This window comes from Bacillus cereus group sp. BfR-BA-01430 (assembly GCF_022663115.1).
GTDB lineage: Bacteria > Bacillota > Bacilli > Bacillales > Bacillaceae_G > Bacillus_A > Bacillus_A cereus_BD.
Genome location: NZ_JAKUEW010000016.1, coordinates 1 through 55844, shown reverse-complemented (window position 1 = coordinate 55844; position 55844 = coordinate 1). Strand labels below are relative to the sequence as shown.

Genomic DNA, 55844 nt, shown 5'->3' with positions numbered 1-55844 from the left:
GAGGGAGGCAAAGAACAAAAATAATAAACCTATATTCCACTTCTTCTTTACATGATTAAAAATCCCCCGCAATCTACAATAGCGAGGGGATTTTTATCCTACTTTTATTAGCTTTGTTTTACTGAAGTCTTTTCAATTACTTGTTCAGCTATTGTTCGATAAATAATGCCTGTTTTATGCGTGTCTTCATATACTGATGGCGCAAAATCTTCTTTATTCCAATCCGGTTGTTGAAGCGGAATTCGACCTAGCACTTCTGTTTGTAATTCAGCAGCTAATTTATCTCCTCCACCTTTACCGAACACATATTCTTTTTCTCCAGTTACTTTACTTTCAAAGTACGCCATATTTTCAATAACACCAAGAATACTATGTTCCGTCCGGAGTGCCATTGCACCTGCACGAGCTGCTACAAATGCAGCAGTCGGATGAGGTGTTGTTACAATAATTTCTTTACAAGATGGTAGCATTGTATGTACATCTAAAGCTACATCTCCAGTTCCTGGTGGTAAATCTAATACTAAGTAATCTAAATCTCCCCATTCCACTTCTGTGAAAAAGTGATTTAACATTTTACCGAGCATTGGCCCACGCCAAATGACAGGTGCATTATCTTCTACAAAGAAACCCATAGAAATTACTTTCACTCCTAACCTTTCTACAGGAATAATTTTATCTCCTCTTACAACAGGGCGTTTCTCGATCCCCATCATATCCGGTACACTAAAACCATAAATATCAGCATCAATAATCCCCACTTTTTTCCCTAAACGTGCTAATGCAATCGCAAGGTTAACAGAAACCGTTGACTTTCCTACGCCACCTTTTCCGCTCGCAACAGCTATAAATGTTGTTTTGGAATGTGGTGAAAGTAATGATTCATTCTCTTGATTTTCCGGTGGAGCAAACTGTGCTAACTCTTCCTCAGTAAATTCGGCAAAACGCAAGCCAACTGTTGCAGCTCCAAGTTCTTTAATCAGTTTAACAATCGCTGCTTGTAGCTGCATTTGTTCAGCTGTTCCCGTTTTTACAATCGCAATTTTTATACTTACATGACCTTTCTCAGGTTTAACAGTTACTTCTTGAATTGCGTTCATTTCTTTCAATGTTTTATGTAGAAATGGATCAGTAATCCCTTCAAGCACCTTCACTACTTGCTCTTTTGTTACCATAATTCGCCTAGCCCCCCGTATGATGTGAAATAAATTGGGTTTGTCCTCTTTTACTTCAAATAAATGCGTTTACATTTCCAGTATAACATATTTTCCGAAAACTTCGTTAATGAGAGAAACGCAAAAACCCTCCTCATTCAGGAGGGTTTCCTTTTTCCGTAAAATAACGCAAAATCCCGCGATAAATGGCAGCTGCTACTTTTTGCTGATATTTTTCCGAATTTAACATATACCTTTCATTTACATTTGATAAGAAACCAGCCTCAACCAACGTACCTGGAGTCTTAGCATACTTAAGTAAATAGACATGCGAAATGGTTTTAGCGGAACGGTTCGTATTCTCTAGGCTCGTTCGCAGTTCAGCTTGTATAAACTTTGCCGCTCGTTCATTTTCAAGTAAAGAGCGGTGATAAAATGTTTGCGCTCCCTTTGAGCTATTACTAGGCAGAGCATTCAAATGAATACTCACAAAAAAATCTACATCTGGCTTATTAATCATTGCTACACGTTTTTTTAAATCTTCTGCCTTACGCCTACTATACGACTTTGTATCTTTATCAGCTAAATCATAGTCTCCTTCTCTCGTTAAAATCACCAAGGCTCCTTGTTCCTGTAAATAGTCTTGCAGCATTTTTGTAATTTCAAGTGTAATGTTTTTTTCTACAATATCTTTCCCACCAACCGCTCCCCCATCTGGCCCACCATGTCCAGCATCAAGTACAATTACCTTTCCTGATAGGGGTAAATTCCAGGCCCGCCACGACTTTGTAATTTGCAATTCCTGTTTTATCAAGAAAAACAATATAACCGCAGCTAGCACTAAAGAGATCATTCGAATTCTCTTCATACCTTTCCTCCTCCAGCTAGTCCCTCTCATTACTTATATGGGACAAGAGGAAAGTTTATGCTTCTCTTAATGCAACTTTAAACGATATCTTCTTTCACCTTTCTCGTAGCCTTCTCGCCACCAGGCACTAATAAATCGCTCACAAGATTTATAAAGCAAATTCTTATCTTCTACTTCTTCTCCGCGCATCGTCATATTCGTTAAAAAAAGAAATAACATTTCTGTTAACTGCTGTTCTTCTTCCAAAGATCTATATTTCACATCAAAAAAAGATTCGCCATAATAACCAAATTTGCTATACCTTGCACCTAGCAAATACGATTCAATTCCTAATTCAATACAATAATCCTCATATTGCTGATGAAGCTCTTGTCTATGAAAAGCATCATGAACATTGGAACGCAACGATTTTAGTGAAAGTTCTCTTAACATCTTACGTTCATACTTTAATTGTTTTTCTTTTTGTCTCTCTTGCAAATCAACAATGACATTCATAGTACTTCTAAACCTCCCTAATTACGTATTAGTCTAAACTTCTACAGAAGAAGCATACGCAAGAAGGTCGCACTAAAATATTCCAAGCATAAAATAGAACAATGAAAGTCATCAAGATAAAATAAAAACCCCAACCAAGTGGTTGGGGTTTGAAGTTCGCAAAAATTAACGTTTTGAGAACTGAGGTGCACGACGTGCGCCTTTAAGACCGTATTTTTTACGTTCTTTCATACGTGCGTCACGAGTTAATAGACCTGCACGTTTTAATGTTAAACGGTATTCTGGATCAGCTTTTAGTAAAGCGCGAGCGATACCGTGACGGATTGCACCAGCTTGACCAGTGTATCCACCACCATTTACGTTTACAAGTACATCGTAGTTACCTAAAGTTTCTGTTGCAACTAAAGGTTGTTTTACTACTTCACGTAATGCAGCAAATGGAATGTAGTTTTCAAAATCACGACCGTTAATGATAACGCGTCCTTCGCCTGGAACTAGGCGTACGCGTGCTACTGAACTCTTACGACGTCCAGTACCATAGTATTGAACCTGTGCCAAAGTAAGCCCTCCTTTAATTAATTATCCGCGAAGTTCGTAAACTTCTGGTTTTTGTGCTTGATGTGGATGCTCAGCTCCAGCATACACGTTTAATTTCTTAGACATTTGACGTCCTAGGCGTCCTTTTGGAAGCATGCCTTTAATTGCAAGCTCTAACATTTGTACAGGGTAGTTTGTACGCATTTCTAGAGCTGTTCTTTGTTTAAGTCCACCTGGATGTTGAGTGTGACGGTAGTAAATTTTATCGTTTAATTTATTACCTGTTAAGTGAACTTTCTCAGCGTTAATAATAATTACATGATCACCAGTGTCAACGTGTGGTGTAAATGTTGGTTTGTGTTTACCACGTAAAATGGATGCTACTTCACTAGCAAGGCGACCTAAAGTTTGACCTTCAGCGTCAACCACATACCATTTACGCTCAACTTCATTAGCTTTTGCCATAAAAGTTGTACGCATTTGTTTCCCTCCTACTCGATTATCTTTTCATAGAAAAAATCTATTGTTTATCTTAAACACGACTTCCTTCCGGGGCTAATCGTGGTTTTAGAAACAATACCATATGTTATGATATCGTTTTGAGAATCTAATGTCAAGCAAATGTTACACCAGGATTAGTTGTTATAGTTTACCTGCCATAAATAAAGGCCATGCCCTGGTACCATCTTCCCAGCAAAGCGTCGATCTTGCTTAGCTAAAATCTCTGGAATACTATCTGGATCAATCTTTCCTTGCCCTACGCTAAGTAGTGTTCCGACAATGATTCTAACCATATTATATAAAAAACCATTACCAACAAAGCGAAAAACTAATTCATCACCTTGTTCGAATAGATCTATCTCATAAATGGTTCGCACTTTATCTTTTTTATCCGTCTTTGCCGAACAAAATGATGTAAAATCATGCGTCCCTATAAAATAAGGAATCGCTTTTCTTATGAATTGTATATCAATTGGATATGGATACTGATATACATAATTTCTACGGAATACATCCGCCGTTTTAGATAATAATACACGGTAACGATATTCCTTTTTTGCAACGCCATAGCGCGCATGGAACTCTTCCGTTTTTTTCTCTACTTGGACGATTACAATATCATCTGGCAATAATGTATTTAAAGCGTTCCCCCACTGCCATTCTTCAAGAAACAATGGTGTATCAAAATGAATAACTTGTCCTTTCGCATGAACAGTAGAGTCTGTTCTTCCTGACGCCTGTACGCGAACAAGTTCTCCCTTGTGCAATTTTTGTAAAGCTTTTTCGATTTCTTGTTGCACAGTACGATGCTGCGGTTGGATTTGATATCCACAAAAGTTAATCCCATCATATGCAACTGTACACTTTATTCTTTCCATCTTTCTACTCTCCATCATGATCTTACCCATACTAGAATACACGCTAAGCAAAATAAGCTTATTAATGTTACCGTATCACTTGTTTTCCAGCGTAGTTGCCTAAATTTCGTACGTCCCTCACCGCTTTGATACCCACGAGCTTCCATTGCGATAGCTAAATCTTCAGCACGCTTAAAGGCACTAATAAAAAGAGGAACGAGTAAAGAAATAATTGCTTTTAACCTGTCTTTTATCGGACCACCAGCAAAGTCAATGCCACGGGATGCTTGTGCTTTCATAATTTTACTTGTCTCATCCATCAATGTTGGAATAAACCGGAGAGAAATAGACATCATTAATGCAATTTCATGAACAGGAACTTTAAAACGTTTCAACGGCTTTAATAACGTTTCCATGCCATCTGTAATCTCAATGGGTGTAGTCGTTAACGTTAGTAAAGTTGTCATTAAAATAATGACGACAAAGCGTATTGAAATATATATCCCTTGCTCTAAACCTTTTTCATATATCGAAAACCAACCAAGCTGAAGTAGTACATCTCCTTCTTTATTTGTAAAAATATGCAGGAAAAATGTGAAAAGAAAAATCCATAAAATTGGTTTTAAGCCCGAAAGTACATAACGAATCGGCACTTTTGCAAAAAATAAAGCAATGAGTGCATACAAGAATAAAAATCCATATGAAATCGCATTATTTGCTAAAAAGACAACAAATACATATAGAAAAACAATTAATAGCTTCGTACGCGGATCAAGTTGATGAATGAGTGACTGGCCTGGAATATATCTCCCAATAATCAACTGCTGCATGATTCATGACCACCTTTTCGTAATACCTGTACAACTTCATGAGTAAGATCTTCTAAAGATAAGGTAGCCTTTGGAATCGAAATACCAAACTTCTCTTCAATTGCACGTTTATACTTTAAAGACATTGGAAGATCCACACCAATTTGCTCTAATTCATTTGCATGTGAAAATACTTCCTCCGCTCTTCCTTGCAAAAAGACCGTTCCTTTATGCATAACCACGATTTGATCTGCGTATTTTGCAGCATCCTCCATGTTATGAGTAACAAGAATGACTGTCAGTCCCTTCTCCTTATGAAGTGTATAAAACATCTCCATAAGCTCATGCTGCCCTTTCGGATCAAGCCCTGCTGTGGGTTCGTCTAATACAAGTACTTCTGGTTCCATCGCAAGTACACCCGCTATTGCAACGCGTCTCATTTGTCCACCGCTTAATTCAAACGGAGAACGTGCTAATAATTCTGGATCCAGTCCAACAAGTTCGATTGCATATCTTGCCTTTTTCTTTGCTTCTGCCTCCGATACGCCAAAATTTGAAGGACCAAAACAAATATCCTTCTCAACTGTTTCCTCAAATAACTGATGTTCTGGAAACTGAAAGACAACCCCTACTTTTTTTCGTAGCGGCTTGAGTTTTTTAGCTTTTTTTTGAGATGAAATCATATGTTCCCCAATTCGGACTGTACCATGTGTTGGCTGCAACAAGCCATTTAAATGCTGAATCATCGTTGATTTACCGGAACCAGTATGACCGATAATGGCATAGTATCCCCCACTTGGAAATGACACGTCTACATCATAAAGCGCGCGTCTTTCAAAGGGAGTCTTATATTGATAACGATGTTCTACCTTTTGGAATGTAATCTCCAAAGTTCGTTCACCAAACTTTCCATTGTAAGATGCGTGTTTTGCAGTGGAATTTCACTTCTTTTTAATAATTCTGCTATTTTTACCGAAAAAGGTACATCTAAACCAATTTCCTTGAGCATATGAGAGGATTTAAAAATTTGCTGTGGTGTCCCTTCCTCTAATATTTCTCCTTTATTTAAAATAATAATACGATCCGACTGTGCAGCTTCCTCTAAATCATGTGTAATAGATAAAACAGTAATTCCTTTTTCATCCACAAGCTGTCTCACAGTCTCAACAACTTCAACGCGTCCTTTTGGATCCAACATTGATGTTGCCTCATCCAATATTAAAACCGATGGCTGAAGGGCTAAAATTCCCGCTATTGCAACACGTTGCTTTTGACCACCAGATAATGAATGCGGCTCCTCATGCAAGAACTCTTCCATTCTAACTAAATGCAATGCTTGTTTCATTCGCTCTACCATCTGTTCTCTAGGCATACCAACATTCTCAAGCCCAAATACAACGTCATCTTGCACTGTTGTACCTACAAATTGATTGTCTGGATTTTGAAAAACCATACCAATTTGCTTTCGAATGTCCCATACTGTTTCCTCAGATAAGACCATTGTACCATTTACTGTAATCGTACCTGATTCCGGTAAAAATAAGCCATTTAGTAGTTTTGCAAGAGTAGATTTTCCTGAACCATTTTGTCCAATGACAGACACCCATTCTCCCTCATTTAGAGAAAAGGATACATCTTTTAACGCATAAGCAGTCGCCCCAGGATATTGAAATGATACATTTTGCACACGAAGTTTCTCTCTTTTCAATATAAGGCACCCTTTCTTTTGCCGAGTTAGCCTCATCTTTATATTTAAAAAAAAAGGGCCACGACCAGTTACTTGAAAAGAACTGTCCTGCCCTTTTAATTATCATTATACTAACTCGATAATTACCATTGGTGCTGCGTCTCCACGACGTGGACCAATTTTTGCAATACGAGTGTATCCGCCTTGACGCTCAGCATAGCGTGGAGCTACATCAGCGAAAAGTTTTTGAAGTGCATCTTGACCAGTCTCAGCGTTAGCAACTTCATTGCGAATGAAAGCTGCTGCTTGACGACGAGCATGAAGATCTCCGCGTTTACCTAAAGTGATCATTTTTTCCACTACAGAACGAAGTTCTTTTGCACGAGTCTCTGTCGTTTGAATGCGCTCATTGATAATTAAATCAGTAGCTAAGTCACGTAACATAGCTTTACGTTGCGCACTTGTACGGCCTAATTTTCTGTATGCCATTCGTAGTTCCCTCCTTTGTTGATGAAATTAAATCCTCAGTCGTCTTTACGTAAACCTAAACCTAATTCTTCAAGTTTATGTTTAACTTCTTCTAAGGATTTACGTCCTAAGTTACGAACTTTCATCATATCTTCTTCTGTTTTATTCGCAAGCTCTTGTACAGTATTAATTCCTGCACGTTTTAAGCAATTATAAGAACGAACAGAAAGATCAAGTTCTTCAATAGTCATTTCAAGAACTTTTTCTTTTTGATCTTCTTCCTTCTCGACCATAATCTCAGCATTTTGTGCTTCATCAGTTAAACCAACAAAAATATTTAAATGCTCAGTTAAGATTTTGGCTCCTAAAGAGATAGCTTCTTTTGGCCCGATGCTTCCATCCGTCCATACATCAAGCGTAAGCTTATCATAATTTGCCACTTGTCCAACACGTGTCTTTTCCACTTGGTAAGTTACACGTGACACTGGAGTATAAATAGAATCAATAGGAATAACTCCTATTGGTTGATCTTCGCTTTTATTTGCATCAGCTGGCGTATACCCACGGCCACGCTTTGCAGTTAAACGCACGCGGAAATGCGCATCCTTTGCTAACGTCGCAATGTATAAATCCGGATTTAAGATTTCAACATCACTATCGTGAGTAATATCAGCAGCTGTGACAATACCTTCGCCCTGTATGTCGATTTCCAACGTCTTCTCTTCTTCAGAGTAGATTTTAAGAGCTAACTTTTTCAAGTTTAAGATGATCGTTGTAACGTCCTCTACTACGCCCTCAACTGTTGAAAATTCGTGTAATACGCCATCGATTTGGATAGCAGTTACAGCGGCACCAGGGAGTGAGGATAAAAGAATACGACGTAAGGAGTTACCCAAAGTAGTACCATACCCACGCTCAAGCGGTTCAATTACGAATTTACCATACTTAGCATCTTCGTTAAGTTCAACCGTTTCGATTTTCGGTTTTTCAATTTCAATCATTAACTAAACCCTCCTTCAAAACGTCGAAACCTCGGTTAAACAAAGGGAAAACCTCTGTTTAACCGAAAGTCCCCCTTAGGCAGTTCCCGATTGTGCACAACAAGCGATGTTTCTGTACGAAATTTCTCGATAAGGCATCATATCCATTATAGACAAAAGGGAAAATTCTATACAGAAAAATTATACACGACGACGTTTTGGTGGACGACATCCATTATGAGGAACTGGAGTAACATCTCTAATTGCTGTTACTTCTAGACCTGCAGCTTGAAGAGCACGAATTGCTGCTTCACGACCAGCACCAGGACCTTTTACAGTAACCTCTAAAGATTTTAAACCATGCTCCATTGCAGCTTTAGCAGCTGTTTCAGCAGCCATTTGTGCAGCGAATGGAGTAGATTTACGAGATCCACGGAAACCAAGTGCACCAGCACTAGACCAAGAAATTGCGTTACCGTGAGTATCTGTAAGTGTTACGATTGTGTTATTGAAAGTAGAACGAATATGAGCTACACCAGTCTCAATATTCTTTTTCACACGTTTTTTACGAGTGTTTGTTTTACGTGCCATAGTTAGTTCAACCTCCTTTACTTATTATTTCTTTTTATTTGCTACTGTACGACGTGGACCTTTACGTGTACGAGCATTGTTTTTAGAGTTTTGACCACGAACTGGTAAACCACGACGGTGACGAAGACCACGGTAAGAACCGATCTCCATTAGACGTTTAATGTTAAGAGATACTTCACGACGAAGATCACCTTCAACTTTGATACGATCGATGATATCACGGATACGTCCTAATTCATCTTCCGTTAAGTCGCGAACTCGTGTTTCTTCAGAAACACCAGCTTCAGCAAGAATTTTTTCAGCAGTAGTACGACCAATGCCGAATACGTAAGTTAAAGAAATAACAACGCGTTTGTCACGAGGAATATCTACACCTGCGATACGTGCCATTCCGAATACACCTCCTTCAGATTAACCTTGTTTTTGTTTATGTTTAGGGTTTTCACAAATAACCATTACTTTTCCACGTCTACGAATAACTTTACATTTTTCGCAGATTGGTTTAACTGACGGTCTTACTTTCATGTCTCGAACCTCCTTAAAGATTACGGAGTGCTATATTATTTAAAACGGTACGTAATACGACCACGATTTAAATCGTACGGAGATAATTCTACCGTAACTTTGTCTCCTGGTAAAATACGAATGAAGTTCATACGGATTTTACCAGAAACGTGAGCCAATACGACATGCCCATTCTCTAATTCTACTTTGAACATAGCATTTGGCAACGTTTCAAGAACGGTACCTTCGACTTCAATTACATCATCTTTAGCCATTCAATAGTTCTCCCTTCTTCAAATCAGTAACATTTTACACTGTTCTGAAATCCCGGAGAGCCAGCTACTTATAAAGTGGTAAGGATTTCGTATCCTGCTTCTGTAAGAGCAATCGTGTGCTCAAAATGGGCACACCATTTACCATCTACCGTTACCACTGTCCAGTCATCAGATAGTGTTTTTACATATCGTCTTCCTTGGTTCACCATCGGTTCAATACAGATGACCATTCCCGGCTTTAATCTAGGACCTTGATTTGGTGGACCATAGTGCGGAATTTGCGGATCCTCATGTAAGTCTTGCCCGATTCCGTGACCAACATACTCCCGAACGATCGACAACCCATTCTCTTCAACATACGTTTGAATCGCATGTGAGACGTTAGATAATCTTTCGCCTGGTTTTACTTGTTCTAAACCAAGATACAACGATTTTTCTGTGACATCAAGTAGCTTTTGAACAGATTCAGAAATGTTTCCTACTGGATACGTCCATGCAGAATCTCCATGATACCCATTGTATTTCGCACCAATATCGATACTGATGATATCGCCTTCTTGGAGCTTGCGCTTTCCTGGAATCCCATGTACAAGCTCTTCATTTACAGAAGCACATATGCTTCCCGGAAATCCGTTGTATCCTTTAAAAGATGGCGTAGCACCATATTTTCGAATCGTCTTTTCCGCTATTTGATCGAGCTCTTTCGTTGTAATTCCTGGAGCAATATGCTTTTTCAACTCTTGATGAGTTAAAGCAACGACCCTGCCAGCCTCTCGCATGATTTCTATCTCGCGAGGAGTTTTGCAAATGATCATTACGCTAAGCCTCCGATGAGAACATCGATATCAGCAAATACTTTATTGATATCTTGCTCACCATTAATGCTTTGTAAGTAACCCAGCTCCTCGTAGAAATCAAGCAACGGTTTTGTTTGCTTAATATTTACTTCTAAACGATTTGCTACAGTCTCTTCATTGTCATCAGAGCGTTGATATAATTCGCCACCACATTTATCACATACGTCAGCTTTTGCTGGCGGATTGAATTCTAAGTGGTAAGTCGCACCGCACTCTTTACAAATGCGACGGCCTGTAAGACGTTTTAACAGCAATCCTGAATCCACATTAATGTTTAAAACATAGTCGATTTTTTTGCCAAGATCTTTCATAATTTCTTCAAGCGCAGATGCTTGTGCAACTGTTCGCGGGAAACCATCTAGCAAGAAACCTTTCTTGCAGTCTTCTTGACTCAAACGTTCACGAACGATTCCGATTGTAACCTCATCTGGAACAAGCGCACCTTTATCAATAAAAGATTTAGCTTGCAAACCAAGTTCAGTTTCAGCCTTCATAGCTGCACGGAACATATCGCCTGTTGAAATGTGAGGGATGTTATACTTGGCAACAATCTGTTCGGCTTGTGTACCTTTACCAGCACCAGGAAGCCCCATTAGAATTAAGTTCATCTTTGTTCCCCCTCATAATGAGCATGTAGGGAAGACATTCTCTTCCCGTCACTTACTCACTGCTTGATAAACCCTTTGTAATGGCGTTTTACCAGTTGGCTTTCTAGCTGCTTCATTGTTTCTAAAGCAACGCCGACAACGATTAACATACTCGTTCCACCAATCTGTGCAGACGGCGGAAGATTTCCCAGCTTCGTAAAAATAACTGGAAGGATTGCAATCGCTGCTAGGAAAATAGATCCTACAAAGGTCAAACGATACAAGATTTTTGTTAGATATTGTTCTGTATTCTTACCCGGACGAATACCTGGAACATATCCACCTTGCTTGTTTAGATTCTCTGACATTTGCTCTGGATTAACTTGAACAAATGCATAGAAATATGTGAAAGCTACTATGAGCGCTACATATACGATCATTCCCACAGGGTGAGAATAGTTAAAGTTTGCGATAATCCACTGCGATATATCGTGTTTTGGGAAGAACTGTGCAATAGTTGGAGGTGTAATCAAGAACGAAACAGCAAAAATTACTGGAATAACACCCGCACTATTTACCTTAAGCGGTAAATGTGTGTTTTGTGCTCCAGCATAACCACCATTTCCTCCTGTTACACGCTTCGCATATTGAATTGGGATCTTTCTAACAGCTTGCTGGATGTAAATAACACCCACAACGACCGCTAGCACAGCTAGTAAAATCAATACAACTTTAACGATACTCATGAACAGTTGATCTCCGACATTTTGAAACTGTTGTAAGTAAACTTGTGATAATACATTTGGGATCGCCGCGGCAATACCAGCAAAGATTAAGATGGAAATACCATTCCCTACACCTTTAGCTGTAATCTGTTCACCTAACCACATTAAAAATGCAGTACCAGCAGTCAGTACCGTTGCAATGTATAAATAAGTGCCCCAACCTGGATTCAAAATTAACTGTCCACCTACCATACCGTTAAAACCGATTGACATACCAAACGCCTGAATAAAAGCAAGAACAATTGTAAAATAACGCGTGAATTGTGTTAATTTACGACGACCCATTTCGCCTTGTTTTGACCATTCCGCAAATTTAGGAACAACATCCATCTGCAATAACTGCACGATGATGGATGCTGTGATATACGGCATGATTCCCATCGCAAAGATGGAGAAATTTTTCAAAGCTCCACCGCCAAATGTATTTAGGATTCCTAATGCATTTAACTGATCTTGTGCTTTTAGTACGTCTCCATTTGTAAATGGCACTGGGATAAACGTGCCAATTCTAAAAACGATTAACATCGCTAAAGTGAAAAATATTTTACGTCTTATCTCAGCAACGCGCATAAAGTTGGAGATTGTACGAAACATTAGATCACCTCAACTGTTCCGCCAGCTGCTTCAATTGCTTCTTTAGCACTTGAAGAGAACTTGTGCGCTTTAACAGTTAATTTTTTCTCAACTGCTCCGCTTGCAAGAACTTTAACACCGTCGTTTAATTTACTGATAACGCCAGTTTCCAGTAATAATTCAGGTGTTACTTCTGTACCATCTTCAAAACGATTTAATGCCGCTAAGTTTACGATAGCAAACTCTTTACGGTTAATGTTTGTGAAGCCGCGTTTTGGTAAACGACGGAATAATGGAGTTTGACCACCTTCAAAGCCAAGACGAACACCGCCACCAGAACGAGCGTTTTGTCCCTTATGACCTTTACCAGCAGTTTTACCGTTTCCAGAACCGATACCGCGACCAACACGGTTACGTACTTTACGAGAACCTTCTGCAGGTTTTAATTCATGAAGTTTCATTCCCAGGCACCTCCTTATATTAATGAGTTATCCTTAAGCTTCTTTTACAGTTACAAGGTGAGAAACTTTGTTGATCATACCAAGAATAGCAGGAGTTTCTTCCTTAACTACAGTTGCATTCAACTTTTTAAGACCTAAAGCTTCTACAGTCGCACGTTGATCTTGTGGACGACCAATTACACTACGAGTGAGGGTAATTTCTAACTTTTTCGCCATTTGTTTTCCCTCCTTCTTAACCTAGTAGCTCTTCTACAGATTTACCACGTAATTTTGCTACTTCTTCAGCACGCTTAAGTTCGCTTAATCCGTTCACAGTAGCGCGAATCATGTTAATTGGTGTGTTAGAACCAAGAGATTTAGAAAGAATATCTTGTACACCAGCTAACTCAAGAACCGCACGAACTGGTCCACCAGCGATAACCCCAGTACCTTCAGCAGCAGGTTTTAGGAATACTTCACCAGCACCGAAATGTCCGATGATTTCGTGTGGAATTGATGTACCAACTAAAGGTACTTCGATTAAGTTTTTCTTAGCATCTTCGATAGCTTTGCGAATAGCATCTGGTACCTCTTGAGCTTTACCAGTACCGAATCCAACGTGACCGTTCTTATCACCAACTACAACTAGTGCAGCAAAGCGGAAACGACGACCACCCTTAACAACTTTCGCAACACGGTTTATCGTAACTACACGTTCTTCAAGTTCTAATTTGCTTGGGTCAATGCGACGCATCAATTTTCCCTCCTTTGACCATTAAAATTGTAATCCAGCCTCACGAGCAGCTTCAGCTAGAGCTTTAACACGGCCATGGTATAAATAACCACCGCGATCAAATACTACTTCTTTAACACCCTTCTCTACAGCACGCTTAGCAACTAATTCGCCAACTTTCGTAGCAGCTTCAATGTTGCCTGTACCGTTAAGAGCAAGGTCCTTATCAAGAGTAGATGCACTTACTAACGTTACACCATTTACATCATCAATAACTTGAGCGTAAATGTGTTGGTTTGAACGGAACACGTTTAAACGTGGACGTTCTGCAGTACCAGTAAGTTTAGCACGTACACGTGCATGTCTTTTCTTACGAGTCGCATTTTTATCAGCTTTAGTGATCATTCTTGTCACTCCTTTCTTTCACCTAACGGGCTTACTTAGCAGTTTTACCTTCTTTACGACGAACAACTTCGCCTTCGTAACGAATCCCTTTACCTTTGTAAGGTTCTGGAGCACGTACAGCACGAATGTTTGCAGCTAAAGCACCAACGCGTTCTTTGCTGATACCTTTAACGATAACTTTTGTTGGAGCAGGAACTTCGATTTCGATGCCTGCTTCTGGAGTAATCTCAACTGGATGAGAGTAACCTACGTTCAACACAAGTTTGTTGCCTTGTTTTTGAGCACGGTAACCGACACCGACTAATTCAAGACCGCGCGCGAAACCTGTAGTTACACCTTCAACCATGTTTCCTAATAAAGCACGAGTTGTACCGTGAAGTGCACGGTGTTCCTTCTGTTCAGATGGACGCTCTACTGTTAGGATGTTTTCTTCAATTTTGATAGACATATCAGCGTTGAATTGACGAGTTAATTCACCTTTAGGGCCTTTTACAGTTACAGTATTATCTTCTGCTACAGTAAGAGTAACACCTGCAGGGATTTCAAGAATCTTTTTACCAATACGAGACATGTGGTCACACCTCCGTTCGTTTCAATATTAATTACCAAACGTATGCTACTACTTCTCCACCAGTTTGTAATTGACGAGCATCTTTGTCTGTCATTACTCCCTTAGATGTAGAAACAAGAGCGATACCTAATCCGTTAAGTACACGTGGTACTTCGTCAGCTTTAGCGTAAACGCGTAAGCCAGGTTTACTGATACGTTTTAATCCAGTGATTACACGTTCGTTGTTTGCACCATATTTCAGGAAAATACGAAGGATACCTTGTTTGTTATCCTCGATGTATTCTACATCACGAATGAAACCTTCACGTTTTAAAAGTTCAGCAATTTCTTTTTTGATTTTAGAAGCAGGAACCTCTAATTTCTCATGACGTACCATGTTCGCATTACGGATGCGAGTAAGCATATCTGCAATTGGATCTGTCATCACCATGTGTTTTACCTCCTTCCCATTTGTGGGTTTTACCAACTAGCTTTTTTAACACCAGGAATTTGACCTTTATATGCAAGTTCACGGAAACAAATACGGCAAAGTTTAAATTTGCGGTATACAGAATGCGGACGACCGCAGCGCTCGCAACGTGTATACTCTTGTACTTTAAACTTAGGAGTACGCTTTTGTTTCGCAATCATAGATTTTTTAGCCACGTTTTCGCCTCCTCTACTTAGCGTTGGCTTCCATTATTTTTGGAATGGCATACCGAATTGTGTTAAAAGTTCACGAGCTTCTTCATCAGTATTCGCTGTAGTAACGATTACGATGTCCATACCGCGGACTTTGCTTACTTTATCATAATCGATCTCAGGGAAGATAAGTTGCTCTTTAACACCTAATGTATAGTTACCACGACCATCGAAAGATTTCTTAGATACACCACGGAAATCGCGTACACGTGGTAAAGAAACTGTTACTAATTTGTCGAAGAACTCATACATTTGCTCACCGCGTAAAGTAACTTTCGCACCAATTGGCATTCCCTCACGAAGACGGAAACCTGCGATAGATTTTTTAGCACGAGTGATTACAGGTTTTTGACCTGCGATTTGAGTTAATTCTTCTACAGCATTGTCTAATGCTTTAGAGTTTGCTACCGCATCACCAACACCAGTGTTGATAACGATCTTTTCGATTTTCGGTACTTGCATTACAGATTTATAGTTAAACTTGCTCATAAGAGCAGGAGTAATTTCCTTTTGGAACTTCTCTTTAAGGCGATTCAATGAAGTGACCTCCTTTCATAAGAAAATTATTTATCTAATAATTCACCAGATTTTTTTGCAATACGAACTTTTTTACCATCTTCCACTTTGTAGCCTACACGAGTAGGTTCACCTGTTTTTGGATCTAATGGCATAACATTAGATACGTGGATAGGTGCTTCTTTCGTGATAATTCCACCTTGTGGATTTAATTGAGATGGCTTAGAGTGCTTCTTAACGATGTTAACACCCTCAACGATAACACGGTTTTCCTTTGGGAAAGCTACAAGGATAACGCCTTGTTTTCCTTTGTCTTTACCAGTGATTACCTGTACTTTATCACCTTTTTTTACATGCATCTTAATTCTGCACCTCCTTAGCAAGGCAATACCTTAAATTATAGAACTTCTGGAGCTAAAGAAACGATCTTCATGAAGTTGCTATCGCGTAGTTCACGAGCTACTGGTCCGAAGATACGAGTACCGCGTGGGCTCTTATCGTCTTTAATGATAACAGCTGCGTTTTCATCAAAACGAATGTAAGAACCATCTGGACGACGAGCGCCGCTCTTCGTACGTACTACTACTGCTTTAACAACGTCACCTTTTTTAACAACGCCACCTGGTGTTGCTTGTTTTACCGTAGCAACGATAATATCACCGATGTTAGCATATTTACGACCAGAGCCGCCTAATACTTTAATTGTTAAAAGTTCACGTGCACCAGAGTTGTCAGCAACTTTTAAACGAGATTCTTGTTGGATCATGTTATGAAACCTCCCTTCGGACTTTTAATTCCGATTCGTCTATTTAGATAATAACCGCTTCTTCAACGATTTCAACTAAACGGAAACGCTTAGTAGCAGAAAGCGGGCGAGTTTCCATGATTTTAACGATATCGCCAACTTTTGCTTGGTTTTGCTCATCATGCGCTTTGTATTTTTTAGAATACTTAACGCGTTTTCCGTACAAGGAATGAGTTTTGTAAGTTTCAACTAAAACTGTAATCGTTTTGTCCATTTTGTCAGATACAACACGACCAGTATAAACTTTGCGTTGGTTACGTTCGCTCACTTTGCAAACCTCCCCTCAATTTATCGATTAATTCCGATCTCTCTTTCACGAACTACAGTTTTCATACGAGCGATCGCTTTACGCACTTCACGGATGCGTGTTGGATTCTCTAATTGTCCTGTAGCAAGTTGGAAGCGAAGGTTGAACAATTCTTCCTTTAACGCTTTAACTTTTGTTTCGATTTCGGCAGTGGTTAATTCACGAATATCATTAGTTTTCATTAGATTCACCACCATTTTCTTCACGTTTTACGAATTTACATTTCACTGGTAATTTGTGAGCTGCAAGACGTAATGCTTCGCGTGCTACCTCTTCAGATACACCCGCGATTTCAAACATAATTTTCCCAGGTTTCACTACTGCTACCCAGCCTTCTGGTGCCCCTTTACCGGAACCCATACGTACTTCTAGAGGTTTTGCAGTGTACGGTTTAGAAGGGAAAATTTTAATCCAAACTTTACCGCCACGTTTCATGTAACGAGTCATTGCACGACGAGCTGCTTCGATTTGGCGGTTAGTGATCCATGAAGCGTTTTGAGCTTGAAGACCAAATTCACCAAATGCGATTTCAGTACCACCTTTTGCACGACCACGCATTTTACCACGATGCTCTCTACGATATTTTACGCGTTTTGGCATTAACATATTATTTTCCTCCTTCCTCAGAAGCTTTCTTTTTTGTAGGAAGGACTTCTCCACGGTAGATCCATACTTTTACGCCTAATTTACCGTATGTTGTATCAGCTTCAGCTGTTGCATAGTCAATATCAGCGCGAAGTGTATGAAGTGGAACAGTTCCTTCACTGTAAGATTCTGCACGAGCGATATCTGCTCCGCCAAGACGACCAGAAACTTGTGTTTTAATACCTTTAGCGCCAGCACGCATTGCACGTTGGATAACTTGCTTTTGTGCACGACGGAAAGATACACGATTTTCTAATTGACGAGCGATATTTTCCGCTACTAATTTAGCATTAAGATCTGCTTTCTTAACTTCTAAGATGTTGATGTGTACACGCTTGCCTGTTAATTGGTTAAGAGCTTTACGAAGCGCTTCAACTTCAGTACCACCTTTACCAATTACCATACCAGGTTTTGCAGTGTGAATTGTAACATTTACACGATTTGCTGCACGCTCGATTTCTACTTTAGATACAGAAGAATCTTTTAAGCGAGCTGTGATGTATTCACGAATTTTGATGTCTTCATGAAGAAGTGTTGCGTAATCTTTTTCTGCGAACCAACGAGATTCCCAATCACGAATAACACCGACACGAAGACCGACTGGATTAACCTTTTGACCCATCGATTATCCCTCCTTCTTTTCTGATACCACAACTGTAATGTGGCTTGTGCGCTTGTTAATTTGGCTTGCACGGCCCATTGCGCGTGGACGGAAACGTTTTAACGTTGGACCTTCGTCAACGAAAACTTTCTCAACAACTAAGTTGTTTACATCCATTTCGTAGTTATGCTCTGCGTTTGCGATTGCAGATTTTAAAACTTTCTCTACAACTGGAGAAGCAGTTTTTGGTGTGTGGTTAAGGATAGCAATCGCTTCACCAACTTGCTTACCTCGGATTAAGTCTACTACTAAACGAACTTTACGAGGAGCAATACGAACTGTTCTCGCTACTGCTTTAGCTTGCATTGAAGTGCCTCCTCTCATTATCTTCTAGTTTTCTTATCGTCAGCATCATGACCTTTATACGTACGAGTTGGTGCGAATTCACCTAACTTGTGGCCAACCATGTCCTCAGTGATGTATACAGGTACGTGTTTGCGACCGTCATATACAGCGATTGTGTGACCGATGAACTGAGGGAAGATCGTTGAACGACGAGACCAAGTTTTAACAACTTGCTTTTGCTCAGTTTCATTTAGCTTTGCAATTTTACTCATTAAATGATCATCGACAAATGGTCCTTTTTTTAAGCTACGAGCCATTTTGGTGCCTCCCTTCGTGATTGCCGTACGGTTCCAGAAATGAACCGTACTACAACCCCATTATTTTTTACGACGACGAACGATGAATTTATCAGACGCTTTATTTTTCTTACGAGTCTTGAATCCAAGAGTTGGTTTACCCCATGGAGACATTGGAGACTTACGTCCGATTGGCGCGCGACCTTCACCACCACCGTGTGGGTGATCAACTGGGTTCATTACAGAACCACGAACAGTTGGGCGCTTACCTAACCAGCGAGAGCGACCTGCTTTACCAATTTTGATAAGTTCGTGTGATTCGTTACCTACTTGACCTACAGTTGCACGACAAGCAGCTAACACTAAGCGTACTTCGCCAGAAGTTAAACGTACAAGTACGTATTTACCTTCTTTACCAAGTACTTGAGCAGATGTACCAGCAGAACGAACTAATTGTCCACCACGGCCTGGTTTAAGCTCGATGTTATGAACAACAGTACCTACTGGAATGTTGATTAATGGTAATGCGTTACCGATTTTAATGTCAGCGTCAGCGCCAGACATAATTTCCATACCTACTTCTAAGTTTTTAGGAGCAAGGATGTAACGTTTTTCACCGTCAACGTAGTTAATTAATGCGATATTCGCAGAGCGGTTTGGATCATATTCGATCGTAGCAACGCGTCCTGGAATTCCATCTTTGTTACGTTTGAAGTCGATGATACGGTATTGACGCTTATGTCCGCCACCTTGGTGACGTACAGTGATTTTACCTTGGTTATTACGACCAGCCTTTTTATTTAAAGGCGCAAGTAAAGATTTTTCCGGTCTATCAGTCGTGATTTCAGCGAAATCATTAGTTGTCATGTTACGACGACCGTTAGTAGTTGGATTATACTTTTTAATTGCCATCTCAATTTCCCTCCTTCTTTAGTAAGAATTAAACGCCTTGGAAGATTTCGATTTCTTTGCTGTCAGCAGTTAGCTTAACGATTGCTTTACGACGACGGTTAGTAAAACCAGCGTGACGACCAACGCGTTTTGCTTTCGGCTTGTAGTTCATGATGTTTACTTTTTCTACTTTAACACCAAAGATCGCTTCTACAGCATCTTTAACTTCTGTTTTATTAGATTTAACGTCCACATCGAACGTGTATTTTTTTTCAGCCATCATTTCCATAGAACGTTCAGTGATAACTGGGCGCTTAATGATATCACGAGGATCTCTCATTATGCAAGCACCTCCTCTACTTTTTCCACTGCCGCTTTTGTCATGATTAGCTTATCATGATGAAGCACGTCTAAAACGTTTACGCCATCAGCAGTGATTACTGTTACTCCAGGAATATTGCGAGCAGATAACTCAACTGCTTCGTTTACGTCAGCAGTTACGATAAGAGCTTTCTTCTCAACAGCTAATCCTTTAAGTACTGCTACCATGTCTTTTGTTTTTGGTGCATTTAATACTAAGTCTTCAAGAACTACAATGTTGTTCTCTACTACTTTAGTAGCTAATGCAGATTTAATAGCTAAGCGACGAACTTTCTTAGGAAGTTTGTAAGCATAGCTTCTTGGTGTAGGTCCGAATACCGTACCACCACCACGCCATTGAGGTGAGCGGATAGAACCTTGACGAGCACGTCCAGTCCCTTTTTGACGCCATGGTTTGCGACCACCACCGCTTACTTCAGAGCGATTTTTTACTTTATGTGTACCTTGACGTAAAGATGCACGTTGCATCATTACAGCTTCGAAAAGTACAGCTTTATTTGGTTCGATACCGAAAATAGCTTCAGCTAATTCGATTTCACCAACCTGAGAACCAGTTTGGTTATATACAGTAACTTTTGGCATTGGAATTCCTCCTTCCTATAGTGAATTATTTGCTAGCCTTCACAGCGCCTTGAACAACTACAAGAGATTTCTTAGCACCTGGAACGTTACCTTTTACTAGTAATAAGTTGCGTTCTACGTCAACTTGAACGATTTCTAAGTTTTGAACCGTAACTTGGTCTCCACCCATACGTCCAGCAAGTTTTTTGCCTTTGAATACGCGGTTCGGAGCAACTGGGCCCATTGAACCAGGACGACGATGGTAACGAGAACCGTGAGACATAGGTCCGCGAGATTGTCCGTGGCGTTTAATAGCACCTTGGAAACCTTTACCTTTAGAAATACCTGTTACGTCTACAGTTTCACCTGCAGCGAAAACTTCTACTTTTACCTCTTGACCAACCTCTAATCCGTCCACGTCTGCATCGCGGATTTCGCGAATGAAGCGCTTAGGAGCAGTAGATGCTTTAGCAACGTGACCTTGTTCAGGTTTGTTAGCTAATTTTTCACGCTTATCGTCGAATCCTAACTGAATTGCGTTGTAGCCATCAGTTTCAGTTGTTTTCTTTTGAAGAACAACGTTTGGAGTCGCTTCGATTACTGTTACAGGAATTAGCTCGCCGTTTTCAGCAAATACTTGAGTCATACCGATCTTTTTTCCTAAGATTCCTTTGGTCATGAGTTACACCTCCTACATGTTTAAATTATATAAATTATAGTTTGATTTCGATATCTACACCAGATGGTAAGTCTAAACGCATTAATGAGTCTACTGTTTGTGGAGTAGGGCTCACGATGTCGATTAGACGTTTGTGCGTGCGCATTTCGAATTGCTCACGAGAATCTTTGTACTTATGAACAGCACGAAGAATTGTGTAAACAGTTTTTTCAGTTGGTAATGGGATCGGACCAGAAACTGTTGCCCCAGAACGTTTAGCTGTTTCTACAATTTTCTCAGCAGACTGATCAAGAATACGGTGATCGTAAGCTTTTAAACGGATACGAATTTTTTCTTTTGCCATTATTTTCCCTCCTTCGTTCGCCTATTTCTGAAATAGACCTTCTCCATGGAAATTTCCTCACACCTTGCCATGGCAAAGCGGCCGGGTGTGTCAGCAACCTTCCACTTCATCGCAGTCAAAGACCAACATTGTCTATTATACAATGTTATTCGTCTAGATGCAAGCATCTTTTTGTTTGCATCTGCTTTTCTCTACTTTTGCTATTATACATGGCACTTCAAAGAATTTCAAGTTTTCATCTGATGTAATTGTTTTTACAGTTTCTGGATTATTTATTTTTACAACTTATATAATATAGAAGAAACTCGTCAAAAATTTTAAAAACACTCTTTCTTCTATTATTATAATAAAAAACAAAAAACCCAAGGGGGGAATCCCCTTGGGTTTCGTATATCAGTTGAGATTACTCAACGATAGTTGCAACTACACCAGCACCTACAGTACGTCCGCCTTCACGGATAGAGAACTTAGTTCCCTCTTCTACTGCTACAGGAGCGATAAGTTCAACAGTCATTTCGATGTTGTCGCCAGGCATTACCATTTCAGTACCTTCTGGTAATTGGATGATACCAGTTACGTCAGTTGTACGGAAATAGAATTGTGGACGGTAGTTAGCGAAGAATGGAGTGTGACGTCCACCTTCTTCTTTAGATAAAACGTAAACTTCAGCTTTGAATTTAGCGTGAGCTTTTACAGAGCCTGGTTTAGCAAGAACTTGTCCACGTTGGATGTCTTCACGAGCAACCCCACGAAGTAGAGCACCGATGTTGTCTCCAGCTTCAGCTTGGTCAAGAAGCTTACGGAACATTTCTACACCTGTTACAGTTGTAGAACCGTTTTCTTCAGCAAGACCGATGATTTCTACTACGTCACCAACTTTAACTACACCGCGCTCTACGCGACCAGTAGCAACTGTACCACGACCTGTGATAGAGAATACGTCCTCTACAGGCATTAAGAATGGTTTGTCAGTTTCACGTTCTGGAGTTGGGATGTAAGAATCAACTTCAGCCATTAATTCGATGATTTTAGCTTCCCACTCAGCATCTCCTTCAAGAGCTTTAAGAGCAGAACCTTTAACTACAGGAATGTCATCGCCTGGGAATTCGTATTCAGATAATAGATCACGAACTTCCATTTCTACTAATTCTAATAATTCTTCGTCGTCTACCATGTCGCATTTGTTTAAGAATACAACGATGTAAGGTACACCTACTTGACGAGAAAGAAGGATGTGCTCACGAGTTTGTGGCATTGGACCATCAGCAGCAGATACTACTAAGATACCGCCGTCCATTTGAGCAGCACCAGTGATCATGTTTTTAACATAGTCAGCGTGTCCTGGGCAGTCAACGTGTGCATAGTGACGAGTTTCAGTTTCGTACTCAACGTGTGCAGTTGAGATTGTGATACCACGTTCTCTTTCTTCTGGAGCAGCGTCGATTTGATCGTATCCGCGTGCTTCAGCACCACCAGCTTTTGCAAGAACTGTAGTGATTGCAGCAGTTAATGTAGTTTTACCATGGTCAACGTGGCCAATTGTACCAATGTTAACATGGGGTTTAGAACGTTCGAATTTTTCTTTAGCCATTCTAAATTCCTCCTTGAATTGTATAGGTTATTTTATATTTAGACTAGAAAGCAAGAATTAAGCCTTGCTTTCTAAGCTTACATAAGTAGTTATACTTGAACAACTGATAAAAATCAATTATTCACCTTTATTTTTTTTGATAATTTCTTCTGAAATAGACTTTGGTACTTCTTCATAATGGTCAAATACCATAGAGAATGTTCCGCGTCCTTGAGTGTTAGAACGTAATGACGTTGCATAACCGAACATTTCAGAAAGTGGAACCATAGCGCGAACAACTTGTGCGTTACCGCGAGCTTCCATACCTTCTACACGTCCACGACGAGATGTTACGTCACCCATAATGTCACCCATGTACTCTTCAGGAATTACAACTTCAACTTTCATCATTGGCTCAAGAATTACTGGGTTACATTTAGAAACCGCAGCTTTAAGTGCCATAGATGCAGCGATTTTGAACGCCATCTCAGAGGAGTCAACATCATGGTAAGATCCGTCAACTAATGCAGCTTTAATGTCTACTACTGGGTATCCAGCAAGTACACCATTTTGAAGTGCATCTTCAAGACCTGCGCCTACAGCTGGGATGTATTCACGTGGAACAACACCACCGACGATCTTGTTTTCGAATTCGAATCCTTTACCTTCTTCATTAGGTTCGAACTCAATCCAAACGTGACCGTATTGTCCACGACCACCAGATTGACGTGCGAACTTACCTTCAACTTTCGCAGCAGAGCGGAAAGTTTCACGGTATGCTACCTGAGGAGCACCAACATTTGCTTCAACTTTGAATTCACGACGCATACGGTCAACGATGATATCAAGGTGAAGTTCACCCATACCAGCGATGATTGTTTGCCCAGTTTCTTGGTCAGTGTGCGCACGGAATGTTGGATCTTCTTCAGAAAGCTTAGCTAATGCTGTACCCATTTTATCTTGGTCAGCTTTAGATTTAGGTTCGATAGCTACAGAGATAACTGGCTCTGGGAATTCCATAGACTCAAGGATAACAAGATCCTTCTCATCACAAAGAGTATCACCAGTAGTAGTATCTTTTAAACCTACAGCAGCAGCGATATCACCAGCGTAAACTGTTGAAATCTCTTCACGGCTGTTTGCGTGCATTTGCAGGATACGTCCTACACGCTCACGCTTACCTTTAGTTGAGTTTTTCACGTAAGATCCAGAGTTTAACACACCAGAGTACACACGGAAGAACGTTAATTTACCAACATAAGGGTCAGTCATAATTTTGAATGCTAGAGCTGAGAATGGCTCTTCATCGCTAGAATGACGTTCTACTTCTTCATCTGTATCCGGAACGATACCTTTAATAGCAGGTACATCTAATGGAGATGGTAAGTAGTCAATAACTGCGTCTAGCAGAATTTGAACACCTTTGTTTTTGAATGCAGAACCACAGATTACTGGGAAGAATTCTACAGAAGTTGTAGCCTTACGGATACCAGCTTTAAGCTCTTCTACAGTGATTTCTTCACCTTCTAGGTACTTCATCATCATTTCTTCATCAAGCTCAGCTACCGCTTCAATAAGTTTTCCACGGTATTCTTCTGCTTGCTCTTTATACTCTTCAGGAATTTCGATACGTTGAATATCTGTTCCTAAATCGTTACCGTACATGTAAGCACACTCTTCAACAAGGTCAATGATACCATTGAACTCATCTTCAGCACCGATTGGTAACTGAATTGGATGTGCGTTTGCTTGTAAACGATCATGGATTGTACCTACAGAGTATAAGAAATCTGCACCGATTTTATCCATTTTGTTAACGAATACGATACGAGGTACGCCGTAAGTAGTAGCCTGACGCCAAACAGTTTCTGTTTGTGGTTCTACACCAGATTGTGCATCAAGTACTGCTACTGCGCCATCAAGTACGCGTAGAGAACGTTCTACTTCTACTGTGAAGTCTACGTGTCCTGGAGTGTCAATGATGTTTACACGATGACCTTTCCATTGTGCTGTAGTTGCAGCAGAAGTAATAGTGATACCACGCTCTTGCTCTTGCTCCATCCAGTCCATCTGAGATGCACCTTCGTGAGTTTCACCGATTTTATGAATACGGCCTGTATAGTACAGGATACGCTCAGTTGCTGTTGTTTTACCAGCATCGATGTGAGCCATGATACCAATATTACGAGTGTTTTCTAAAGAGAACTCTCTTGTCATTTGGTGTCTTGCTCCTTCCATATATGGATTGGATTTTTTTATTTTAAGTAGCAAAAAAGCCACTTTATTTTGTTACATATGTCAGTATGTCCAGTACCCTCATTATGTAAAACGAGCGCTATTGAAAGGGAGAGGTATTCTCCCCTCCACACTTCCATAAGCGACAAATAAAGCGGTTTATGCTTACATTTATTTTACGTTGAATCCTACCAACGGTAATGAGCAAATGCTTTGTTAGCTTCTGCCATTTTGTGAGTGTCTTCGCGTTTCTTAACAGATGCACCAGCGTTGTTAGCTGCATCTAAGATTTCGTTAGCAAGACGCTCTTCCATAGTTTTTTCACCACGAAGACGAGCGTAGTTTACTAACCAACGAAGACCTAAAGTTGTACGGCGTTCTGGACGAACCTCAACTGGAACTTGGTAGTTAGCACCACCAACACGACGAGCGCGTACTTCAAGAACAGGCATAATGTTCTTAAGAGCTTGCTCGAATACTTCCATTGGTTCTTTACCAGTACGTTCGCGAACGATATCGAACGCATTATAAAGAATTGTTTGAGATTTACCTTTTTTACCGTCAACCATCATTTTGTTGATTAGGCGTGTTACAAGTTTAGAATTGTACATTGGATCTGGTAACACGTCACGTTTCGCAACAGGTCCTTTACGAGGCATATTGAGTTCCTCCTTTCAGTTCAGTTTTATTATTTCTTAGCTGCTTTTGGTTTTTTAGTACCGTATTTAGAACGGCCTTGCATACGCTTGTCAACACCAGCTGTATCAAGCGCACCACGAACGATGTGGTAACGTACCCCTGGTAAGTCTTTTACACGACCACCGCGAATTAATACTACGCTGTGCTCTTGTAAGTTATGACCGATACCTGGGATGTATGCAGTTACCTCAATACCATTTGTTAAACGTACACGAGCATATTTACGTAAAGCTGAGTTTGGTTTCTTTGGAGTCATTGTACCAACACGAGTACATACACCACGTTTTTGAGGTGCAGAGATATCAGTTGATTTTTTCTTTAAAGAGTTGAAACCTTTGTTTAACGCAGGTGATTTAGATTTCCATACTTTATCAGTACGACCTTTTCTCACTAATTGGTTAATAGTAGGCATTAAATTATCCTCCCTTCGCATGTTTGTATGACCACATATCCAGGTGGTTCATTATTAGTTGAAAACAAAGTTTTTGCGAGTGGGAGCAAATGCCCCCTCTCACAAAAACAGTTTTAACTTATTATTCCTATTGCTGAAGCTCCCACTTGAATCCCTGAAACTCTTCCGAGTTCGCGAATGGATTCAACTTTTGTTACGGGTATGTTATGTTGCAATGCAGCTTGAGTGATAACATGGGTTAACCGCATGTCAGCATCCTCTGCAATGACAACCTCTTTAACTATACCATTTTTGATTGCTTTCAATGTTCGTTTATGACCAACGATAACATTTTCCGCATTTGATACTTTTTGATAAGACATATACATATCCTCCAAAGCATCGTTCAGGAGCAACCTTGCTTATATTAACATTTTGACTCATACAATGTCAACTAGGATTATCCGTTTTTATACAAAATTCATACCGGAAAATTTTACTGTTCTACGTAAATTTCATCGTTTTCTACATTCATATCATCTTGCGCTGTTTTTACAAGATCTACTTTGCGATAACGATTCATACCTGTTCCAGCTGGAACAAGCTTACCGATAATAACGTTCTCTTTTAATCCTAGAAGCTCATCGCGTTTGCCTTTAATTGCGGCATCTGTTAGAACACGAGTTGTTTCTTGGAACGAAGCTGCAGATAAGAATGAATCTGTTTCAAGTGAAGCTTTCGTAATACCAAGAAGAACCGGTCTAGCTGTTGCTGGTTGTTTACCTTCTAGTAATACTTTTGCGTTTGCATCAGTAAATTGGTGAATATCTAGCAACGTTCCTGGTAATACATCCGTTTCACCCGCATCGATTACACGAACTTTACGAAGCATTTGACGAACCATTACCTCTACGTGTTTATCGCCAATTTCTACCCCTTGCATACGGTATACTTTTTGAACTTCACGTAGTAAGTATTCTTGAACTGCTGTAATGTCCGTTACTTTTAGTAATTCTTTCGGATCAATAGAACCTTCTGTCAACTCTTGTCCGTGACTAATCTCTTGGCCTGGAGTTACTTTCAGACGAGCGCCATAAGGAATTGCATATGTGCGAGTTTCTACTGCACCTTGTACGACTACCTCTTGACGATCTTTCACATCGTTGATTGTTACAACAACACCGTCGATTTCACTAATAACCGCTTGACCTTTCGGATTACGAGCTTCGAAGATCTCTTGGATACGAGGTAAACCTTGTGTGATATCGTCTCCGGCAACCCCACCTGTATGGAACGTACGCATCGTTAACTGTGTACCTGGCTCACCGATAGATTGAGCTGCGATAATACCTACCGCTTCCCCTACTTCTACGTCTGTACCAGTAGCTAAGTTACGGCCGTAACATTTCTTACATACACCGTGGCGAGTATTACATGTAAATGCTGAACGGATGTGTACTGTTTCCACACCTGCATTTTCAATAACGTGAGCGATATCTTCAGTGATTAATTCATTTTCACGAATTAATACTTCACCTGTTTCAGGATGTTTTACAGTTTTTCTTGCAAAACGTCCTACAAGACGATCGTATAATGACTCAATAACTTCATTACCCTCTTTAATCGCACCGATTAATAGACCACGATCTGTTCCACAATCGTCTTCACGAACGATAACATCTTGTGCAACGTCTACAAGACGACGTGTTAAGTAACCAGAATCGGCAGTCTTAAGCGCTGTATCGGCAAGACCTTTACGCGCACCGTGTGTAGAGATGAAGTACTCAAGTACTGTTAAACCTTCACGGAAACTTGATTTGATTGGAAGCTCAATGATACGACCAGATGGGTTAGCCATCAGACCACGCATACCAGCAAGCTGAGTGAAGTTCGATGCATTACCACGGGCACCAGAGTCACTCATCATGAAGATTGGGTTGCGCTTATCTAAGGATTTCATCAGTTTTCCTTGGATAACATCTTTCGCATTACTCCAAATAGAGATAACGCGATCGTAACGTTCTTCTTCTGTAATCAAACCGCGACGGAATTGTTTAATTACTTTATCTACTTTTGCTTGCGCTTCATGAAGAATTTCATCTTTCTCACCTAATACAAGGATATCTGCTACCCCAACTGTAATACCAGCTTTTGTAGAGTATTTAAATCCTAAGTCTTTCATACGGTCAAGCATACGAGATGTTTCTGTAATTTTGAAACGTTTAAATACTTCCGCAATGATATTACCAAGGATTTTCTTGTTAAATGGTGCCACTTCTTCACGACTAGCAATAACTTCTTTTATGTTCGCACCTTTATCAACGAAGTATTGCGCCGGTGTTTCTTTTTCAAGATTTGATTTTGTTGGTTCATTAATATAAGGGAACGACTTCGGTAAGATTTCGTTAAATATTAATTTACCAACAGTTGTTAATAGAAGCTTACCTTTTTGTTCTTCTGTAAATGTCTCGTTGTTGTTCACTGAACTTGCAGGAACAGCAATACGAGTATGAAGATGAACATACCCATTTTGGTATGCAAGCAATGCTTCACTTGTATCTTTGAACACCATACCTTCACCAATTGCACCTGCGCGCTCAAGTGTTAAGTAGTAGTTACCTAATACCATATCCTGAGATGGCGTAACAACTGGTTTTCCGTCTTTCGGGTTCAAGATGTTTTGTGCAGCTAACATAAGAAGACGAGCTTCTGCTTGTGCTTCTGATGATAGCGGAACGTGAACCGCCATTTGGTCACCGTCAAAGTCCGCATTGTATGCTGTACATACAAGTGGATGAAGACGAATTGCGCGTCCTTCTACTAGTGTAGGTTCGAACGCTTGAATACCAAGACGGTGAAGCGTTGGGGCACGGTTTAGAAGTACTGGGTGTTCTTTAATAACTGACTCTAAAACATCCCAAACTTCAGGTTGTACGCGCTCAATTTTACGTTTTGCACTCTTAATGTTATGTGCTAATCCTTTTTCCACTAATTCTTTCATTACGAAAGGTTTGAATAGTTCTAGCGCCATTTCTTTTGGTAATCCACATTGATACATCTTTAAGTTCGGTCCTACAACGATAACAGAACGACCAGAGTAGTCAACACGTTTACCAAGTAAGTTTTGACGGAAACGTCCTTGTTTACCTTTCAGCATGTGAGATAGTGATTTTAACGGACGGTTACCCGGTCCAGTAACTGGACGGCCACGACGACCGTTATCGATTAATGCATCTACAGCTTCTTGTAACATACGTTTTTCGTTTTGAACGATAATGCTTGGTGCACCTAGGTCCAATAAACGTTTTAAACGATTGTTACGGTTAATAACACGACGATATAAATCGTTTAAGTCAGAAGTTGCAAAACGTCCACCATCTAACTGTACCATTGGGCGTAATTCTGGCGGAATAACCGGAAGGACATCTAAGATCATCCAAGATGGTTCATTTCCAGAGTTACGGAATGATTCTAATACTTCTAGACGTTTAATAGCACGAGTACGACGTTGTCCTTGTGCTGTTTTTAATTCTTCTTTTAAGAAGTCTACTTCTTTATCTAAATCGATATCTTGTAGTAACTTCTTAATCGCTTCTGCACCCATAGCAGCTTGGAATGTGTTTCCATATCGATCGCGATATGCACGGTATTCTTTTTCAGAAAGCAATTGCTTCTTATCAAGTGGTGTATCTCCACTTTCTGTTACAACGTAAGAAGCGAAATAAATTACTTCTTCAAGCGCGCGAGGGGACATGTCTAAGACAAGTCCCATGCGGCTCGGGATACCTTTGAAATACCAAATATGAGATACAGGAGCAGCTAATTCGATATGACCCATACGTTCACGACGAACTTTCGCACGCGTTACTTCAACGCCACATCGATCACAAACTACACCTTTATAACGTACGCGTTTATATTTTCCACAATGACATTCCCAGTCCTTTTGTGGCCCGAAAATACGCTCACAGAACAAGCCATCTTTTTCAGGTTTTAACGTACGATAGTTAATTGTTTCAGGTTTCTTAACTTCACCGTATGACCAAGAACGAATCTTGTCAGGCGAAGCAAGTCCAATCTTCATATATTCAAAGTTATTTACATCTATCAAGGGGCCTACCTCCCTTTTAGTCTACAGGTTATCCCAATTATTCCTTAGTTGTCTCAACTTCGATATTTAATTTATCTGCGGATTGATGATCATCATCTTCTTCTGTATCACGCATTTCAATTTCTGTATCGTCGCTAGACATCATTTTAACGTCCATACCTAAACTTTGCAGTTCTTTAATCAATACTTTGAATGATTCTGGAACGCCTGGTTCTGGAACATTTTCACCTTTAACAATCGCTTCGTATGTCTTAACGCGGCCGACAACATCATCAGACTTCACTGTTAAGATTTCTTGAAGAGTATAAGCAGCACCGTAAGCTTCCAGTGCCCAAACCTCCATCTCACCGAAACGTTGTCCACCGAACTGTGCTTTACCTCCAAGAGGCTGTTGCGTTACAAGTGAGTATGGTCCAGTAGAACGAGCGTGAAGTTTATCGTCAACCATGTGTGCAAGTTTAATCATGTACATGACACCAACAGATACACGGTTATCGAATGGCTCACCAGTACGTCCATCGTACAGGATTGTCTTCGCATCATTCGCCATACCAGCTTCTTCAATTGTACCCCATACATCTTCCTCACGAGCACCATCGAATACTGGTGTTGCAACATGAATACCTAGATATCTTGCTGCCATACCAAGGTGAAGCTCTAACACCTGACCGATATTCATACGAGATGGTACCCCTAATGGGTTAAGCATGATATCGATTGGTGTACCGTCTGGTAAGAATGGCATATCTTCTTCCGGTAAAATACGGGAGATAACCCCTTTGTTACCGTGACGACCGGCCATTTTGTCACCTTCAGAAATTTTACGTTTTTGAACGATATATACACGAACCAATTGGTTTACACCTGGTGGTAATTCATCACCGTCTTCACGGTTAAACACTTTCACATCCAGGATAATACCGCCACCACCGTGTGGTACACGTAGTGATGTATCACGTACTTCACGCGCTTTCTCACCGAAGATTGCGTGTAATAAACGTTCTTCTGCTGTTAATTCTGTTACACCTTTTGGTGTTACTTTACCAACAAGTAGATCTCCGTCTTTTACTTCCGCACCGATGCGAATAATACCGCGCTCGTCAAGGTTACGAAGTGCATCTTCCCCAACGTTCGGGATATCACGCGTAATTTCTTCTGGTCCTAATTTTGTATCACGAGCTTCTGATTCATACTCTTCAATATGAATAGAAGTATACACATCATCTTTTACAAGGCGCTCACTCATAATGATCGCATCCTCGTAGTTATAACCATCCCATGTCATAAAGCCAACAAGCACGTTACGTCCAAGTGCAAGTTCACCTTTTTCCATAGAAGGACCATCCGCAAGGATTTCACCTTTCACAACTTCATCGCCAACGCTTACGATTGGACGTTGGTTGTAACAAGTTCCTTGGTTAGAACGGATGAATTTTAACATTTTATAGCGATCTAAGTCGCCTTTTACTTTTTGACCGTCAAGTTCTACATAACGGCGTACCCAAACTTCACGTGCTTCAACGCGTTCAACAATACCAGGATGTTTACAGATCACTGCAGCACCTGAGTCTTTCGCTGACACATACTCCATACCTGTACCTACAATCGGAGATTCCGGATTCATTAACGGAACCGCCTGACGTTGCATGTTCGCACCCATAAGTGCACGGTTAGAGTCATCGTTTTCTAAGAACGGAATACAAGCTGTCGCTGCAGACACTACTTGTTTTGGAGATACGTCCATGTAGTCGATGCGCTCTTTATTTGTAACAATGTTTTCACCACGGAAACGAGCTACGATATCATCATCAAGGAATTCACCTTCTGGAGATAATTTCATATTCGCTTGGGCTACAACATAGTTATCTTCTTCGTCTGCTGTTAAGTAATCAACATGCTCTGTTACACGACCAGTTTCTGGGTCAACACGACGGTATGGTGTTTCAATGAAACCAAACTCATTTACTTTCGCAAATGAAGATAATGAGTTGATCAAACCGATGTTTGGTCCCTCTGGCGTTTCAATCGGACACATACGACCGTAGTGAGAATAGTGAACGTCACGTACTTCAAAGCCTGCGCGCTCACGCGTTAAACCACCAGGTCCTAATGCAGATAATCTTCGTTTGTGTGTTAACTCTGCTAATGGGTTTGTTTGATCCATGAACTGAGATAACTGAGAGCTTCCGAAGAACTCTTTAATAGATGCAATAACCGGACGAATGTTAATTAACGCTTGCGGTGTAATTGCATTTGTATCTTGAATCGACATTCTCTCACGAACAACACGTTCCATACGAGAAAGACCGATACGGAATTGATTTTGTAATAACTCTCCTACAGAACGTAGACGACGGTTACCTAAATGGTCGATATCGTCTGTATCCCCTACTTTATATAGTAAGTTAAAGAAGTAGCTAATAGAAGCAAGAATATCACCTGGTGTAATGTGTTTCACATCACGAGTAATATTTGCATTCCCAATTACATTAATAACGCGTTCGCCTTCTGAATCCGGAGCATAAATCTTAATAGATTGCAGCTCAACATCGCCTTCTACCACTCCACCCATCGGCTTCGCTGTTTTGAATCCAATGTTCTTCTCTAAGTAAGGTAAAATGCGATCAAGTGTACGGCGATCTAAAACTGTTCCTTCTGCCGCTAAAATCTCTCCAGTTTCTGGATCTACTAACGTTTCAGCTAGGCGTTGGTTAAACAGTCTGTTTTTAATGTGTAATTTTTTGTTGATCTTATAGCGACCTACATTTGCTAAATCGTAGCGCTTTGGATCAAAGAAGCGAGAAACAAGCAAGCTTTTCGCGTTTTCCACTGTTGGTGGTTCACCTGGGCGTAAACGCTCATAAATTTCAAGCAACGCTTTTTCAGTGCTATCTGTGTTGTCTTTTTCTAACGTATTGCTTAAGTATTCATTATCACCTAAAAGCTCGGTGATTTCTTGATCAGAGCCAAACCCTAATGCGCGTAACAAAACAGTTACAGGAAGCTTACGGGTACGGTCAATACGTACATATACAACATCCTTAGCATCTGTTTCATACTCTAACCAAGCTCCGCGGTTTGGAATTACAGTAGCAGTAAAACCACGTTTTCCGTTTTTATCCACTTTGCCACTATAGTATACGCTTGGAGAGCGAACTAACTGGGAAACGATAACACGTTCTGCACCGTTAATTACGAATGTTCCTGTCTCTGTCATGAGTGGGAAATCTCCCATGAACACATCTTGCTCTTTTACTTCACCAGTTTCTTTGTTGATTAGACGAACTTTCACACGAAGTGGTGCTGCATACGTCACATCACGCTCTTTACATTCTTCTACAGAGTATTTAGGCTCACCTAAGCTGTAGTCGATAAATTCAAGCGATAGATTTCCCGTAAAGTCTTCGATCGGAGAAATGTCTTGGAACATTTCTCGCAAACCCTCATCAAGAAACCACTGATAAGAAGAGGTTTGAATTTCGATAAGATTTGGTAACTCTAATACTTCACTAATACGGGCATAACTTCTTCGTTGGCGGTGGCGTCCGTATTGAACTAGTTGACCTGTCAACTGCTTCACCCCTCAAATCATGAGTATTATAAATGCACAAAAAAATTTGTGCAAAATCACAAATAAATATAGCTAACGCTAGTAGCGTAGCTTTTTTCTCTCAAAGATAGATACGTTGAGTCTTTCCATCTGGTCAAAAAAGAAAAATGGCTTCTATAAGAAAACCATCACTCTATTTCATGATCTACTGATTTTACTATCTTTTCCAAGAGAAACAAAAATATACATTTTTCTCAACGTAGAAAATCATATATTGGCATTGTATAATGTTAACATAGCCAAAAAAAACCGTCAACGTTTTTTTGATTTTATGATATAATATCCTTTTTTCTTTTCAACAACCTCAACTTCAGCAAACGTCTCTTCTAGTTTTTTGAGCGCGGATGGTGCACCTTGTTTCTTTTGAATTACAATCCAAAGTTCCCCTCCTGGCACTAGATAATCGAAAGCTTTTTCTAAAATTTCATGCACGATATGCTTACCAGCGCGAATTGGAGGATTGGATAGAATTGCGGCGTATTTACCATCTACATTTTCATAGACACTGCTTTGGAAAATTCGAATATTCTCCACATGATTGTTAGCAGCGTTTTCTTTCGCAAGCTCAAGCGCCCTTTCATTTACATCTACCATGTGAACGCGGCGTCCTCGAAACTCTTTTGCTAACGACAAACCAATCGGCCCGTACCCACATCCAACATCTAATATATCCCCGTCGATCTCCGGCATTTGAAATACTTCAATTAAAAGACGAGATCCAAAGTCCACCTCGTTTTTCGAAAATACCCCACGGTCAGATAAAAAAACAAATCGCGATCCTCTTAGTGTAAATTCCCACCGCTTACGATCACTTTTACTCGAAGGGTCATTAGAAAAATAATGGTCTGCCATTTGGTCACCTCTTTTCTTTACAGTTAAAAAAAAAGCTCGCATGAGAGCGAGCTTTTTTAAAGCTTCAAAAGTTAATTACTTAACTTCTACAGCAGCGCCAACTTCTTCAAGTTTAGCTTTGATTTCTTCAGCTTCTTCTTTAGAAGCGCCTTCTTTGATTACTTTTGGAGTGTTGTCAACTAATTCTTTAGCTTCTTTTAAGCCAAGACCAGTGATTTCACGAACAACTTTGATAACTTTGATTTTTTGTCCACCAGCGTTAGCTAGTTCAACATCAAATTCAGTTTTCTCAGCAGCAGCTTCACCAGCGCCACCAACAACAGCTACAGGAGCAGCAGCAGTTACGCCGAATTCTTCCTCGATAGCTTTTACTAAGTCGTTAAGTTCTAATACAGTCATAGATTTAACTGCTTCAATGATTTGTTCTTTAGTCATTGTAAATGTCCTCCCTTAAATAGGTTTGTATTGTTTTATCGATAACACGTAATTATCTTTTAAAAAATTAAGCGCCTTGCTCTTCCTTTTGATCTGCAACTGCTTTAGTAGCAAGTGCAAGGTTACGGATTGGAGCTTGAAGAACGCTAAGAAGCATAGAAAGTAAGCCTTCACGAGATGGAAGAGTAGCGATTGCTTTAACCTCATCAAGTGTTACTAGTTTACCTTCAATTACGCCCGCTTTAATTTCTAAAGCTTCATGATCTTTAGCGAAGTCGTTTAATACTTTCGCAGGAGCTACTACATCCTCGTTACTGAACGCGATTGCGTTTGGTCCTGTTAAGAATTCGTTTAACTCAGCCATTTCAACAGATTCTGCAGCACGACGAGTTAAAGAGTTTTTGTAAACTTTGAACTCAACGCCAGCCTCACGTAAGTTTTTACGTAATTCAGTTGCTTCAGATACTGTTAAACCACGGTAGTCAACAACGATTGTAGATTTACTTTCGCGAAGTTTATCAGCGATTTCATTTACAACTTGTTGTTTCATTTCGATTGCTTTGCTCATATTATTACACCTCCTGTAGATTATATAGAAGATGTACCGAAAGTGCACTAAAAACCTCCACGCTAACTTGTAGACATGGAGGCATATAGTCACAGAAAAAAATTCCGTTTCGTATATTAACACCTAGGTAGGAAATTAAGCCAAATTGGCACCTACTGTCTACGGTACACTATTTAAATTCACAACATAAATGATTATATTAAATCTTCTTTATGAAGTCAACTTCCAATTTTTATGCAAGTGTAGAAACATCTACGCGTACGCCAGGTCCCATTGTAGAAGTAACTGTTACGTTTTTCACGTAAGTACCTTTTGCAGCAGCTGGTTTTGCTTTTAATAGCGTGTCAGCAATTGTTTTGAAGTTTTCTACTAGTTTTGCATCTTCGAAAGATACTTTACCAATTGGAACATGGATGTTACCAGCTTTATCAACGCGGTATTCAACTTTACCAGCTTTGATTTCGTTAACAGCTTTTGTTACATCGAAAGTAACTGTTCCAGTTTTAGGGTTTGGCATTAAACCTTTAGGTCCTAATACACGACCAAGTTTACCAACTTCACCCATCATGTCAGGAGTTGCTACTACTACATCAAAGTCGAACCAACCTTGTTGGATTTTGTTGATGTAATCAGTATCGCCTACGAAGTCAGCTCCAGCAGCCTCAGCTTCTTTTGCTTTTTCACCTTTAGCGAATACTAATACACGTTGTACTTTACCAGTACCGTGTGGAAGAACAACTGCACCACGAATTTGTTGGTCAGCTTTCTTAGGGTCAACACCTAAACGAAATGCAGCTTCTACAGTTGCATCAAATTTAGCTGTGTTTGTTTTCTTTACTAATTCTACTGCTTCTGTTGCAGAGTAAGCAGTTGCACGTTCAACAAGCTTCGCAGCTTCTACGTACTTTTTACCTCTTTTAGCCATGTTTATTTCCTCCTCGAATGTGGTTTTAGCGGAATAACCTCCCACGTTTACGCCCTTATTCCAAGATTTTTCTTGAGGATGTGCGCCCATCCATTTATTTAAAAACGATACTCATTTACGATAATAAAGGTTGCGAATTGGACTTCCAGACCCGCAACCTTTTTTACAAAAAACAAATCGAATTAGTCTTCGATAACGATGCCCATACTGCGTGCAGTACCTTCAACCATACGCATTGCAGCTTCTACGCTAGCAGCGTTTAGGTCAGGCATTTTAGTTTCAGCGATTTCGCGTACTTTATCACGCTTAACAGTTGCCACTTTATTACGGTTTGGTTCACCAGAACCAGACTCGATACCAGCTACTTTCTTAAGAAGAACAGCAGCAGGAGGAGTTTTAGTAATGAAAGTGAATGAACGGTCTTCGAATACCGTAATTTCAACAGGAATGATAAGACCAGCTTGATCTGCTGTACGAGCGTTGAACTCTTTACAGAAGCCCATGATGTTAACACCCGCTTGTCCTAATGCTGGACCAACTGGTGGAGCTGGGTTAGCTTTACCTGCAGGAATTTGAAGTTTTACCATTTTAATTACCTTTTTAGCCACGAGACACACCTCCTTAAGTCCGTGATGTGGTCAATTGGACAATGATTTGCCCTCCCACTTCATCATTTTATCGGTAACGATAAAATCTTTTCAAAAAACGTCTCCGTTACCGAAGACGTACTGACTTAAAAGATATTATCACTTTTTACAATTCATTTCAAGTTTCATTTTATAATTTTTCAATTTGATGGAAATCAAGCTCAACAGGTGTTTCACGACCAAACATGTCTACTAACACTCGTACTTTTTGTTTTTCCATATCGATTTCTTCAATTGCACCTGTATAATCCGCGAATGGCCCTTCGTTTACGCGTACCGTTTCATGAAGTTCAAAGTCGAAATCAACAACTTCATTATCCATCCCCATATGTTTCATAATGGTAACAACTTCCTCTTCTAATAGAGGAGATGGCTTTGAACCTGAACCAGAAGATCCAACAAACCCAGTTACACCCGGTGTGTTACGAACAACATACCAAGAATCATCAGTCATAATTAATTCAACCAACACATAACCTGGGAATACTTTTCTTTTTGTTAATTTTTCTTTTCCGTTTTTCATTTCTACTTCTACTTCTTCCGGAACAACAACACGGAAAATTTTATCTTGCATCCCCATTGATTCTACACGTTTCTCAAGGTTTGCTTTTACTTTATTTTCATAACCAGAATAAGTATGGACAACATACCAGCTTTTTTCCATTCATTTAGGACGAGCGTCCTTCCCTCCCTGACGTACATTTTTTTGCACAAATGAAAAAACCCGTTCATCGGGCTTTTACACAGTTCTTATAAATAACATTATATCATGGATAAGTGCTTCTTATTCAAGAATTAACCGAATTAAAGAAGAAATGCCCATATCAACTACTGCGAAAAAAATCGCAAAAAAGACAACTGTTGCAATAACAGTAGCTGTCGAACGGAGTAATTCATCTTTTTTAGGCCAACTTACTTTTTTCATCTCGCGACTTACATCGCCGAAAAAGTTCGTTAAACGCATTTACGGGACCTCCAGTGCATCATTTCGATTATTTATTTTGTTTCCTTATGAACTGTATGCTTATTGCATGTTTTACAAAATTTCTTTATTTCAAGTCGCTCCACTGAGCTCGTATCTTTCATTGTAGAGTAGTTACGATTTTTACACTCTTCACATGAGAGTACCACTTTTTTTCTCATTTGTTATACCAACCTTGTAACATTATGTCCCTAAAAATGTATCATACAATAAAAGGCAATGTCAATGACATGCCTTTTACTTAGATACAAAAAAAGGAAAGGAAGTCCCTTTACATCATTTCGAATTTAAAGTTGTATTCTCTCTCATTTCCATATATCTTTCTAATTTCCGTTTTACACGTTGAAGAGCATTATCAATAGATTTCACATGTCTATTTAGTTGCTCAGATATTTCTTGATATGAACGGCCATCCAAATATAAAGAAAGTACTTTTCTCTCCAAATCGCTTAATAATTCAGATATTTTTAACTCTATGTCGCTGTATTCTTCCTGACTAATAATCATTTCTTCAGGATCTGTTACCTTTGCTTCTGAAATAACATCTAATAGCGTACGATCAGATTCCTCATCGTAAATCGGTTTATCCAAAGAAACATACGAATTTAAAGGAATATGTTTTTGTCTTGTTGCAGTCTTAATAGCAGTAATAATTTGACGAGTAATACATAATTCAGCAAATGCTTTAAAAGAAGATAGCTTGTCCTCCTTATAATCACGAATCGCTTTAAAAAGCCCAATCATACCTTCTTGAACAATATCCTCTCGATCGGCACCTACTAAAAAATAAGATCTCGATTTTGCGCGAACAAAGTTTTTATACTTGTGTATTAAATATTCAAGAGCATCAATATTACCTTTTCGAACTAACTCAACGATTGCCTCATCCTCTAAATCGCGAAACGTAACGTTGCTAGTACTTACGAAGCCTGTTTCCACTCTGATCCCTCCGACCGCTATTTATTTAGAAATATTATACAGTAAGCGCTTAAAGAGCGTCAATGTCTCAACGCTCTCCTCGCCTTAATTTTTCTAATTTTTCTGTAATATCCTTACTAAATATTGTTCGCATAGCGGGTTGTTTCTCTTTGGTCGCTTTCGTTTCATGACGCACCTGTTGTTCCATCGCCTGCACTTCTAACTCTAGTTCACGTGCTGACTTTCTAAGCGCCCCCTGTCCAAAGATAACCCATTGCTCCGTATAATCAGAAGTTGCAACATAGACTTGTGTATTAATATTACGAAGTTCGCTTGCCAACTGTTCGATTTTTTCATCAGCAGTTTGATTTTTTCTAGTAAAAATAACCTCAACACGCGATTGCTTCATCTTTTTCTCAATACCTTGAACTGTATAAGCATCAAACACAATCATTACTTTCGTTCCTGTATACCCTTGATAATCTGCCATTTTATCAATTAATGCGTCCCTCGATGCTTGTAAATCTACATCCCTCAATTTCTTCAAGTCTTTCCAAGCCCCTATGATGTTGTAGCCATCAACGATTAAAATATCATTCATTTGTTACTTACCAATCTGGTGACGTTTACGATATACCTCATACATTAACAGACTTGCAGCTACTGAAGCATTTAAGGATGTAACTTTACCGACCATCGGTAAATGAACTAGGAAATCACACTTTTGTCCAATGATGCGGCTCATGCCTTTTCCTTCACTACCAATTACTAATCCAATCGGCATATTACCATCTAGATTACGATAATCTGTTTTCCCTTTCGCATCTGTACCAGCGATCCATAGACCACGTTCCTTTAGCTCATCGATTGTACGAGATAAATTTGTTACTCGTACAACAGGAATATACTCAATCGCTCCTGTAGAGGCCTTTGCCACTGAAGCTGTCAGTCCAACAGCTCGTCGCTTTGGAATAATAATACCGTGCGCCCCAGTTGCATCTGCAGTACGCATAATAGACCCTAGATTATGTGGATCTTCAATCTCATCTAAAATTAAAAAGAATGGCTCTTCATTACGTTTAGCGGCAACTTTAAATAAATCTTCTAATTCCGCATATTGATATGCTGCTACTTGCGCAATTACTCCTTGATGATTCCCTTCAACAAGTTGGTCTAATTTCTTCTTTGGAGCATATTGCAGAAGAATTTTATTCTCTTTTGCTAATGCTACTACAATTTGAATTTGTCCTTTAGCGGCACCTTCTGCCACCCAAATCTTATTAATATCTCGTCCCGATCGCAATGCTTCAATAACGGGATTACGTCCAATAATATATTCACTACTCATGACAATTTGCCTCCTTCCATTCCTTCTAACACATGAATCGCCTTATTTACAATTTCTTCTAATCTTTCACGATTGCCTAGTAAATAATGATACCCAATCACCGCTTCAAAAGCTGTGCTATGACGATATGTTTGTACGTCTGTATTTTTCGGAACAGTACCTGAATTTGCATTACGCCCTCTTCTTAATACTGCTTCTTCTTCCTCAGTTAAAAAATTCGTTTCTAAAAAATGATAAACAACTTTCGCTTGCGCTTTCGCAGAAACAAAGCTCGTCCCTAATCGGTGTAACTGGTTAGGACGAACTGTTCCTTTTTGAAGGAGGTGATGGCGGATATATTGTTCATACACCGCATCACCCATATAAGCTAACGCCAAGCTGTTTAATTGCTTTGCATCAATCATACTTATCCTCTTTTCCATCTTGTACCTTGAGCGGTATCCTCTAAAATAATATTACGTTCTTTTAAGTCATCACGGATTTTATCAGCTAATGCAAAATCACGATTTTTACGAGCTTCAATACGCTTTTGAATAAGCGCTTCAATTTCTTCATCAAGCAATTCTTCTTTCGTGAACATTAATCCTAAAATACTAAACAACGTTTCAAGTTGGTTGATATACGCTTCGATAACAACTTTTGATGTATGCTCTTCTAATAAATATTGATTTGCATGGTTTGCTAAGTTATACAACTCTGTTATTGCATTTGCTGTATTAAAGTCATCATCCATTGCCGTCTCAAATGCAGATTGGAATTCATTCATTTCAGCTAACCATTTCTCATTATGATCTGTTAAATCCGTACTACTTTCTATACGATGCTTTAAGTTTCGATAAGTCGTTTTAATTCTTTCTAATCCATTATTTGTACTTTGTAATAGCTCTTCACTAAAGTTAATTGGATGACGATAATGTACAGATAACATAAAGAATCGAATTAATTGCGGATCATATTGCTTAATAATATCGTGAACAAGAATAAAGTTCCCTAACGATTTAGACATTTTCTCATTGTTAATATTAATATAACCATTATGCATCCAGTAGCGTGCAAATGGTTTTCCAGTTAAAGCTTCTGATTGCGCAATTTCATTTTCGTGATGCGGGAATGATAAATCTTGCCCACCAGCATGAATGTCAATTGAATCTCCTAAATATTTTCTTGCCATTGCAGAGCATTCAATATGCCAACCTGGACGTCCTTTCCCCCAAGGGCTTTCCCAGAAGATTTCCCCTTCTTTCGCCGCCTTCCATAGAGCAAAGTCGAGTGGGTCTTGTTTCTTTTCTCCCACTTCAATACGTGCACCATGACGTAAATCTTCAATTGCTTGATGCGATAACTTACCGTATCCTTCAAACTCTTTTGTTCTGTAATATACATCACCCTCAGATTCATATGCATACCCTTTATTCACAAGTTCCTGAATAAATTCAATAATGATATCCATATTTTCTGTTACTCGTGGATGAACTGTTGCATGTTTGCAACCAAGTGCCGTTACATCCTCAAAGTACGCTTCGATAAAACGATCTGCAATTGTTGGGACATCTTCTCCAAGTTCATTTGCAGCCTTAATTAATTTATCATCGACATCAGTAAAGTTGGAAACATATTGGACATCATATCCTTTATGTTCTAAGTAACGACGCACTGTATCAAATACCATAGGCGGTCTTGCATTCCCAATATGAATATAGTTGTATACTGTAGGTCCGCATACATACATCTTTACTTTCTTTTCTTCTAAAGGAATAAATTCTTCCTTCTGACGTGTTAATGTATTATAAATGTGAATAGTCATTGTTATCCTTCCTTTCTACTTTCCATGCAAGCTGCTTCTTTAATGCTTCTATCTCTGCTTCCATTACTTTTAATTTATCAAAAATTGGATCTGGTAAATCTGAATGATTTAACTCCTGCCCAATCTTCACTCCATTTTGAATCACGACGCGTCCCGGTATACCTACAACTGTAGAATGTGCAGGAACTTCTTTTAATACGACAGACCCTGCTCCAATTTTAGAATTTTCCCCAACCGTAATAGATCCAAGTACTTTTGCCCCTGTTGAAATGAGTACATTATCCTTAATAGTTGGATGCCTTTTTCCTTTTTCTTTCCCAGTACCCCCAAGTGTAACACCTTGATAAATCGTTACGTTATCTCCAATTTCACATGTTTCTCCAATGACTACACCCATACCATGGTCAATAAAAAAACGACGACCAATTGTTGCTCCTGGGTGAATTTCGATACCAGTAAAAAACCGACTAACTTGTGAAATGAAGCGTGCAATAAAGAAAAACTTTTTTTTATAAAAAGCATGTGCAATTCGATGTGCCCAAACTGCATGCAATCCAGAATAAGTTAAAATGACTTCGAAATAACTTCTTGCCGCTGGATCCTGTTCAAAAACGACTTCAATATCTTCTCGAAGCCTCTTAAACATTAATGTCCCCTCCCCTTACAGGCTACTTTTTTAAGTGAACTGCGTTTTTCTCCCTTAGCCCCTCTTTTACTCAAACATATAAAGTGGAAATGTATACAACCTAGCCCTTTCTTAGAAACAGCTACCGCTTCTGCTCATTTCTTTTTTTGCAAAGTAAGGTAAGCAGCTTAAGCCATAAATGATGGAATAAAAAAAGGCGTCTCTGTCAAATTGACAGAGACGCCTTTTTAGCGCGGTTCCACTCTGTTTAGGCCAAAAAAACCTCAAACTCATTCTTAATAACGGCTGATACCGCTTCTGCTTACTTTTCGTCTTTCGGGCGTTTTCCGAAATTATTCGTTGTTGGGCAGAAGACTCGAAGGTGCATTTCAAAAAACCGCTTATAAACCACTTCCAGCCAAAGATGGTTCTCTCTGTAAAAAGCCTGTTTTTCTACTTCTCCTTCTCGTCGCTTTTCCTTATTTACTTTTGAGTATTCTTATTATATTTCGAAATTCGTTAAATGTTAACCAATTACTTTTTGAATACGTTTTAAGACTTTCTCTTTTCCAAGAAGCGCAATCGCATTTGGAAGTTCTGGACCATGTGTTTGCCCAGTTGTTGCAACACGGATTGGCATAAATAAGTTTTTACCCTTATGTCCTGTTTCCTTTTGAACCGCTTTAATTGCTTTCTTAATTGCAGCTGGTTCTACTTCCTCTAGAGCCTCTAATCCTACTGCAAACGCACGAAGCACTTCAGGTACTTGTTCACCTTTTAATACTTCTTTTCCTTCTTCTTCAAAGTCTACATGATCCTTGAAGAACATTTCAGAAAGCTCTACAATTTCAGCTCCATAGCTCATTTGTTCATGATATAAAGCAATTACATCACGAACCCAAGCTGCTTCTTGCTCACTTAACTCTTCACTTACACGACCAGCTTTTACTAAGTGCGGTAAGCTTAATGCAACAACAGTATCTAAATCTTGTTTTTTCATATATTGGTTATTCATCCATTTTAATTTTTGGGAATCGAATAACGCAGGTGATTTTGATAAACGAGCTGCATCAAACATCTTAATAAACTCATCTTTTGAGAAGATTTCCTCTTCTCCTACTGGTGACCAACCTAGTAATGCAATGAAGTTAAAAATTGCTTCTGGAAGATATCCAAGTGCTTCATATTGTTCAATAAATTGAATAATAGATTCATCGCGTTTACTTAATTTTTTACGGCTTTCATTTACGATGAGTGTCATATGACCAAACTGAGGAATATCCCAGCCAAATGCTTCATAAATCATCATTTGTTTTGGCGTATTCGAAATATGATCATCCCCACGAAGAACATGTGTAATTTCCATTAAATGATCATCTACTGCTACCGCAAAGTTATATGTTGGAATACCATCTTTTTTCACGATAACAAAGTCACCGAAATCGTTGGAATGGAATGTCACATCCCCTTTAACAATATCATTAAATTTGTACTCACGATTATCCGGTACGCGGAAGCGAATACTTGGAACACGGCCTTCCGCCTCAAATTGCGCAATTTGTTCCTCTGTTAAATTGCGGTGATTACCTGCGTAACGAGGTGTCTCACCACGAGCAATTTGCCCTTCACGTTCTGCTTCTAATTCTTCCTCAGTCATATAACATTTATAAGCTAAACCACGCTCTAGTAAATCTTCATATAACTCTTTATAAATATCTAAACGCTCTGTTTGACGATATGGTCCATATTTCCCACCAACGTCAACACCTTCATCCCAGTCCATACCGAGCCATTTCAAGTATTTTAATTGGCTTTCTTCACCGCCAGCAACGTTACGTTTCACATCAGTATCTTCAATACGAATAATAAACTTACCATCTTGATGACGAGCAAATAAATAATTAAATAATGCCGTACGCGCATTTCCGATATGTAAGTGTCCTGTTGGACTTGGCGCATAGCGCACTCTCACTTGCTTTTCCATAATTGGTACACCTTCCATTCTTAATGTCAACACATTCTATAATTGTACACCAAAAAAATCTGATTATCCATCTTGCAAACGAAAAACCATTATTTTTTCTGTAATAATACAACCGCTTGAGAAGCAATTCCTTCTTCTCTACCTGTAAATCCCAACTTTTCTGTCGTTGTCGCTTTTACATTAATATTATCAATCGATGTTTCTAAAAGTTCACTAATACGTTTCCGCATACTTTCAATATGTGGCGCCATCTTCGGTTTCTGAGCAATAATTGTACAATCTAAATTCCCTAATTCATATCCTTGTTCACGTACAAACTCCCAAACCTTTTGTAATAACACTGCTGAATCCGCATCTTTAAAAGCCGGATCTGTATCTGGAAAATGTTTTCCGATATCCCCAGCAGCAATCGCTCCTAAACAAGCATCAGCAATTGTATGTAAAAGCACATCTGCATCTGAATGACCTAATAAACCTTTCTCATATGGAATCGTAATCCCTCCGATAATTAACGGTCTTCCTTCTGCAAATTCATGCACATCAAAACCTTGTCCAATTCGAAACATTCTATACATCCTCCTCAAGCTAAACTTTATGATTCTATCTTATATCGCCATCTGTATAAAGAAAAGCCCGGTACGAACCGAGCTTTTCAACCATACTACCGCTATCTCTGAACGTGTAAAAAGCTTTCAGCAATTAATAAATCTTCTGGTGTTGTCACCTTAATATTATAATAGCTACCTTCTACTACGCCGACTTCCTTTCCAATACGCTCTACGAGACTTGCATCATCAGTACCAAGAAAACAACTTTGCTTTGCGCTTTGATGAGCCTCTAATAAAATTGAAACAGAAAAGCCTTGTGGTGTTTGAACTGCTCTAAGTTGAGAACGTTCAACTGTCTCAAAAACTGCATCATTCACTACTTTCTTTATCGTATCCTTCACTGGCACAGCGCAAACGGAAGCACCCTTCTCTTTTGCCACAATTAATACTTCATGAATCATCTTATTCGTTACAAAGGGGCGGGCACCATCATGAACAAGAACATATTCAGTTTCTTTCACATACTGCAGTGCATTATATACACTATCTTGTCTTTCGGCTCCACCTTGAATAAACTGCACATTTTTTCGAATATCGTACTTTTGTATTAATGCCTCAAAATCAGAACGCTCTTGTTCATTAATTGCCATAATAATTTTTTCACATGCTTCGTCTTTCTCAAAAGCACGTAATGTATGAACGATGATAGGCACTTCATTAATAAGCAAAAACAGTTTGTTTTTACCAGCGCCCATTCGTTTTCCTTGACCTGCTGCTGGAATAATTAATGTATACATATTACAAATCCTCTGCTTATAATGCTTTTTCTAATAATTTACGCTTTGCAAAAATCATACGACCAGCCGATGTTTGCAGTACACTTGTAACAAGTACTTCTAACTGAGAGCCAACGTACTCCTTACCATCTTCTACTACAATCATCGTGCCATCATCTAAATACGCAACACCTTGATTTTGCTCTTTTCCATCTTTCACAACGTAAACATTTAACTCTTCTCCAGGGAGAACAACCGGTTTAATTGCATTTGCTAAATCATTAATATTTAAAACCGTTACCCCCTGTAATTCAGAAACCTTATTTAAATTGAAGTCATTCGTTACAACCGTTCCACCAGTTAACTTCGCCAATTTCACAAGTTTGCTATCTACCTCTTGAATATCTTCAAAATCACCCTCGTAAATCTCTACTGGAATCGGCATTTCTTTTTGAATACGATTTAAAATATCTAGTCCTCTACGGCCCCGATTACGCTTTAATGCGTCAGAAGAATCAGCAATATGTTGTAACTCTTCTAATACAAACTGCGGGATTACAATTGTTCCCTCTAAAAATTTTGTTTGACAAATATCCGCAATACGTCCATCAATAATTACACTCGTATCAAGAATTTTCCAATTCGAAGAAGATTCCTCTCCCCCTACTTCATTCTCTTCATTTTCGCTATTCGTATTTTTCTTCTTACCGCTACGCTGTGGCAGTGTAAATAACCCTAGCAACTCATTTCGTTTTTTAAACCCTACCTGGAAGCCTAAATAACCAAGTAAAAGAGTAAAGAAAACCTGCAACACGGTACTGATAACTTGAATTGTAATTTCGCGAATTGGGATTAAAATTAAATATGCAACGATAAGACCAGAGATTAAACCTAGCGTACCAAATAAAACATCTGTCACAGGCGCCTTTACAAGCGCTTCTTCAATATGTTTAATAAGCTGAACAATATAATCTACAAGCCAAAATGTTGTTAAAAATAAAATGATTGCACCAATAATTGCACGAACATATGAACCTTCAAGCAAAGGAACTGCACCAATATCTAACACATTCATTACTTTTGGGATTAAAAAGATCCCTAAAGCTCCCCCGATTACTAAAAAGAAGAGCTGTACGATCCGTTTTAACATTCAACCACCTCCTACTCATTATTAACCATTGTTTTGTGAATCAAAACGCCGAATGTAAAAGCGGACGTGCTTTTTTCATAAATCGTTTTATTTACCAATATATCATACCATATATTAAAAATGTTCTCGCGTTGTTATATTGTATAGTCAATGTAATATTCTTAATTGTGTCTGCTCATATAAAGGTGTTCTTGGATTCGTTTTAAACCTTCTCGTATTTTCTTCGCTCGAACTTCCCCAATTCCTTCCACATCATCCAGTTCATCAATCGATGCTCGACAGACACCTTGCAATGTTTTAAACCGGTTGATCAAGTTTTCAATAATGAGAGGTGGCACTCTCGATATTTTACTTGTAATGCGATATCCTCTTGGTGTAACACTTTCCTCCAAGCTTGTTTGTCCTGGGTAACCGAGCAATTTGACTAAGTCACTATCTTCTAAAAGCTGTGCATTTGCAAGACCTTGTAGTTTTTTCAATATTTGATAGTGATCTTGCGTTTTTTCTTGATAGTAATCTTTTATTAATAAAGCAGCTTCAGCCTCTAAATCTGCCAGTAGCTCCGTTAATTGTAAGCGAATGAGCCTACCTTCTGTTCCTAATTCATGAATATAACTCAAAATCTCATTCTTAATACGAAGTACCATCTCAACGCTATGTAAAACGTGAACTACCTCCGATAACGTAACAACCTCTTCAAATTCTAGAATACCCAAATTTGTAATACCGTCATTCCAGACTGCTTTATATTTTTCTAAAGTTTGAATCGCTTGATTTGCCTTAGTTAAAATAACACCTATATCTTTTAATGTATAACGTAAATTCCCTTGATATAACGTAATCACATTACGTCTTTGTGAAATCGCTATAACAAGACTACCTGTTTGCTTCGCTACACGCTCCGCCGTACGATGACGCATTCCTGTTTCAATAGAATCAATAGCTGCTTCAGGAACTAATTGAGCATTTGCAATTAAGATTTTGCTCCCCGTTTCATTTAAAATGAGTGCACCGTCCATTTTTGCTAATTCATACAAACTAGCAGGAGAGAATCCACAATTAATATGAAATCCTCCATCCACAATACTTTTTATTTGTTCATTGTACCCAAGAACAATTAATCCACCAGTCTGCGCACGAAGTACATTATCTATCCCTTCGCGCAGCGGTGTACCTGGTGCAACAAGCTGTAAAATATTAAGCATACTTTTCACACGTTGCTTGTTTTCTTCCATAGCCTAGCCTCCTAATGTCAATCGCAGCGCCTCGCCTAAATTGGAAACACCAACCACTTCAATCCCCTCAGGAATTGTCCATCCACCTAAATTTTTCCGCGGGATAATTGCACGTTGAAAACCTAATTTAGCTGCTTCTTGTACACGTTGTTCAATTCTTGATACTCTTCTTATTTCTCCAGTTAATCCCACTTCTCCTATTACCGCATCAGTCGGTGCCGTAGATTTATCTCGAAAACTTGAAGCAATACTTATTGCAACCGCTAAGTCAATCGCTGGTTCATCTAACTTCAAACCACCAGCAACTTTCAAATACGCATCCTGATTTTGCAACAACAATCCCGCTCTCTTTTCCAACACTGCCATAATAAGAGATACACGATTATGATCAATTCCTGTGGCCATTCTTCGAGGATTCCCAAAACTAGTAGGAGAGATTAATGCTTGTATTTCTACTAAAACAGGTCTTGTTCCTTCCATTGAGGCAACAACTGTAGACCCTGCAACTCCGACCGGTCTTTCTTCTAGGAAAATCTCAGAAGGATTCAATACTTCTGCAAGACCAAGCTCTTTCATTTCAAAAATACCCATTTCATTTGTAGAACCAAATCGGTTTTTTACTGCTCGCAAAATACGATATGTATGATGACGATCTCCTTCAAAATAAAGAACCGCATCCACCATATGTTCTAGCATACGTGGCCCTGCAATAGCACCTTCTTTTGTCACGTGCCCAACAATAAAAATGGGGATTCCTTTCGTTTTCGCAAGTTTCATCAATTCTGCCGTACATTCACGTACTTGTGCCACACTTCCAGGCGCTGAAGTAACTTCTGGTAGATAAATGGTTTGAATAGAATCAATTACAACAAAAGAGGGATTCATTTCTTCAATATGAGCTGCAATGCGCTGTAAATCTGTTTCTGAAACAACGAACAAATTACGCCCATTTACATGTAAACGATCTGCACGAAGCTTGATTTGTTTTGCGGATTCTTCTCCTGATATATACAGAACATCATAAGCAGAATCTGCTAATTGTGATGATATTTGCAACAGTAAAGTCGATTTCCCAATCCCAGGATCTCCTCCGATAAGAACAAGGGAACCATCAACAATACCTCCACCTAATACACGATTAAATTCTTGAAATTTTGTCTCAATACGCGCTTCTGATTTTGTTTCTACTTCTGTAAGTCTTCTCGGTTTTGTTACCTCTGTTTGAATCGCATTTGCATAGTTAAGACGTCTAGATGATACAACTTGTTCCATCTCTTCAACAAGCGTATTCCATTGTCCACAACCGGGGCATCTCCCCATATATTTCGGTGATTGATAACCGCATTCTTGACATATGAATTTCGTTTTCTTTTTAGCCATATTCTTCTATACTTCACTTCACTTTCATAAACATATAGCTCGTATAAGAAAGAGGGCTATCGAATAGCCCCCTTTGTTTTTCTATACTTATTTTACCTTTTCTGCACTGCGAATGACAAATGATTCTCCTTCTTTATCAAAGATAACTTTTTGTCCTTTCTCAATGGCTCCTTTTAGAAGTTCTTCTGATAATCGATCTTCCACATGTTTCTGGATTGCTCTACGAAGTGGACGGGCGCCATACTCACGATCGAACCCTTTATCAGCAATCGCTTCAATTGCAGCGTCCGTTAACTCTAAATAAATCTCTTGTTCTTCTAATCGTTTCACTAGTTGATTTACCATTAGTGTCACGATTTCTTGAATATGTTTTTTCTCAAGCATATGGAACACAATGATTTCATCGATACGGTTTAAGAATTCTGGACGGAATGCTTTTTTCAATTCGTCCATTACTTTTCCTTTCATATCTGCATAGTCACGGCTCTCATCTTGTACGTTAAATCCAAGATGTTTATTGCGTTTTAATGCCTCAGCACCAACGTTAGAAGTCATAATCACAATTGTATTACGGAAGTCAACTGTGCGACCTTTAGAGTCTGTTAAACGACCGTCTTCTAATACTTGTAATAAAATATTAAATACATCTGGATGTGCTTTCTCTACCTCATCTAATAGAACAACAGAATACGGTTTACGACGAACCTTCTCTGTTAATTGACCGCCCTCTTCATATCCTACATATCCTGGAGGAGAACCAACTAAACGAGATGTAGAATGTTTCTCCATATATTCCGACATGTCGATGCGGATCATAGCATCCTCATCACCGAACATAGATTCCGCTAATGCTCGTGCTAATTCTGTTTTCCCAACACCAGTTGGTCCTAAGAAGATAAAGGAACCAATTGGACGTTTTGGGTCTTTTAAGCCAGCCCTTGCACGACGTACCGCCTTTGCTACAGCTACAACAGCTTCATCTTGGCCGATTACACGATCATGTAAAATGGACTCTAAGTTTAACAATTTATCCGTTTCTGCTTGCGCAAGCTTAGAAACCGGTATACGCGTCCATGTAGAAACAACGTTTGCAATATCCTCTACTGTCACTTCAGAGTTTTCTTTTCCTTGCTGTTCTTTCCACTGACGTTTTGTATCCTCTAATTTTTCACGTAAACGTTGCTCCATATCTCGTAATGAAGCAGCTTTTTCGAATTCTTGACTCTGCACAGCCGCATCTTTTTCTTTACGAATTTCCTCAAGTTTCACTTCTAATTCTTTTAAGTTTGGTGGCGTCGTATAGGAACGTAAACGTACTTTAGAAGCCGCCTCATCAATTAAATCGATTGCTTTATCCGGTAAGAAGCGATCTGTAATATAGCGATCTGAAAGCTTTACCGCTGCGTCGATTGCATCGTCTGTAATGGATACACGGTGATGTGCTTCATATCGATCACGCAACCCTTTCAAGATTTGAATAGATTCTTCCAAGCTTGGTTCATCTACTTGGATTGGTTGGAAGCGTCGCTCTAACGCTGCGTCTTTTTCAATATATTTTCGATACTCATCTAGAGTTGTCGCACCAATACATTGTAGTTCACCACGCGCTAGCGAAGGTTTTAAAATATTCGATGCATCAATTGCACCTTCTGCACCGCCTGCACCAATTAATGTATGAAGTTCGTCAATAAATAGAATAATATTACCTGCCTGACGAATCTCATCCATTACTTTCTTTAAACGGTCCTCAAACTCACCACGATATTTTGTACCAGCTACAACTGTTCCCATATCTAATGTCATAACACGTTTGTCTCGTAATGTTTCTGGAACTTCATTATTTACAATTTGTTGTGCTAAACCTTCTGCAATTGCAGTCTTACCTACACCCGGTTCCCCAATTAGCACCGGGTTATTTTTTGTTCTACGGCTTAACACCTCAATAACACGTTGAATTTCCTTACTGCGCCCAATAACAGGATCTAATCTACTTTCACGCGCAATTACTGTTAAATCACGTGCTAAGCTATCCAAAGTTGGTGTATTTGCATTTGTCGATGAAGCACCTTGATGACCTGAAGCTGCTTCATTGCTTCCAAGAAGTTGTAACACTTGTTGTCTCGCCTTATTTAAACTTACACCTAAGTTATTTAAAACGCGTGCTGCAACGCCTTCACCTTCGCGAATTAACCCTAGTAAGATATGCTCTGTTCCAACATAAGAATGACCTAGTTTACGTGCTTCATCCATGGATAATTCAATGACCTTTTTCGCACGAGGAGTATAATGAACAGTCTGAGATACTTCTGTACCACGACCAATTAATGCCTCTACTTCTTTTTGTATCTTCTCTGGACTTAAGCCAAGAGCAATTAACGCTTTCGCTGCAATACCTTCACCTTCACGTACTAGCCCAAGTAAAATATGCTCTGTTCCAATATTATTATGACCAATACGAATTGCTTCCTCTTGAGATAAAGCTAATACTTTCTGCGCTCGTTCTGTAAATCTTCCAAACATCATAGAAATCGCCTCCTACTATGCTTCATTTTCTTCAATGCGTAATCTTTCACGGATTAAAGCTGCTCTTCGATAATCTCTTTCTTCTGGTCCCAGTTGTCCACCTGCATATTGCTGGAGAATACCTGGTTGAGTAAGCACCATTAGCTCCGTTAAAATATTTCTTGATATATCTTTTATATAGCCTAAATCAATGCCAAGTCTTACATCAGATAAACAAGTAGCAGCTTCTGCAGATTGGATTAAGCGACTATGAGCGAGTATACCGTAAGAACGATACACTTTATCTTCAAGCTCAATGCTTGAATTTTTCACAATTAATTCTCGCGCTGCCTTTTCCTGTTGAATTAATTGATGAATCACACTCGTTAAATCTGCAATAATATCTTCCTCAGATTTCCCTAGCGTCATCTGATTGGAAACTTGAAATATATTTCCTAAGGCTTCGCTGCCTTCCCCATATATTCCTCTTACGACTAAACCTAATTGTTGAATCGCCTGTATAATACGATTGATTCGTTTTGTTAAAACGAGTGCAGGCAAATGGATCATGACTGAAGCCCTTAATCCAGTTCCTACATTTGTAGGGCAACTTGTAACATAACCAAGTTCTTCATCAAATGCATATTCAACCACTTCTTCAAATACATTATCTATTTTGTTTGCACTTTGGAGTGCCTCAGATAATTGCAATCCTGGGAATAAGCACTGAATGCGCACGTGGTCTTCTTCATTCAACATGACGCTTATATGCTCGCTCTCAGATAATATACAAGCTCCAAATTCTGTGTCGGCAAGATTTGGACTAATTAAATACTTTTCTACTAAGACCCTCCGCTGAAGGGGAGTTAATTCGTTCATTTTTAATAACTCAAAGCTACCAAAATCCCTCATCGTTTTATTCGCTAACTTTTGCTGAAATAATTCTGTAATCTGATTAGCTTCTTCAGCTGTTTGCATAATTGGAAAATGATAATTTTTCAAATTACGAGCTAAACGAATACGGGTGCTTAAAACAATGTCAGAATCCGGTCCATCTCCCTTCATCCAAGGACTTATTGCTTCATTCATAATGCGATCGAGTGACATAGAACTACTCCCCCTCTCTATGTTCACTTATTTGTTTTTCAAGATTACGAATTTGATCACGAATTTGTGCGGCCTGTTCAAACTCTTCTCTTTGTACATGCTGCTTTAAAGTTAGTTTTAGTTCATCTAATTCTTTTTTCAAGTGGATATTTCCTCCTATGCGCTTTGGAACTTTTCCACTATGCCTTGTATGGCCACCATGCAATCGTTTTAACATAGGTTGTATTTGATCTTTAAACGCCTCATAACAAGAAGAACATCCAAAACGTCCAACCTTTGCAAATTGCTCATATGTCATTTTACAATCTGGACATCTCAATACTTTTGTACTTGAAAAAGTATTCTCCTTTTGTCCAAATGTTGCTGGCTCACCATTCAATAACCCTGCTAACAAGTCTTGAAAGGAGAAACTAGATTGTGATGATTGAAAGAAAGACGTATAGCCACTTTGTCCTGCACATTGCTCACAAAGATGAACTTCCGTCTTTTCCCCATTTACTACTTTTGTATAATGCAAGGTTGCTGGTCTCATATTACAGTTTTGACAAGTCATCTTTATCCCCACCTTTACAACAGGAACAATCAAAGCCCATAATGCTATTTATATTATGGGATTCCTTTTTCACTTAGTCGATTCTGGCAAATTATATGTTGTTTATAAAACCGAACGATCTTACTTCCAAAAACATTTCCTAACAAAAGTCATATTTATTTATATTTCAGTGTCTTTAACATTGCGCATAATATCCGTGCTCTAAGTTGATCCCGAGACGGTGCATCCATTAATAATACAGAGCGATCCAATACACTTAACATCAATTTTGCTTCTCTTTTTGTTATAATGCCTTCTTCTATTAAGCGTATAATCATACCTTCTGCATTACTTTGCGCGATACTATGCTCAATCATATGAAGCATTTGATCGATAATGTCTATATCATCATGCAGTTTGACTTTGATAATACGAATGTAACCGCCACCGCCCCTTTTGCTTTCCACTATAAATCCTCTTTCCAATGTGAAGCGGGTATTAATGACATAATTGATTTGAGATGGAACACAATCAAAGCGATCTGCGATCTCACTTCTCTTAATTTCAATTACATTGTTATTGCTTAAGTCAATAACTTGCTTTAGATATTGCTCAATGATATCAGATATATTTCTCATTTATCCGCCACCTTTATTGACTTTGACTATCTTTGACTTTAATTATATACGTATTAAAAAAATTTGCAACTCTTTTGCTCTTTCACTATCCTAACCATAATTTTCATTGTTTAATCATCATTGAAACGTTTATAAAACAAAAAAACACGAATCAATCGATTCGTGTTTGAATTGCTTGGCGACGTCCTACTCTCACAGGGACAAGGTCCCAACTACCATCGGCGCTAGAGAGCTTAACTTCCGTGTTCGGTATGGGAACGGGTGTGACCTCTCTGCCATCGTCACCAAACTACCAAAGGCATATTCCTTCAAAACTAGATAACACTTGCTTCATATTGAATCCAGCTCCAGCGACTAGAATTTCGATCATTTCGTACCTTCCTGCCGAAGCAAAGAACGCTTCTATCGTCAGGCACTCCAATGCTCTTCAATTCTGAGCGAGTCGCTTCCGCTTTAGATATATGGTTAAGTCCTCGATCTATTAGTATTCGTCAGCTCCACGTGTCACCACGCTTCCACCTCGAACCTATCAACCTGATCATCTTTC

At 39.3% G+C, this 55844-nt stretch carries 71 protein-coding genes, 2 rRNA genes and 2 other annotated features (1 of these 75 running past the window's edge); of the genes, 1 reads left to right on the top strand and 72 read right to left on the bottom strand.

The window, feature by feature from the left end:
- Positions 1–24, top strand: the 3' end of a protein-coding gene (gene gerD, locus MR058_RS19750) for a spore germination lipoprotein GerD (RefSeq protein WP_242145470.1). The gene continues 591 nt to the left of window position 1, outside the view; the window shows 24 of its 615 coding nt (coding positions 592–615); its start codon lies off the left edge, out of view; its stop codon occupies positions 22–24.
- Between the two features lie 83 nt (positions 25–107).
- Here gerD and MR058_RS19745 read toward each other — a convergent pair whose 3' ends face one another.
- The 72 genes from MR058_RS19745 to MR058_RS19390 all read right to left on the bottom strand — a co-directional run.
- The gene (locus MR058_RS19745; RefSeq protein ID WP_242145469.1) at positions 108–1172 is read right to left on the bottom strand and encodes an Mrp/NBP35 family ATP-binding protein; all 1065 of its coding nucleotides are present in this window, start codon (positions 1170–1172) and stop codon (positions 108–110) included.
- Between the two features lie 133 nt (positions 1173–1305).
- Positions 1306–2019 (bottom strand): N-acetylmuramoyl-L-alanine amidase CwlD, encoded by a 714-nt coding sequence (gene cwlD, locus MR058_RS19740; RefSeq protein ID WP_242145468.1) that lies wholly within the window; start codon positions 2017–2019, stop codon positions 1306–1308.
- Positions 2020–2085: 66 nt separating this feature from the next.
- Positions 2086–2514: a DUF2521 family protein gene (locus MR058_RS19735; protein ID WP_242145467.1), complete on the bottom strand. Its 429-nt coding sequence runs from the start codon at positions 2512–2514 to the stop codon at positions 2086–2088.
- 165 nt (positions 2515–2679) lie between these two features.
- Positions 2680–3072, bottom strand: coding sequence for a 30S ribosomal protein S9 (gene rpsI, locus MR058_RS19730; protein WP_011983273.1), 393 nt, complete (start codon positions 3070–3072; stop codon positions 2680–2682).
- Positions 3073–3093: 21 nt separating this feature from the next.
- Positions 3094–3531, bottom strand: a complete 438-nt coding sequence (gene rplM / locus MR058_RS19725; protein WP_011983272.1) for a 50S ribosomal protein L13 — start codon at positions 3529–3531, stop codon at positions 3094–3096.
- A gap of 155 nt (positions 3532–3686) precedes the next feature.
- Positions 3687–4430 (bottom strand): tRNA pseudouridine(38-40) synthase TruA, encoded by a 744-nt coding sequence (truA, locus tag MR058_RS19720; protein WP_313949180.1) that lies wholly within the window; start codon positions 4428–4430, stop codon positions 3687–3689.
- A 14-nt stretch (positions 4431–4444) separates the two neighbouring features.
- Positions 4445–5239: an energy-coupling factor transporter transmembrane component T family protein gene (locus tag MR058_RS19715; RefSeq protein ID WP_242145466.1), complete on the bottom strand. Its 795-nt coding sequence runs from the start codon at positions 5237–5239 to the stop codon at positions 4445–4447.
- Positions 5227–6108 (bottom strand): energy-coupling factor ABC transporter ATP-binding protein, encoded by an 882-nt coding sequence (locus MR058_RS19710; protein ID WP_242145465.1) that lies wholly within the window; start codon positions 6106–6108, stop codon positions 5227–5229. Before MR058_RS19710 ends, MR058_RS19715 begins: the two co-directional genes overlap by 13 nt.
- The gene (locus MR058_RS19705; RefSeq protein ID WP_242145464.1) at positions 6084–6926 is read right to left on the bottom strand and encodes an energy-coupling factor ABC transporter ATP-binding protein; all 843 of its coding nucleotides are present in this window, start codon (positions 6924–6926) and stop codon (positions 6084–6086) included. Before MR058_RS19705 ends, MR058_RS19710 begins: the two co-directional genes overlap by 25 nt.
- Positions 6927–7031: 105 nt before the next feature.
- Positions 7032–7394, bottom strand: a complete 363-nt coding sequence (gene rplQ, locus MR058_RS19700; RefSeq protein WP_000331490.1) for a 50S ribosomal protein L17 — start codon at positions 7392–7394, stop codon at positions 7032–7034.
- Positions 7395–7429: 35 nt separating this feature from the next.
- Entirely contained in the window at positions 7430–8374 is a 945-nt protein-coding gene (locus MR058_RS19695; RefSeq protein WP_042981378.1) for a DNA-directed RNA polymerase subunit alpha, read from the bottom strand.
- A gap of 180 nt (positions 8375–8554) precedes the next feature.
- Positions 8555–8944, bottom strand: a complete 390-nt coding sequence (gene rpsK / locus MR058_RS19690; RefSeq protein WP_011983266.1) for a 30S ribosomal protein S11 — start codon at positions 8942–8944, stop codon at positions 8555–8557.
- Positions 8945–8968: 24 nt separating this feature from the next.
- Positions 8969–9334: a 30S ribosomal protein S13 gene (gene rpsM, locus MR058_RS19685; RefSeq protein WP_000090789.1), complete on the bottom strand. Its 366-nt coding sequence runs from the start codon at positions 9332–9334 to the stop codon at positions 8969–8971.
- 21 nt (positions 9335–9355) lie between these two features.
- On the bottom strand, positions 9356–9469 hold the full coding sequence (gene rpmJ / locus MR058_RS19680; protein ID WP_000868344.1) for a 50S ribosomal protein L36: 114 nt from the start codon (positions 9467–9469) through the stop codon (positions 9356–9358).
- Between the two features lie 35 nt (positions 9470–9504).
- Positions 9505–9723: a translation initiation factor IF-1 gene (gene infA, locus MR058_RS19675; RefSeq protein ID WP_001029884.1), complete on the bottom strand. Its 219-nt coding sequence runs from the start codon at positions 9721–9723 to the stop codon at positions 9505–9507.
- Positions 9724–9791: 68 nt separating this feature from the next.
- The gene (gene map / locus MR058_RS19670; protein WP_242145463.1) at positions 9792–10538 is read right to left on the bottom strand and encodes a type I methionyl aminopeptidase; all 747 of its coding nucleotides are present in this window, start codon (positions 10536–10538) and stop codon (positions 9792–9794) included.
- Complete coding sequence (locus MR058_RS19665; RefSeq protein WP_011983264.1) at positions 10538–11188, bottom strand: adenylate kinase; 651 nt, start codon at positions 11186–11188, stop codon at positions 10538–10540. The genes map and MR058_RS19665 overlap by 1 nt, the downstream gene beginning before the upstream one ends.
- Before the next feature lie 56 nt (positions 11189–11244).
- A complete protein-coding gene (gene secY / locus MR058_RS19660) occupies positions 11245–12546 on the bottom strand; it encodes a preprotein translocase subunit SecY (protein ID WP_242145462.1) in 1302 nt (433 codons plus the stop codon).
- The gene (gene rplO / locus MR058_RS19655) at positions 12546–12986 is read right to left on the bottom strand and encodes a 50S ribosomal protein L15 (protein ID WP_011983262.1); all 441 of its coding nucleotides are present in this window, start codon (positions 12984–12986) and stop codon (positions 12546–12548) included. Before rplO ends, secY begins: the two co-directional genes overlap by 1 nt.
- A gap of 33 nt (positions 12987–13019) precedes the next feature.
- On the bottom strand, positions 13020–13202 hold the full coding sequence (gene rpmD, locus MR058_RS19650; RefSeq protein ID WP_011983261.1) for a 50S ribosomal protein L30: 183 nt from the start codon (positions 13200–13202) through the stop codon (positions 13020–13022).
- Between the two features lie 16 nt (positions 13203–13218).
- Positions 13219–13719, bottom strand: coding sequence for a 30S ribosomal protein S5 (gene rpsE / locus MR058_RS19645; RefSeq protein ID WP_011983260.1), 501 nt, complete (start codon positions 13717–13719; stop codon positions 13219–13221).
- A 21-nt stretch (positions 13720–13740) separates the two neighbouring features.
- Positions 13741–14103, bottom strand: a complete 363-nt coding sequence (gene rplR, locus MR058_RS19640; RefSeq protein WP_098545551.1) for a 50S ribosomal protein L18 — start codon at positions 14101–14103, stop codon at positions 13741–13743.
- Between the two features lie 31 nt (positions 14104–14134).
- Positions 14135–14674, bottom strand: coding sequence for a 50S ribosomal protein L6 (rplF, locus tag MR058_RS19635; RefSeq protein ID WP_242145461.1), 540 nt, complete (start codon positions 14672–14674; stop codon positions 14135–14137).
- Positions 14675–14705: 31 nt separating this feature from the next.
- Entirely contained in the window at positions 14706–15104 is a 399-nt protein-coding gene (rpsH, locus tag MR058_RS19630) for a 30S ribosomal protein S8 (RefSeq protein ID WP_000245511.1), read from the bottom strand.
- Positions 15105–15133: 29 nt separating this feature from the next.
- Positions 15134–15319: a 30S ribosomal protein S14 gene (gene rpsN, locus MR058_RS19625; RefSeq protein ID WP_001085700.1), complete on the bottom strand. Its 186-nt coding sequence runs from the start codon at positions 15317–15319 to the stop codon at positions 15134–15136.
- A gap of 33 nt (positions 15320–15352) precedes the next feature.
- Positions 15353–15892 (bottom strand): 50S ribosomal protein L5, encoded by a 540-nt coding sequence (rplE, locus tag MR058_RS19620; RefSeq protein WP_242145460.1) that lies wholly within the window; start codon positions 15890–15892, stop codon positions 15353–15355.
- Between the two features lie 26 nt (positions 15893–15918).
- Entirely contained in the window at positions 15919–16230 is a 312-nt protein-coding gene (gene rplX, locus MR058_RS19615; protein ID WP_011983255.1) for a 50S ribosomal protein L24, read from the bottom strand.
- Positions 16231–16268: 38 nt separating this feature from the next.
- Positions 16269–16637 carry a 50S ribosomal protein L14 gene (gene rplN, locus MR058_RS19610; protein ID WP_011983254.1) on the bottom strand — a complete coding sequence of 123 codons (369 nt, stop codon included), beginning with the start codon at positions 16635–16637 and terminating at the stop codon, positions 16269–16271.
- 43 nt (positions 16638–16680) lie between these two features.
- A complete protein-coding gene (rpsQ, locus tag MR058_RS19605) occupies positions 16681–16944 on the bottom strand; it encodes a 30S ribosomal protein S17 (protein ID WP_011983253.1) in 264 nt (87 codons plus the stop codon).
- 20 nt (positions 16945–16964) lie between these two features.
- Positions 16965–17165, bottom strand: a complete 201-nt coding sequence (gene rpmC, locus MR058_RS19600; RefSeq protein WP_000855718.1) for a 50S ribosomal protein L29 — start codon at positions 17163–17165, stop codon at positions 16965–16967.
- Complete coding sequence (gene rplP, locus MR058_RS19595) at positions 17155–17589, bottom strand: 50S ribosomal protein L16 (RefSeq protein WP_242145459.1); 435 nt, start codon at positions 17587–17589, stop codon at positions 17155–17157. Before rplP ends, rpmC begins: the two co-directional genes overlap by 11 nt.
- A 1-nt stretch (position 17590) precedes the next feature.
- On the bottom strand, positions 17591–18250 hold the full coding sequence (gene rpsC, locus MR058_RS19590) for a 30S ribosomal protein S3 (RefSeq protein ID WP_242145458.1): 660 nt from the start codon (positions 18248–18250) through the stop codon (positions 17591–17593).
- Between the two features lie 3 nt (positions 18251–18253).
- Entirely contained in the window at positions 18254–18595 is a 342-nt protein-coding gene (gene rplV, locus MR058_RS19585; RefSeq protein ID WP_011983250.1) for a 50S ribosomal protein L22, read from the bottom strand.
- A 17-nt stretch (positions 18596–18612) separates the two neighbouring features.
- Positions 18613–18891: a 30S ribosomal protein S19 gene (gene rpsS, locus MR058_RS19580; protein ID WP_011983249.1), complete on the bottom strand. Its 279-nt coding sequence runs from the start codon at positions 18889–18891 to the stop codon at positions 18613–18615.
- Positions 18892–18951: 60 nt separating this feature from the next.
- Complete coding sequence (rplB, locus tag MR058_RS19575; RefSeq protein ID WP_242145457.1) at positions 18952–19782, bottom strand: 50S ribosomal protein L2; 831 nt, start codon at positions 19780–19782, stop codon at positions 18952–18954.
- A gap of 28 nt (positions 19783–19810) precedes the next feature.
- On the bottom strand, positions 19811–20101 hold the full coding sequence (gene rplW, locus MR058_RS19570; RefSeq protein WP_097898933.1) for a 50S ribosomal protein L23: 291 nt from the start codon (positions 20099–20101) through the stop codon (positions 19811–19813).
- A complete protein-coding gene (gene rplD / locus MR058_RS19565) occupies positions 20101–20724 on the bottom strand; it encodes a 50S ribosomal protein L4 (protein ID WP_242145456.1) in 624 nt (207 codons plus the stop codon). The genes rplW and rplD overlap by 1 nt, the downstream gene beginning before the upstream one ends.
- Positions 20725–20749: 25 nt before the next feature.
- The gene (gene rplC / locus MR058_RS19560) at positions 20750–21382 is read right to left on the bottom strand and encodes a 50S ribosomal protein L3 (RefSeq protein WP_242145455.1); all 633 of its coding nucleotides are present in this window, start codon (positions 21380–21382) and stop codon (positions 20750–20752) included.
- Positions 21383–21416: 34 nt separating this feature from the next.
- Complete coding sequence (rpsJ, locus tag MR058_RS19555) at positions 21417–21725, bottom strand: 30S ribosomal protein S10 (RefSeq protein ID WP_001040596.1); 309 nt, start codon at positions 21723–21725, stop codon at positions 21417–21419.
- A gap of 403 nt (positions 21726–22128) precedes the next feature.
- Entirely contained in the window at positions 22129–23316 is a 1188-nt protein-coding gene (gene tuf / locus MR058_RS19550; protein ID WP_242145454.1) for an elongation factor Tu, read from the bottom strand.
- Positions 23317–23433: 117 nt separating this feature from the next.
- Positions 23434–25512, bottom strand: coding sequence for an elongation factor G (fusA, locus tag MR058_RS19545; protein WP_242145453.1), 2079 nt, complete (start codon positions 25510–25512; stop codon positions 23434–23436).
- 206 nt (positions 25513–25718) lie between these two features.
- Complete coding sequence (rpsG, locus tag MR058_RS19540) at positions 25719–26189, bottom strand: 30S ribosomal protein S7 (RefSeq protein ID WP_242145452.1); 471 nt, start codon at positions 26187–26189, stop codon at positions 25719–25721.
- A 29-nt stretch (positions 26190–26218) separates the two neighbouring features.
- Positions 26219–26641: a 30S ribosomal protein S12 gene (rpsL, locus tag MR058_RS19535; RefSeq protein ID WP_011983241.1), complete on the bottom strand. Its 423-nt coding sequence runs from the start codon at positions 26639–26641 to the stop codon at positions 26219–26221.
- Positions 26642–26754: 113 nt separating this feature from the next.
- The gene (locus tag MR058_RS19530; RefSeq protein ID WP_242145451.1) at positions 26755–27003 is read right to left on the bottom strand and encodes a ribosomal L7Ae/L30e/S12e/Gadd45 family protein; all 249 of its coding nucleotides are present in this window, start codon (positions 27001–27003) and stop codon (positions 26755–26757) included.
- A gap of 113 nt (positions 27004–27116) precedes the next feature.
- Positions 27117–30731 carry a DNA-directed RNA polymerase subunit beta' gene (gene rpoC / locus MR058_RS19525; RefSeq protein WP_242145450.1) on the bottom strand — a complete coding sequence of 1205 codons (3615 nt, stop codon included), beginning with the start codon at positions 30729–30731 and terminating at the stop codon, positions 27117–27119.
- Positions 30732–30768: 37 nt separating this feature from the next.
- On the bottom strand, positions 30769–34302 hold the full coding sequence (rpoB, locus tag MR058_RS19520; RefSeq protein ID WP_242145449.1) for a DNA-directed RNA polymerase subunit beta: 3534 nt from the start codon (positions 34300–34302) through the stop codon (positions 30769–30771).
- Positions 34303–34593: 291 nt separating this feature from the next.
- Positions 34594–35193, bottom strand: coding sequence for a class I SAM-dependent methyltransferase (locus MR058_RS19515; protein ID WP_242145448.1), 600 nt, complete (start codon positions 35191–35193; stop codon positions 34594–34596).
- 75 nt (positions 35194–35268) lie between these two features.
- Positions 35269–35628: a 50S ribosomal protein L7/L12 gene (rplL, locus tag MR058_RS19510; RefSeq protein WP_242145447.1), complete on the bottom strand. Its 360-nt coding sequence runs from the start codon at positions 35626–35628 to the stop codon at positions 35269–35271.
- 67 nt (positions 35629–35695) lie between these two features.
- Positions 35696–36196, bottom strand: a complete 501-nt coding sequence (gene rplJ / locus MR058_RS19505; RefSeq protein WP_242145446.1) for a 50S ribosomal protein L10 — start codon at positions 36194–36196, stop codon at positions 35696–35698.
- A 39-nt stretch (positions 36197–36235) separates the two neighbouring features.
- Positions 36236–36379, bottom strand: a sequence feature (ribosomal protein L10 leader region).
- A 49-nt stretch (positions 36380–36428) separates the two neighbouring features.
- The gene (gene rplA, locus MR058_RS19500; RefSeq protein ID WP_242145445.1) at positions 36429–37121 is read right to left on the bottom strand and encodes a 50S ribosomal protein L1; all 693 of its coding nucleotides are present in this window, start codon (positions 37119–37121) and stop codon (positions 36429–36431) included.
- 182 nt (positions 37122–37303) lie between these two features.
- Positions 37304–37729, bottom strand: coding sequence for a 50S ribosomal protein L11 (rplK, locus tag MR058_RS19495; protein WP_001085872.1), 426 nt, complete (start codon positions 37727–37729; stop codon positions 37304–37306).
- Between the two features lie 169 nt (positions 37730–37898).
- Positions 37899–38432, bottom strand: a complete 534-nt coding sequence (nusG, locus tag MR058_RS19490) for a transcription termination/antitermination protein NusG (RefSeq protein ID WP_011983234.1) — start codon at positions 38430–38432, stop codon at positions 37899–37901.
- Positions 38433–38552: 120 nt separating this feature from the next.
- Positions 38553–38732 (bottom strand): preprotein translocase subunit SecE, encoded by a 180-nt coding sequence (secE, locus tag MR058_RS19485; RefSeq protein ID WP_242145444.1) that lies wholly within the window; start codon positions 38730–38732, stop codon positions 38553–38555.
- Between the two features lie 32 nt (positions 38733–38764).
- Positions 38765–38911, bottom strand: coding sequence for a 50S ribosomal protein L33 (gene rpmG, locus MR058_RS19480; protein WP_012260172.1), 147 nt, complete (start codon positions 38909–38911; stop codon positions 38765–38767).
- Positions 38912–39026: 115 nt separating this feature from the next.
- Positions 39027–39689: an RNA polymerase factor sigma-70 gene (locus MR058_RS19475; protein WP_011983232.1), complete on the bottom strand. Its 663-nt coding sequence runs from the start codon at positions 39687–39689 to the stop codon at positions 39027–39029.
- A 67-nt stretch (positions 39690–39756) separates the two neighbouring features.
- Positions 39757–40269 carry an NYN domain-containing protein gene (locus tag MR058_RS19470; protein ID WP_242145443.1) on the bottom strand — a complete coding sequence of 171 codons (513 nt, stop codon included), beginning with the start codon at positions 40267–40269 and terminating at the stop codon, positions 39757–39759.
- Positions 40270–40272: 3 nt separating this feature from the next.
- Complete coding sequence (gene rlmB / locus MR058_RS19465) at positions 40273–41016, bottom strand: 23S rRNA (guanosine(2251)-2'-O)-methyltransferase RlmB (RefSeq protein WP_242145442.1); 744 nt, start codon at positions 41014–41016, stop codon at positions 40273–40275.
- Positions 41013–41420 carry a Mini-ribonuclease 3 gene (locus MR058_RS19460; RefSeq protein WP_242145441.1) on the bottom strand — a complete coding sequence of 136 codons (408 nt, stop codon included), beginning with the start codon at positions 41418–41420 and terminating at the stop codon, positions 41013–41015. The genes rlmB and MR058_RS19460 overlap by 4 nt, the downstream gene beginning before the upstream one ends.
- 2 nt (positions 41421–41422) lie before the next feature.
- Complete coding sequence (cysS, locus tag MR058_RS19455; protein ID WP_242145440.1) at positions 41423–42820, bottom strand: cysteine--tRNA ligase; 1398 nt, start codon at positions 42818–42820, stop codon at positions 41423–41425.
- Positions 42801–43466, bottom strand: coding sequence for a serine O-acetyltransferase (cysE, locus tag MR058_RS19450; RefSeq protein ID WP_242145439.1), 666 nt, complete (start codon positions 43464–43466; stop codon positions 42801–42803). Before cysE ends, cysS begins: the two co-directional genes overlap by 20 nt.
- A gap of 212 nt (positions 43467–43678) precedes the next feature.
- Positions 43679–43924 (bottom strand) — a binding site (T-box leader).
- Positions 43925–43971: 47 nt separating this feature from the next.
- The gene (gltX, locus tag MR058_RS19445) at positions 43972–45429 is read right to left on the bottom strand and encodes a glutamate--tRNA ligase (RefSeq protein ID WP_242145474.1); all 1458 of its coding nucleotides are present in this window, start codon (positions 45427–45429) and stop codon (positions 43972–43974) included.
- A gap of 89 nt (positions 45430–45518) precedes the next feature.
- Positions 45519–45995, bottom strand: coding sequence for a 2-C-methyl-D-erythritol 2,4-cyclodiphosphate synthase (ispF, locus tag MR058_RS19440; RefSeq protein ID WP_011983225.1), 477 nt, complete (start codon positions 45993–45995; stop codon positions 45519–45521).
- A gap of 101 nt (positions 45996–46096) precedes the next feature.
- The gene (gene ispD / locus MR058_RS19435) at positions 46097–46774 is read right to left on the bottom strand and encodes a 2-C-methyl-D-erythritol 4-phosphate cytidylyltransferase (protein ID WP_242145438.1); all 678 of its coding nucleotides are present in this window, start codon (positions 46772–46774) and stop codon (positions 46097–46099) included.
- A 16-nt stretch (positions 46775–46790) separates the two neighbouring features.
- Positions 46791–47903: a PIN/TRAM domain-containing protein gene (locus MR058_RS19430; protein ID WP_242145437.1), complete on the bottom strand. Its 1113-nt coding sequence runs from the start codon at positions 47901–47903 to the stop codon at positions 46791–46793.
- A 161-nt stretch (positions 47904–48064) separates the two neighbouring features.
- The gene (gene disA / locus MR058_RS19425; RefSeq protein ID WP_242145436.1) at positions 48065–49138 is read right to left on the bottom strand and encodes a DNA integrity scanning diadenylate cyclase DisA; all 1074 of its coding nucleotides are present in this window, start codon (positions 49136–49138) and stop codon (positions 48065–48067) included.
- A gap of 3 nt (positions 49139–49141) precedes the next feature.
- Positions 49142–50518, bottom strand: a complete 1377-nt coding sequence (radA, locus tag MR058_RS19420; RefSeq protein ID WP_242145435.1) for a DNA repair protein RadA — start codon at positions 50516–50518, stop codon at positions 49142–49144.
- Between the two features lie 87 nt (positions 50519–50605).
- Positions 50606–53041 carry an ATP-dependent protease ATP-binding subunit ClpC gene (gene clpC, locus MR058_RS19415; protein ID WP_242145434.1) on the bottom strand — a complete coding sequence of 812 codons (2436 nt, stop codon included), beginning with the start codon at positions 53039–53041 and terminating at the stop codon, positions 50606–50608.
- A 15-nt stretch (positions 53042–53056) separates the two neighbouring features.
- Positions 53057–54127 carry a protein-arginine kinase McsB gene (locus MR058_RS19410; protein WP_242145433.1) on the bottom strand — a complete coding sequence of 357 codons (1071 nt, stop codon included), beginning with the start codon at positions 54125–54127 and terminating at the stop codon, positions 53057–53059.
- 4 nt (positions 54128–54131) lie between these two features.
- Complete coding sequence (locus MR058_RS19405) at positions 54132–54680, bottom strand: protein-arginine kinase activator protein McsA (protein ID WP_242145432.1); 549 nt, start codon at positions 54678–54680, stop codon at positions 54132–54134.
- Positions 54681–54835: 155 nt separating this feature from the next.
- A complete protein-coding gene (locus MR058_RS19400; RefSeq protein WP_011983217.1) occupies positions 54836–55297 on the bottom strand; it encodes a CtsR family transcriptional regulator in 462 nt (153 codons plus the stop codon).
- Between the two features lie 173 nt (positions 55298–55470).
- Positions 55471–55586: ribosomal RNA gene (rrf, locus tag MR058_RS19395) — 5S ribosomal RNA — on the bottom strand.
- Positions 55587–55758: 172 nt separating this feature from the next.
- Positions 55759–55844, bottom strand: a 23S ribosomal RNA gene (locus MR058_RS19390); the annotation flags it as partial.

What these genes read in the sequence shown, in the direction of transcription:
- MR058_RS19745 (WP_242145469.1), bottom strand. Translation starts at nt 1,172, where the DNA reads ATGGTAACAAAAGAGCAAGTAGTGAAGGTGCTTGAAGGGATTACTGAT.
- cwlD (WP_242145468.1), bottom strand. Translation starts at nt 2,019, where the DNA reads ATGAAGAGAATTCGAATGATCTCTTTAGTGCTAGCTGCGGTTATATTG.
- MR058_RS19735 (WP_242145467.1), bottom strand. Translation starts at nt 2,514, where the DNA reads ATGAATGTCATTGTTGATTTGCAAGAGAGACAAAAAGAAAAACAATTA.
- rplM (WP_011983272.1), bottom strand. Translation starts at nt 3,531, where the DNA reads ATGCGTACAACTTTTATGGCAAAAGCTAATGAAGTTGAGCGTAAATGG.
- truA (WP_313949180.1), bottom strand. Translation starts at nt 4,430, where the DNA reads ATGGAAAGAATAAAGTGTACAGTTGCATATGATGGGATTAACTTTTGT.
- MR058_RS19715 (WP_242145466.1), bottom strand. Translation starts at nt 5,239, where the DNA reads ATGCAGCAGTTGATTATTGGGAGATATATTCCAGGCCAGTCACTCATT.
- rplQ (WP_000331490.1), bottom strand. Translation starts at nt 7,394, where the DNA reads ATGGCATACAGAAAATTAGGCCGTACAAGTGCGCAACGTAAAGCTATG.
- MR058_RS19695 (WP_042981378.1), bottom strand. Translation starts at nt 8,374, where the DNA reads ATGATTGAAATTGAAAAACCGAAAATCGAAACGGTTGAACTTAACGAA.
- rpsK (WP_011983266.1), bottom strand. Translation starts at nt 8,944, where the DNA reads ATGGCACGTAAAACAAACACTCGTAAAAAACGTGTGAAAAAGAATATT.
- rpsM (WP_000090789.1), bottom strand. Translation starts at nt 9,334, where the DNA reads ATGGCACGTATCGCAGGTGTAGATATTCCTCGTGACAAACGCGTTGTT.
- rpmJ (WP_000868344.1), bottom strand. Translation starts at nt 9,469, where the DNA reads ATGAAAGTAAGACCGTCAGTTAAACCAATCTGCGAAAAATGTAAAGTT.
- infA (WP_001029884.1), bottom strand. Translation starts at nt 9,723, where the DNA reads ATGGCTAAAGATGATGTAATTGAAGTCGAAGGTACCGTTCTTGAAACG.
- map (WP_242145463.1), bottom strand. Translation starts at nt 10,538, where the DNA reads ATGATCATTTGCAAAACTCCTCGCGAGATAGAAATCATGCGAGAGGCT.
- MR058_RS19665 (WP_011983264.1), bottom strand. Translation starts at nt 11,188, where the DNA reads ATGAACTTAATTCTAATGGGGCTTCCTGGTGCTGGTAAAGGTACACAA.
- secY (WP_242145462.1), bottom strand. Translation starts at nt 12,546, where the DNA reads ATGTTTCGTACAATCTCCAACTTTATGCGCGTTGCTGAGATAAGACGT.
- rplO (WP_011983262.1), bottom strand. Translation starts at nt 12,986, where the DNA reads ATGAAACTTCATGAATTAAAACCTGCAGAAGGTTCTCGTAAAGTACGT.
- rpmD (WP_011983261.1), bottom strand. Translation starts at nt 13,202, where the DNA reads ATGGCGAAAAAGTTAGAAATTACCCTCACTCGTAGTGTAATTGGTCGT.
- rpsE (WP_011983260.1), bottom strand. Translation starts at nt 13,719, where the DNA reads ATGCGTCGCATTGACCCAAGCAAATTAGAACTTGAAGAACGTGTAGTT.
- rplR (WP_098545551.1), bottom strand. Translation starts at nt 14,103, where the DNA reads ATGATCACTAAAGCTGATAAAAATGCGACTCGTAAGAAAAGACATGCA.
- rplF (WP_242145461.1), bottom strand. Translation starts at nt 14,674, where the DNA reads ATGTCTCGTATTGGTAAAAAGATTCTTGAAATCCCTGCAGGTGTTACT.
- rpsH (WP_000245511.1), bottom strand. Translation starts at nt 15,104, where the DNA reads ATGGTGATGACAGATCCAATTGCAGATATGCTTACTCGCATCCGTAAT.
- rplX (WP_011983255.1), bottom strand. Translation starts at nt 16,230, where the DNA reads ATGCATGTAAAAAAAGGTGATAAAGTACAGGTAATCACTGGTAAAGAC.
- rplN (WP_011983254.1), bottom strand. Translation starts at nt 16,637, where the DNA reads ATGATCCAACAAGAATCTCGTTTAAAAGTTGCTGACAACTCTGGTGCA.
- rpmC (WP_000855718.1), bottom strand. Translation starts at nt 17,165, where the DNA reads ATGAAAACTAATGATATTCGTGAATTAACCACTGCCGAAATCGAAACA.
- rplP (WP_242145459.1), bottom strand. Translation starts at nt 17,589, where the DNA reads ATGTTAATGCCAAAACGCGTAAAATATCGTAGAGAGCATCGTGGTAAA.
- rpsC (WP_242145458.1), bottom strand. Translation starts at nt 18,250, where the DNA reads ATGGGTCAAAAGGTTAATCCAGTCGGTCTTCGTGTCGGTGTTATTCGT.
- rplV (WP_011983250.1), bottom strand. Translation starts at nt 18,595, where the DNA reads ATGCAAGCTAAAGCAGTAGCGAGAACAGTTCGTATTGCTCCTCGTAAA.
- rpsS (WP_011983249.1), bottom strand. Translation starts at nt 18,891, where the DNA reads ATGGCTCGTAGCTTAAAAAAAGGACCATTTGTCGATGATCATTTAATG.
- rplB (WP_242145457.1), bottom strand. Translation starts at nt 19,782, where the DNA reads ATGGCAATTAAAAAGTATAATCCAACTACTAACGGTCGTCGTAACATG.
- rplW (WP_097898933.1), bottom strand. Translation starts at nt 20,101, where the DNA reads ATGAGAGATCCTCGTGATATCATTAAGCGCCCAGTTATCACTGAACGT.
- rplD (WP_242145456.1), bottom strand. Translation starts at nt 20,724, where the DNA reads ATGCCAAAAGTTACTGTATATAACCAAACTGGTTCTCAGGTTGGTGAA.
- rplC (WP_242145455.1), bottom strand. Translation starts at nt 21,382, where the DNA reads ATGACCAAAGGAATCTTAGGAAAAAAGATCGGTATGACTCAAGTATTT.
- rpsJ (WP_001040596.1), bottom strand. Translation starts at nt 21,725, where the DNA reads ATGGCAAAAGAAAAAATTCGTATCCGTTTAAAAGCTTACGATCACCGT.
- tuf (WP_242145454.1), bottom strand. Translation starts at nt 23,316, where the DNA reads ATGGCTAAAGAAAAATTCGAACGTTCTAAACCCCATGTTAACATTGGT.
- fusA (WP_242145453.1), bottom strand. Translation starts at nt 25,512, where the DNA reads ATGACAAGAGAGTTCTCTTTAGAAAACACTCGTAATATTGGTATCATG.
- rpsG (WP_242145452.1), bottom strand. Translation starts at nt 26,189, where the DNA reads ATGCCTCGTAAAGGACCTGTTGCGAAACGTGACGTGTTACCAGATCCA.
- rpsL (WP_011983241.1), bottom strand. Translation starts at nt 26,641, where the DNA reads ATGCCTACTATTAACCAATTAGTGAGAAAAGGTCGTACTGATAAAGTA.
- MR058_RS19530 (WP_242145451.1), bottom strand. Translation starts at nt 27,003, where the DNA reads ATGTCTTATCAAAAAGTATCAAATGCGGAAAATGTTATCGTTGGTCAT.
- MR058_RS19515 (WP_242145448.1), bottom strand. Translation starts at nt 35,193, where the DNA reads ATGGCAGACCATTATTTTTCTAATGACCCTTCGAGTAAAAGTGATCGT.
- rplL (WP_242145447.1), bottom strand. Translation starts at nt 35,628, where the DNA reads ATGACTAAAGAACAAATCATTGAAGCAGTTAAATCTATGACTGTATTA.
- rplJ (WP_242145446.1), bottom strand. Translation starts at nt 36,196, where the DNA reads ATGAGCAAAGCAATCGAAATGAAACAACAAGTTGTAAATGAAATCGCT.
- rplA (WP_242145445.1), bottom strand. Translation starts at nt 37,121, where the DNA reads ATGGCTAAAAGAGGTAAAAAGTACGTAGAAGCTGCGAAGCTTGTTGAA.
- nusG (WP_011983234.1), bottom strand. Translation starts at nt 38,432, where the DNA reads ATGGAAAAAAGCTGGTATGTTGTCCATACTTATTCTGGTTATGAAAAT.
- secE (WP_242145444.1), bottom strand. Translation starts at nt 38,732, where the DNA reads ATGCGTTTAACGAACTTTTTCGGCGATGTAAGTCGCGAGATGAAAAAA.
- rpmG (WP_012260172.1), bottom strand. Translation starts at nt 38,911, where the DNA reads ATGAGAAAAAAAGTGGTACTCTCATGTGAAGAGTGTAAAAATCGTAAC.
- MR058_RS19470 (WP_242145443.1), bottom strand. Translation starts at nt 40,269, where the DNA reads ATGAATGATATTTTAATCGTTGATGGCTACAACATCATAGGGGCTTGG.
- rlmB (WP_242145442.1), bottom strand. Translation starts at nt 41,016, where the DNA reads ATGAGTAGTGAATATATTATTGGACGTAATCCCGTTATTGAAGCATTG.
- MR058_RS19460 (WP_242145441.1), bottom strand. Translation starts at nt 41,420, where the DNA reads ATGATTGATGCAAAGCAATTAAACAGCTTGGCGTTAGCTTATATGGGT.
- cysS (WP_242145440.1), bottom strand. Translation starts at nt 42,820, where the DNA reads ATGACTATTCACATTTATAATACATTAACACGTCAGAAGGAAGAATTT.
- cysE (WP_242145439.1), bottom strand. Translation starts at nt 43,466, where the DNA reads ATGTTTAAGAGGCTTCGAGAAGATATTGAAGTCGTTTTTGAACAGGAT.
- gltX (WP_242145474.1), bottom strand. Translation starts at nt 45,429, where the DNA reads ATGGAAAAGCAAGTGAGAGTGCGCTATGCGCCAAGTCCAACAGGACAC.
- ispF (WP_011983225.1), bottom strand. Translation starts at nt 45,995, where the DNA reads ATGTTTCGAATTGGACAAGGTTTTGATGTGCATGAATTTGCAGAAGGA.
- ispD (WP_242145438.1), bottom strand. Translation starts at nt 46,774, where the DNA reads ATGTATACATTAATTATTCCAGCAGCAGGTCAAGGAAAACGAATGGGC.
- MR058_RS19430 (WP_242145437.1), bottom strand. Translation starts at nt 47,903, where the DNA reads ATGTTAAAACGGATCGTACAGCTCTTCTTTTTAGTAATCGGGGGAGCT.
- disA (WP_242145436.1), bottom strand. Translation starts at nt 49,138, where the DNA reads ATGGAAGAAAACAAGCAACGTGTGAAAAGTATGCTTAATATTTTACAG.
- radA (WP_242145435.1), bottom strand. Translation starts at nt 50,518, where the DNA reads ATGGCTAAAAAGAAAACGAAATTCATATGTCAAGAATGCGGTTATCAA.
- clpC (WP_242145434.1), bottom strand. Translation starts at nt 53,041, where the DNA reads ATGATGTTTGGAAGATTTACAGAACGAGCGCAGAAAGTATTAGCTTTA.
- MR058_RS19410 (WP_242145433.1), bottom strand. Translation starts at nt 54,127, where the DNA reads ATGTCACTCGATCGCATTATGAATGAAGCAATAAGTCCTTGGATGAAG.
- MR058_RS19405 (WP_242145432.1), bottom strand. Translation starts at nt 54,680, where the DNA reads ATGACTTGTCAAAACTGTAATATGAGACCAGCAACCTTGCATTATACA.
- MR058_RS19400 (WP_011983217.1), bottom strand. Translation starts at nt 55,297, where the DNA reads ATGAGAAATATATCTGATATCATTGAGCAATATCTAAAGCAAGTTATT.